Source organism: Pseudomonas sp. LPH60 (assembly GCF_030718165.1).
GTDB classification, from domain to species: domain Bacteria; phylum Pseudomonadota; class Gammaproteobacteria; order Pseudomonadales; family Pseudomonadaceae; genus Aquipseudomonas; species Aquipseudomonas danubii.
Window position 1 is genome coordinate 169432 of sequence record NZ_JAVAJH010000001.1, and the last position, 54238, is coordinate 223669.

The window sequence follows — 54238 nt, forward strand, 5'->3', positions numbered from 1 at the left end:
CTGGCCAGTTCCAGGCCGGCGGCGAGGTTGTTGATATGTCGCGCCAGATTGCCCAGCTCGCCGTCGTCGACAATCGGCAGCGGCGTCTTGAAGTCGCCCTCCTGAATCGCCTTCACCGCGTGGCCCATGGCGCTGATGGGTTGCGCCAGGCCGGCTGCCAGGCGTCGGGCCAGGAAGAAGGTGAAGAGCAGGGCGAACAGGGCGAGAATCCCGGCCTTGAGGAGGATTTCCTGTTGACGCTGGCTGAAGGCGTCATTGGACATGCCGACAATGACCCGCCCCAGGTAACCGTCGCCCTGGGGGCTCAGGCTGGCGGGATCATTCTGCAGAAAGTCGTTGTGCACCTGAATGCGCTGCAAGCGCACCGGCGCCTGGAAGACCTTGATCTGCTGGGCATGGTTGTGACTGGCGGACGGCTGCTCGACATACACCAGGATGTTGTTGGCACTGTCCTGGACTTCCAGAAAGTGCACATGAGGCGTGGCCAGAGTGGCTTGCAACAGGCTTTCCAGGCCCTCGTTGTTGCCGGAGATCACCCCGTACTCAGTGGCCGGGGCCAATTGGTTGGCGATCAGTTGGCCGGTATGGTTCAACTCCTGGCGCAGATCCTGGAGACGCACGAAGGTGAAAAAACTGATCAGCAGCAGAGTCAGGAGCAGGGCCGGGCCCAGGCTGATGAGCTGAGTGCGGGTCTGGATATCCCACCGGCGACGCAATGTCATGGGCGTTTCTCTCCTTCACTCAACTGGTGCGCGACGGCTTGCGGGTCGATTTCCTCGATGCCCAGGGAGCGTGCCACCTGTGGATTGCTCAGTACTTTGAAGGCTGCCGGGTACAGCTCCCTGGGCCAGTGGGCTGGTGCTTGATCCAGCAGGCTGTCCAGGGTCTGCAGCCAGTCCTGCTGGTCGCTGTAGGTGCTGGCCAGGCTGCCGGCCCTGACGAAGCCGGCATTGGGCCCGATCAGCGCCTGTTGCCGGGCGTAGCTGCTCAGCAGCAGGTTCTTCACGGTTTTCGGGTTGTACAGCTTGGGGTCGTCCAGGCCCAGCAGCACCTGGCTGTTGCGCAACAGGTTCTGCAGCGGGCGGCTGTCATTGGTGCTGTCCCAGGGTTCGGCGACGATTTCCATGTCCATGGATTGCGCTGCGTCGCGCAGTTCCCTGAGCAGGAACTGGCTGTCCTCGCTGTACAGCACGCCGATCCGGCGCACCTGGGGCAGCACCTTGTGGATCAGCCGCAGTTGGCGGCTCAAGGGCGGGTCGCTCCAGAGCAGGCTGAGTTTGGGGTGAGGCGCGCCTTGCAGGCGCTGCTGGGCCTGCAGGCGGCTGATCCGCAGGACCAGGGTGGCCGGCCCTTGCGGGTCTTGCAGGCGCCAGTCGAGGCTTTGCAGGTCCAGCAGGATCAGGCGCGTGGCTGCGGGCAGTTGGCTCGGTGCCGGCAGTTGTGCCAAGGGCACGAAGCGCACCTGATCCTGAGGCCGCTGGGTGGCCAGTTCCTCGGTGAAGGTGTGCACGCTGTCGCTGCCTTCACTGGCGGTCAGCAACACGTCGGCTGCTCGCAGCGGAGTCGCCAGCAGCATGCCCAGGAGGATCAGGCAGATACCGAGACAGCGATGAATGCCCAGGGCCTTCCAGGGCCCGCGCTGGCCCATGCTAGAACTCCAGCTCGGCACTGAGGTAGGCCACGTGCCGTGAGTCGTAGAGGTTGTCGGCGAAGGTGGTGGGCTCATGGTCAAGCCGCTGTTGCAGCGTGCCTGCCAGTTCCAGGCTGGCCTTGCCCAGGGCCAGGCGCTTGGCGATGCGGGTGTCGATGCGCTGGAAGCGGTAGCCGTTGAGGGCGTTGTCACCATAGTAGAAGAGGGCGCTGGACCAGCCCTGGCCCCAATTGCGCAGCCAGCCGGCAGAACCGCTGTTGCTGGCGGTCAGGTGCTGGTCCAGGCGATTGCTGGCTTGCGCGTGGACATAGGCGTAGGTCAGGCGCAGGCGGTCGGCGCGGCTCAGTTGCCAGTCCAGCTGGCCCTCGGTGCCGGAGAAGCGCGCCGAGTTGTTGTTGCTGGCGATGTACTGGTTGTTGCGCAGCGGTTCGCTGATCATTCCGCTGATTTCGTCGTAGAACAGCTTGATGTCCAGATTCAGTGCCTGGTCGCTGAAATAGCCGTTGTAGCCCAGCTCCCGAGAGCGCATGTGCTCTTGGTCAAGATTGCCGGGGCCACGGGTCCTGACGAAGTACTGGGCGCTGTTCTGGCCATAGACCGGAGCGCTCAGGCCGGTGACCCGGTAGCTCCAGTTGACGTTGTTCTCGAACATGTCCGCAGAGCGGATGGCTTCCGAATACACCGCGCGCAGCCCGTGGCGCGGGTTGATCAGGTAGTTGACGGCGATCCGTGGCGTCAGCGAGTTGCCGGTCAGCTGGGTGTCTTCGTACATAGCCCCGCCCTGGATCAGCCAGTGTTCGCTGGCCCGCCACTCCAACTGGCCGAACAGGCGCCAGGTGGTGTCGTCGAGGGTGCCGTTGAAGTAGGTTTCGGAGTCGGCCCGGTCGTAACGATAGTTCATGCCGCTGACCAGCCGCAGGTTATCGCTGAGGCTCAGGGTGTCCTGCAACTCCAGGTCGTAGCGGGTCTCCCGGGCGCTCTGGTCGATATTGCCGCAGACGGTTTGCTTGCCGCCGGCGCTCCACTGGGTGAGGACCTGCTGGGCTATGGCCTGCTCGGCGGGAGATCCCGGGGGCGGGGTACCGGCATCGCTGAAACCTTTGATGCCGCGCGCCAGGCGCTCGGCGTAATTCGGATTGATTTGCCACAGGCGAGTCAGCTCGGGGCTGAAGGAAATCGCCGCGTCACAGGCGCGCCAAGTCTGCTGGCGATCCCAGTGCTGGGCCGAGCCCTGGACATAAAGGCTGTGCTGCGGATTGAGTTCCAGGTTCCAGCGCAGTGACCCGGCGTAGTCCTTGGCCACCACATCGGAGTTGTTGCCCTGTTGGGACACGCCATAGAACACCGGCTTGTAGGTATAAGGCCGCTGATTAGTCCCTTCCTTGGCGTTCAATTGCCAATCGATGCTCTGCTGTTCATTGAGCATCTGGCTCACCGACAGACTGACACGATTCAAGCGCCTGCTGTCGCGGTAGTCCGAACCGTCGAGGCGGCTGTCGAAGCCATCGTCTTCCTGCCCCGACAACGAAAGCCGCAGGTCGCCGCTTTCCCAGCCAGTGCCCTGGCTGGCGTACCAGTCGTTGATGCCGCGCTGGCCCCTGGTCACCTTGAAGCGCGTGCCGTGGCTGTTGGCGGGTGAGCGGGTAATGATGTTGACCACCGCCATCAGCGCGTTGGCGCCGTAGCTGACGGTGTTGGGGCCGCGAAACACTTCGATGCGCTCGATGTCTTCCATGGCTACCGGAATATCGCTCCAGTCCACCGTGGCCAGGCCCGCGCGATACACCGAGCGCCCATCGATCAGTACCTGCATGCGCCGGGCTTCGCTGGCGTTGGTGCCGTGGTAGTTGACCGTGGCCTGATTGCCGCTGATGGCGCCGACCATCATCCCCGGCACCAGGCGCAGCAGTTCGCTGATGTCCCGAGCGCCGCTGGCCTTGATCAGTTCATTGTCGAGCACCGTCATGCTGCCGGGCACTGCGGCTGGGGATTGCTTAAGGCGCGTGGCGGTGAGGACCTCGGGCAGGGCGCTGCCATCCATGAACAAATCGTCGGCCAGCGCTGGATAGCCGAACAACATGCCCAGCAGCAGTGACAGACGAAGAGGTGAGGGGCCAATGGACACGGCACAGCCTTGAATCTTGAAAGATGGCGCGCATGTTAACCGAGAAAGTCGAGTTTTCCAGTCGATAAGCCCGACATTCCCCGAATGAGTCCACCCGTTCCCGACAGATCGTCTGAATGGCCGCTGGGGCTGGTGGTGGGAAAACCGCCCCGTATAATGCCGCCATCGCCACTGCTATGGATAAACGGATTGCATATGACACAACAGCGCCCTATTGCGGTCCTGGGAGGCGGAAGTTTTGGTACCGCCGTGGCCAATCTGCTGGCCGAGAACGGTCACCCGGTGCGGCAGTGGATGCGAGACCCCGAACAGGCCGAGGCCATTCGGGTCAATCGCGAGAATCCGCGCTATCTCAAGGGCATCAAGATTCATCCGGCGGTGGAGCCGGTCACCGATCTGCTGGCCACCCTGAATGACAGTGACCTGTGCTTTGTCGCCTTGCCTTCCAGCGCCCTGCGCTCGGTACTGGCCCCCCACGCACAACTGTTGAGCGGCAAGATGCTGGTCAGCCTGACCAAGGGCATCGAGGCCCAGACCTTCAAGCTGATGAGCGAGATCCTCGAGGATATCGCCCCGCAAGCGCGGATCGGCGTGCTCTCTGGGCCTAATCTGGCCCGCGAAGTGGCCGAGCACGCCCTGACCGCCACCGTGGTCGCCAGCGAAGACGAAGAACTGTGCCAGCGGGTCCAGGCGGTGTTGCATGGCCGGACGTTCCGCGTCTATGCCAGTGCCGATCGTTTTGGCGTGGAGCTGGGCGGAGCGCTGAAGAACGTCTACGCGATCATCGCCGGCATGGCGGTGGCCCTGGGCATGGGGGAAAACACCAAGAGCATGCTGATTACTCGCGCGCTGGCGGAAATGACCCGCTTTGCCGTGAGCCAGGGTGCCAACCCCATGACCTTTCTCGGTCTGGCGGGTGTCGGTGACTTGATCGTCACCTGTTCCTCGCCCAAGAGCCGCAACTATCAGGTGGGCTTTGCCCTGGGCCAGGGCCTGAGCCTGGAAGAGGCGGTGACGCGTCTTGGCGAAGTGGCGGAGGGCGTCAATACCCTCAAGGTGCTCAAGGTCAAGGCTCAGGAGTTGGGGGTCTACATGCCGCTGGTAGCCGGGCTGCACGCGATCCTGTTCGAAGGGCGTACGCTGAATCAGGTGATCGAGCTCTTGATGCGCGGCGAGCCGAAAACCGACGTCGATTTTATCTCCACCAGCGGATTCAACTGAGTAGCACAGGAGCCAGACATGAACGATACGAATTCCGAAGCCAAATACGAATCCATCCTCCTGCGCGTGCTGTGGATGCTGGTGTTCGTGATGGTGTGGCAGTTAGCGCAGTTCCTCCTTGGCGCCCTGGTCCTGGTGCAGCTTGTTTATCGGTTGATCTACGGCGCACCCAATGCCGGCCTGATGAACTTCGGTGACAGCCTGAGTCAGTTCCTGGCTCAGATCGGCCGTTTCGGCAGCTTCCATACCGAACAGAAGCCCTGGCCGTTCTCGGATTGGCCAACCCCACGAGCACCTGAAGGGGAGGCTCCCCATAGCGTGCCGCCAGCGCCCCATCCGGTGCGCGATGAGGAGCCCAAGCTGTGAAACTGTGGGTCCTGCGCCATGGCCAGGCCGAATCCCACGCGCCCACCGATGCCCAACGCAATCTCACCGCCCACGGTCGTGAGGAAGTGCTGGGCAGCGCCGCGCAACTGATTGGCCAGCCCATCAGCGCAATCATCGCCAGCCCTTATGTACGAGCCCAGCAAACGGCCCAGCTGGTACGCGAGGCCCTGGGGTTCGAAGCAGAGATCCGCACCGTGTCCTGGCTGACGCCGGAGGCCAATCCGCTGCAGGTGCTGCAGCAACTGGACGGTGCGGACAATCTGCTGCTGGTCAGCCATCAACCCCTGGTGGGTAGCCTGATCGGCCTGTTGCAGCATGGCCATCTGCGTGATCCCCAGCCCATGAACACCGCCAGCCTGGCGGAGCTGGAAGGCGACTGGCCTCTGGCGGGGCTGATGACCCTCAACGGCGTCAAGCACCCTTGATGCTGGCGGCGGCCAGGGAATCCCCTGGCCGTCATGACCTTTTGCCCCCGCTCGGTATCGGGTCGTGATCCGCTACATTTCTTAACTTGCAGCGCTCCTTTGTGCGTGGAATAGTCAGCCAAGCAAGTGCTTGGTTGGTGTCGCGAACAGAATAAAAACAAAGGAGCGAGTCATGGCTGCTGCTTTTCGTTTGCCGCTGCAAGTGTTCTACGAGCGCGAAGCTCGTCATCCCCAGCAACGTTTCCTGGTGCAGCCCAGCGCCGGAGGGCAGGTGCAGGCGTTGAGCTGGTTCGACGTCGGCCAGCAGGCCCGTCGTGCCGCCCAGTGGCTGCGGGAACGGCAGCTGGCTCCTGGCAGCCACATTGCAATCATTGGCAAGAACTCTGCGCACTGGATCATCAGCGACCTGGCGATCTGGATGGCCGGGCATGTGTCGGTGCCGCTGTATCCCAACCTCACAGCCGATTCGGTGGCCCAGGTGCTGGAGCATTCCGAGTCGGCCCTGGCCTTCATCGGCAAGCTCGATGATTGGCCGGGCATGGCCCCGGGATTGAAACCCGGGTTGCCCACCATCCGTCTGCCGCTGGGCCCCGAGGGGCATTTCGATTTCGACTGGGAACAGGTGCAGCGTAGCCAGCCCCTGGCGGATAGTCCTTGCCCGCCTGCGGATCAACTGGCCACCATCATCTACACCTCCGGCACCACCGGCCTGCCCAAGGGCGTGATGCACAGTTTCGGCAACCTGGGCTTTGCCGCCAGCCACGGCGTCGGGCTTTTCGGCCTGGGCCCCGAGGATCGGTTGCTGTCCTACCTGCCGTTGTGTCATGTGGCCGAACGCATGTTCGTCGAGATGGCGGCGATCTACACCGGGCAGACCGTGTTCTTTGCCGAAAGCCTCGACACTTTCCTGGTTGACCTGCAGCGGGCCCGGCCCACTGCGCTGTTTGGCGTGCCGCGGATCTGGACCAAGTTCCAGATGGGGGTGTACAGCAAGGTGCCGGCCAAGCGCCTGGATTTTCTTTTGGGCCTGCCTTTTATCGGCAGGCGCGTCGGTCACAAGGTGCTGGCCGGATTGGGGCTCGACGCATTGCGCGTGGCCTTGTCGGGCGCGGCGCCGGTACCTCAGACCCTGTTGCATTGGTATCGCCGCCTGGGCCTGGACGTGCTGGAGGTCTACGGCATGACCGAAAGCTGCGGTTATTCCCATATCGGGCGGTCCGGGGAGCATGTTCCGGGCTGGATCGGCCGGCCCTGTCCGGAGGTCGAAGTGCGTATCGATGAGGCGGGGGAGGTCCAGGTGCGCAGCGGGGCCACCATGCTGGGGTACTACAAGGACCCGCAGAAAACGGCGGAAACCATCACCGAGGATGGTTTTTTGCGCACGGGGGACAAGGGGGAGCAGGATGCTGCCGGCAATTTGCGCCTGACTGGCCGGCTCAAGGAAATCTTCAAGACCAGCAAGGGCAAGTATGTGGCCCCGGCCCCCATCGAGAATCGCCTGGCGGTGCATGCCCATATCGAGCAGGTGTGTGTGGTGGGCGATGGCTTGAGCGCGCCCCTGGGGTTGTGTGTGCTTTCGGCGGCCGGCTTGCAGGCTGCTGGCGGCAGCTCCCGGGAAGGGCTGCACAGCAGCCTGGAAAGTCTCCTGGTTCAGGTCAACGGCAGTCTGGACAAACACGAGCGTTTGCATCGGCTAGTGGTGGTCAAGGACAACTGGGCCGTGGAGAACGGCTTTCTGACCCCGACCCTGAAGATCAAGCGCAATGTGATCGAAGCCACCTATGGCGCCAGTTTTCAAACCTGGAGCGAGCGTGGCGAAGCCGTGCTGTGGCAGGATTGATCGACAAGAACAACCCGAGAGAAGGAAGCGGCGATGAGTCTGTGGCGTACCACTCCGAACATCGAACAACTGAACGCAATCCAGAAGAACACCATCGGCGAAGTGCTGGATATTCGCTTCGAGTCCTACGATGAGGAGTCGTTGACGGCGAGCATGGTCATCGACCATCGCACCCACCAGCCCTATGGCCTGTTGCATGGCGGCGCGTCGGTGGTGCTGGCGGAAAGCGTCGGCTCCATGGCCAGCTATCTGTGCATCGATGCCAGCCAGTTCTATTGCGTGGGCCTGGAGATCAACGCCAACCACCTGCGGGGCTTGCGCAGCGGTCGGGTGACAGCGGTAGCCAGGGCCATTCATATCGGGCGCACTACCCATGTCTGGGACATCCGCTTGAGCAGTGATGAAGGCAAGGCCAGTTGCGTCTCGCGCCTGACCATGGCCGTGGTGCCGCTGGGACAGAAACCGCCGGTGGCTTGAAGCAACGGGTCATAGGCTGAGCCCGGGTGTCAGCATTCCTGTCCGTTACGGTCATTGCCCTGGTACGGGGCCTTGCGGACAATCGTTGTTGGTTTGGTGGATGGATGAGTCGGTATGTCGCAACAGGTGTTTTTCGCTCACGCCAATGGGTTTCCCTCCGGGACTTACGGCAAGTTGTTCGCTGCCCTGGCGCCTGAGTTCCAGGTCAGCCATTTGCAGCAGCACGCCCATGACCCGCGTTTTCCGGTGGACGATAACTGGCGCAGCCTGGTGGACGAATTGATTCACCACCTGCAACAGCAGGCCCAGCCGGTATGGGGCGTCGGCCATTCATTGGGCGGGGTGTTGCACTTGCATGCGGCCTTGCGTTGTCCGGAACTGTATCGGGGCGTGGTCATGCTCGATTCCCCGGTGCTGACCCGGGCCGATCAATGGGTGATCCGCGCCGCCAAGCGGTTTGGTTTCATCGACCGCTTGACTCCCGCCGGGCGCACCCTGGGACGTCGTGAGGAATTTGCCGATATCGAAGCGGCCCGCAGCTACTTCTCGCGCAAGACCCTGTTTCGCGCGTTCGATCCGGACTGTCTGGACGCTTATTTGCAGCATGGCCTGCAGCAAGTGGGCGACCGCCTGCGGTTGCGCTTCGATCCGGCTACCGAGATCAGCATCTATCGCGGCGTGCCCCACACCAGCCCTGGCAGCGCCCGCCAGCTAAAGGTGCCCCTGGCGGTGGTGCGGGGGCAGCAGAGCCGGGTGGTGATGCGTCATCACACCAGTGCAGTGGGGCGCATGCCCCATGGGGAGTCGCTGACCATGCCCGGCGGCCACATGTTTCCTCTTGAGCGGCCCACTGCCACGGCGGCCTTGCTCAAGGAGCTGTTCAGCCGCTGGGACGATCGCCAGCAACGGAGTTGTGCATGAGCCATACCGTCGAGGAAGTGCGCCTGAGTCTGCCCCACATCGAACTGGCGGCTCATCTGTTCGGGCCCGAGGACGGTTTACCGGTCATCGCCCTGCACGGCTGGCTGGACAACGCCAACAGCTTTGCCCGGCTGGCGCCCAAGCTCAAAGGTCTGCGTATCGTTGCCCTGGACCTGGCCGGCCATGGTCATTCCGGGCATCGCCCCCTGGGGGCCGGCTATGCCTTGTGGGACTACGTGTACGATGTGCTGCAAGTCGCTGAACAGCTGGGCTGGAAGCGTTTCGCCCTGATGGGCCATTCCCTGGGGGCGATCGTATCCCTGGTGCTGGCGGCCGCGCTGCCGGAGCGGGTCAGCCATCTGGCCTTGATCGACGGGGTCATTCCACCGACCGCCAAGGGCGAGGACGCCGCCGAACGCCTGGGCATGGCCCTGCAGGCGCAAATCAACCTGCAGGACAAGAGCAAACCGGTCTACAGCACCCTGGAGCGGGCCATCGAAGCACGGATGAAGGGATTGGTCGCGGTCAGTCGCGAGGCGGCCGAACTGTTGGCCCAGCGTGGCCTGATGCCGGTTGCCGGTGGCTACACCTGGCGCAGTGACAGTCGCCTGACCCTAGCCTCGCCGCTGCGGCTGACCGAGGAACAGGCCATGTCCTTCGTCCAGCGTGTCAGTTGTCCAACTCAATTGGTGGTAGCGGCCGATGGCATGTTGGCCAGGCATGAAGCGCTGTTGCAGCGTCTACCCTTTAGCCGTGAGCAGCTGCCAGGCGGCCACCATCTGCATCTCAACGATGAGACCGGTGCCAGCTTTGTCGCAGACTGTTTCAATCGGTTTTTCGCCGTTCCTTGACTTGACGGGGTCAACTGTCGAGGCTGGGCGGGTTGAAATGGGAGACAACCATGATAGATCTGTACACCGCTGCGACCCCCAATGGCCACAAGGTTTCCATCCTGCTCGAAGAGCTCGGCCTGCCCTATACCGTGCACGCCCTGAGTTTCGACAAGCGGGAGCAAAAGGCGCCAGCGTTTCTGAAGATCAATCCCAATGGACGTATTCCGGCCATCGTCGACCGCGACAATGGTGATTTCCCCGTGTTCGAATCCGGCGCGATCCTGGTGTACCTGGCCGAGCGCAGTGGCCAGTTGCTGCCCGCCGACCCCAAGGGCCGCTCCATCGTCATGCAATGGCTGATGTTCCAGATGGGCGGGGTGGGGCCCATGCAGGGCCAGGCCAACGTATTCTTCCGTTATTTCCCGGAAAAGCTCCAGGGCGCCATCGACCGCTACCAGCATGAAACCCGGCGCCTGTACGAGGTGCTCGATACTCGTCTGCAGCAGGTCGAATACCTGGCCGGGGACTACAGCATTGCCGACATCGCCACCTTCCCCTGGGTGCGCGGTCATGAATGGTCCGGTGTCTCGGTACAGGGATTGCCGGCCCTGCAGCGCTGGATGGCGGCCCTGGAGGCCCGGCCTGCGGTCCAGCGCGGCTTGCAGGTTCCGCAGCGCAATGATGACGCCAGCGTCATCAAAGGCGCCCAGGCCATGCTTATCCGATGAGAGTGTTCATGCGTTCAATCAGTGCTTTGAGCTTGGCCTTGTTAAGCTCGCTGGCGCTTGCCGCCGATCTGCCGGGCAGTCATGACCTGCCTTTGGTTCCCCGTCTGACCGACGCACAAATCGTCGACTACCGCCCCGAAGTGGAGCAGGAGCGCGTCTACCCCTTGGGGTCGGTCCGCAGGATCAGCGGCCAGCTGCGTTTTGACGGACAGGTCAATGCCAGGGGCAAACTCACCGCCATTACCTACCAATTACCCGCCGAGCGCACCTCCAACGAGGCCTTCACCCTGGCCCGGGAGGCCCTGCAGAAGCAGGGGGCCGAGCTGTTGTTCTGGTGCCAGGCCAGGGATTGCGGCGAGAGCAGCCTGTGGGCCAATCAAGTGTTCGGCAACGCCAAGCTGTACGGCGCTGATGAGCAGCAGGCCTATCTGCTGTTGCGCCTGGCGGAGCCCCAGGAGAACACCCTGGTGGCCTTGTATAGCATCACCCGGGGTAATCGCCGGGCCTACCTCCATGTGGAACAGTTTGATGCTGCAGCGCCTCTGGGCGACCTGCTGCCCACCTCGGCGACCTTGCTACGGCAACTGAAGGACACGGGAAAACTGGATCTGCCAAAACTGACGGACCCCCAGCCCGTCTGGCTCAATCTGCTCTCTCGGGGCTTGAATCTGGACACCACGATGCGGATCAGCCTGTCCGGCAAGCAGGCTGAAGCCTGGCGCCAGGCCCTGATCAGCCAGGGCGTGTTGGCCACGCGCATGGAGACCGGCAACACCGAAGTGAGCGGCTTGCACGTCGAGCGGCTGCGTTAAGCTGTTTCAGGCGGCCCGCATTCGCGGGTTCGCCTACTCTTCTCTGATTCTTCTTGCGCGAGACATTTCATGCCCAATAACGATCGCCTGCTGGTGCAGATCCTGCTCCTGGTGTTGTTCGGTGCCAGCTTCTGGGTGATGGCGCCTTTCTGGTCGGCGCTGTTCTGGGGCGCGGTGCTGGCCTTTGCCAGCTGGCCTCTGATGCGATTGCTGACCCGTTGGCTCAATGGCCGCGAATCCCTGGCCGCAGCGTTGCTGACCCTGGGCTGGATGGTCCTGGTGGCGGCGCCCCTGGTCTGGCTGGGCCTCAACCTGGCGGACCATGTGCGCGATGCCACGGCCTTTATCAAGGACGTGCAGGTGGACGGGCTGCCCGAGGCTCCCGCCTGGCTCGGTGGCTTGCCATTGGTCGGAGAGCGCTTGGTGGCATTGTGGGACAGCATCGACCAGCAGGGCGCGGCCTTGATGCTGGCGGTCAAGCCGTACCTGGGGCAGGTGGGCAACTGGTTGCTGGCCCGCAGTGCGCAGATTGGCGGGGGCATTCTTGAGCTGACCCTGAGTATTGTCTTCGTGTTTTTCTTCTACCGCGACGGTCCGCGCCTGGCGCTGTTCGTGCACAAGCTGCTGGAGCGCCTGATCGGCGACCGGGCCGGGTATTACATCGAACTGGTGGCCGGCACTGTGCAGCGGGTGGTCAACGGAGTCATAGGCACCGCCGCGGCCCAAGGCGTGCTGGCGCTGATCGGCTTCCTGATTGCCGGCGTTCCCGGGGCGCTGGTGCTGGGTATCGTCACCTTCCTGCTCAGCCTGATTCCCATGGGGCCGCCCCTGGTATGGATTCCGGCTACGGCCTGGCTGGCCTGGAAGGGCGAATACGGCATGGCGGTGTTCCTGGGAATCTGGGGCACCTTCATCATCAGCGGCGTCGACAACGTGCTCAAGCCGTATCTGATCAGTCGCGGTGGCAATCTGCCCCTGGTGATCGTGCTGCTGGGCGTGTTCGGCGGCCTGATTGCCTTTGGCTTTATCGGCCTGTTTATCGGGCCGACCCTGCTGGCGGTGGCCTACAGCCTGCTGCTGGACTGGAGTGCCAGCCAGGCCCGGGCCCAGGAACCGCGCTGACGTGCGGATTGCCGCTCCCCGAGGGAGCGCAAGGGGCCAACAGACGGCGACGTTGACGCTGCTGTCGGGGGTCAACTGATACTGCTTGCTGAGGTTGGCGATCATCTTGCCCAGGGCTTTGGCGATGTTGGCCTACTGGGTTTGGGCGTCGCTGTCCTGGGTACTTGAGTTTTGTACCCGTCGCTACACAAGGCGCTCAGGGGCGGGGCAGGTGCAATACTGCAGTCAGGCCGCCGCCCGGGGTTTCGTCCAGCAGCAATTGTCCCCCCATGCGCTCCGCCGCCTCGCGGGCAATGGTCATGCCCAGGCCAACGCCGCCGGAGTTGCGGTTGCGCGAGCCTTCGAGGCGGAAGAAGGGCTCGAACACGGCCTCACGCTTGTCGGCGGCAATCCCCGGCCCGTGATCGATGACCCGGATCAGCAGCTGCTCACGGTTGTCTTCCAGGGTCAGGGTGGCCTGCCCGGCATAGCGCAAGGCGTTGTCCAGCAGGTTGTTGAGGCAGGACTGCAGGGCCATCGGCTGTACCAGCAGGGGCGCGCAATGGCCTTGGGCCTGGACGTCGGCGCCCTGGTCCTGGGCGTTCTCGCACAGCGACTCCACCAGTGCCTGCACATCCATCCATTGCGCCGCCTCGCTGGTGCGCTGTTCATGCAGATAGCTGAGGGTGGCATCGAGCATCTTGATCATGTCGTCCAGGTCCTGGCGCATTTGCCCTTGCAGCTTGCTGTCCTCGATCTGTTCCAGGCGCAGCTTGAGGCGTGACAGTGGCGTGCGCAGGTCATGGGACACGGCGCCGAGCATGCGCCCCCGTTGCTGAACCTGTTCCTGTATGCGTTTTTGCATCTGGTTGAAGGCGCTGGCCGCTTGTCGCGCTTCCCGGGGGCCGACTTCTTCCAGGGGCGGGCTGTCGAGGTTTTCACTCAGGCGTTCCGCGGCATCGCTGAGGCGCTGGATGGGGCGCGATAGCAGCTTGGCGCCGTACCAGGCGGCGATGATCAAGGAAATGAACTGGAAAGTCAGGGGCACCAGCGGGCCACCGAACCAGGGCCGTGGCGGGCGTCTCGGGAAATGCTGCGGCTGAGCTGGAGGCTGGCCATTGCCGAGCGTCGCCGACTCAGGGGGCGGCGGCGGTGGGGGCGGCGGCCCGTAATGGTGAAACCAGAAGAACGCCAGCAGGTGGGCGAGTACGATCGCGATCAGCAGGACGCCGAACAGGCGGCCGAACAGCGTATCGAAACGCCCACGCATCAGCCGATATCTCGGGCGTCGAACAGGTAGCCCTCTCCGCGCACGGTCTTGATCAACTGCGGCGATTTCGGATCATCCCCGAGCTTCTGCCGCAGACGCGAGACCAGCAGGTCGATGCTGCGATCAAAGGCTTCGATGGAGCGTCCGCGGGCGGCGTCCAGCAGTTGTTCGCGGCTCAACACCCGGCGCGGGCGCTCGATGAATACCCACAGCAGGCGGAACTCGGCATTGGACAGCGGCACCACCAGCCCATCGGCCGAGATCAGCTGGCGCAGGACGCTGTTCAGGCGCCAGCTGTCGAAGCGAATATTGGCTCGCTGTTCGCTGCGATCATCACGGACCCGACGCAGGATGGTCTGGATTCGCGCCACCAGCTCTCGGGGTTCGAAGGGCTTGGCCATGTAGTCGTCGGCCCCCAGTTCCAGGCCGATGATGCGGTCGGTGGGTTCGCAGCGGGCGGTGAGCATGAGGATCGGAATATCCGATTCGGTGCGCAGCCAGCGGCACAGGGACAGGCCGTCCTCCCCGGGCAGCATCAGATCCAGTACCACCACATCAAAGTGTTCGGCCAGCAGGGCCTGGCGCATTGCTGTTCCGTCGGTGACGCCACTGGCATGGATGTTGAAGCGCGCCAGGTAGTCGATCAGCAGTTCGCGGATCGGTACGTCGTCGTCGACGATCAGGGCCCGGGTGTTCCAGCGCTTGTCATCGGCATTGACTGCTGCTTTGGAGTCGTTGAGAGGGGCTGGAGTGTTGTGCATGGGGCGTTCATCTGCCAGGTAGGCTTGCCGCCACTAGAAGGTGACGGCGGGGTTGTGGCTTCAGCATAGGCGTCCGGCCCGAGGGCTGGAAGTGCTGTTCGAGGGTATTGCGGCTGGGGAGGGTAGCGTCGGGGGTTGTTGCTGACGTGTCGTCAGTGTATCCGGCTTGATACAAAGTCCGCGCCTCCCGGGGGATTTGTCGGCCGGATCGGCATTCGCGACCACCGTTGAGGATGTTTTACCTTTCATCGGGTCCCGGACCGCCGCGGCTTGCGCTACAATCCGCGCCGATTTCGACTTGCCTGAGAGCCCCTTCATGTCCGCCTGCCAGACTCCTATCATCGTCGCCCTGGATTTCCCCACCCGTGACGCCGCACTGAAACTGGCCGATCAACTGGACCCGAAACTGTGCCGGGTCAAAGTCGGCAAGGAACTGTTCACCAGCTGTGCCGCCGAGATTGTCGGGACCTTGCGTGACAAGGGTTTCGAAGTGTTCCTGGACCTGAAGTTCCACGACATTCCCAACACCACCGCCATGGCGGTCAAGGCTGCTGCGGAAATGGGCGTGTGGATGGTCAACGTGCATTGCTCCGGCGGCCTGCGCATGATGGCTGCCTGCCGCGAGGTGCTGGATCAGCGCACAGGTCCCAAACCGCTGTTGATCGGCGTCACCGTGCTCACCAGCATGGAGCGTGAAGACCTGGCCGGTATCGGCCTGGACATCGAGCCCCAGGAACAGGTCCTGCGCCTGGCCGCCCTGGCGCAGAAGGCCGGCATGGACGGCCTGGTGTGCTCGGCCCTGGAAGCCCAGGCACTGAAGAGCGCCCATCCGACCCTGCAACTGGTGACTCCGGGGATTCGTCCGGCGGGCAGCGCCCAGGACGACCAGCGGCGGATTCTGACCCCGCGTCAGGCTCTGGACGCAGGCTCCGATTACCTGGTGATTGGTCGTCCCATCAGCCAGGCGGCCGATCCGGCCAAGGCCCTGGCCGACGTAGTGGCCGAACTGGCCCTGTAACACGCCTCCTCTTGCAGGAGCCGGCTTGCCGGCTCCTGCAGGTCAGACCTTCAGTACCAGCTTGCCGAAGTTCTCACCGCTGAACAGCTTGGTCAGCGTTTCCGGAAAGGTCTCCAGGCCTTCGACAATATCCTCCTTGCTCTTGAGTTGCCCTTTGGCCATCCAGCCGGCCATTTCCTGTCCGGCGGCGGCGAACTGCGAGGCGTAGTCCATCACCACGAACCCCTCCATGCGCGCACGGTTGACCAGCAGCGACAGGTAGTTGGCCGGTCCCTTGACCGCTTCCTTGTTGTTGTACTGGCTGATGGCGCCACAGATCACCACCCGGGCCTTGAGGTTCAGGCGGCTGAGCACGGCATCGAGAATGTCGCCGCCAACGTTGTCGAAATACACATCGACGCCTTTGGGGCACTCACGCTTGAGCCCGGCGTGCACGTCTTCGCTCTTGTAGTCGATGGCGCCGTCAAAACCCAGTTCGTCGATGAGGAATTTGCACTTGTCCTGGCCGCCGGCGATGCCCACCACCCGGCAGCCTTTGATCTTGGCGATCTGCCCGGCGATGCTGCCCACTGCGCCTGCCGCACCGGACAGCACCACGGTGTCACCGGCCTTGGGCGCGCCGACATCCAGCAGGGCGAAATAGGCCGTCATACCGGTCATGCCCAGGGCTGAAAGGTAGCGCGGCAGAGGGGCCAGCTTGGGGTCGACCTTGTAGAAGCCCCGGGGCTCGCCCAGGAAATAGTCCTGCACACCCAGGGCACCATTGACGTAATCGCCGACTGCGAATCCCGGGTTGTTCGAGGCAATCACCTGGCCCACCCCAAGGGCGCGCATGACCTCGCCAATCGCCACCGGCGGGATATAGGACTTGCCTTCATTCATCCAGCCGCGCATCGCCGGGTCCAGGGACAGGTATTGGTTCTTCACCAGAATCTGCCCCGCTGCCGGTTCGCCGACGGCGACCTGCTGGTAGGTAAAGGTCTCGCGGGTGGCTGCCCCGACGGGACGTTTGGCGAGCAGGAACTGGCGATTGGTCAGGGTGGTCATGACAGGCACTCAAGGGGTGAATGAAGCTCTAGTTGATAGACCCTCAAGGACGTTGTCGCAAGGTTTGCCAGTCCAGCGAATGGGAGCCAATCCAGTGTGGTGATGTAGAGAGGGGGGCGTTCATCACCAGCAGGCATAAGACCTCAACCGGCCTTTTGATAGTGCTGACGCGACCATGGCCGGCTGTGGCTAGATTGGATTGGGTAGCTGACCCGTACTTGATCGAGGATCTTTGCAATGAGCATGACGTTTTCCGGCCAGGTGGCCCTGGTGACCGGCGCGGCCAACGGTATCGGCCGGGCGACTGCCCAGGCATTCGCCGCAGAAGGTTTGAAAGTGGTGGTGGCGGATCTGGATGTGCTCGGAGGCGAAGAGACGGTGGCGCTTATCCAGGCGGCTGGAGGCGAGGCGCTGTTCGTGTCTTGCAACGTCACCCGGGAGGCGGACGTGCAGAACCTCATGGCCCGGACAATCGAGGCTTATGGCCGTCTGGACTATGCCTTCAACAATGCCGGGATCGAGATCGAGAAGGGGCGCTTAGCGGAAGGCTCCCTGGATGAGTTCGACGCCATCATGGGGGTCAACGTCAAAGGGGTCTGGTTGTGCATGAAATACCAGCTGCCGCTGCTGCTTGCCCAGGGCGGCGGCGCGATCGTCAACACCGCTTCGGTGGCTGGCCTGGGCGCCGCTCCGAAGATGAGCATCTATGCGGCGTCCAAGCATGCCGTGATCGGCCTGACCAAGTCTGCGGCCATCGAGTACGCCAAAAAGAAGATTCGGGTGAATGCCGTCTGCCCGGCAGTGATCGACACCGACATGTTCCGCCGGGCCTATGAGGCTGACCCGAAGAAGGCCGAATTTGCCGCGGCGATGCACCCGGTGGGGCGTATTGGTAAAGTCGAGGAGATTGCCAGTGCGGTGCTCTATCTGTGCAGTGATGGTGCCGCTTTCACCACTGGACACGCCTTGACTGTCGACGGCGGCGCCACGGCCATCTGAATGCAGGCTCGGGCCTTGGCGCGACAGCCCGCCGGGGCCCGACGGAATCGACCTCCAGTGTCCTGAAAACGACCTCGGCGTAGCTTTTTGCCATTATTCCGACGTCAGAGACTTGTGCGTCGGTGCACGCCGTTGCGACCCTTCGCAAAGACAAAATGGCCTTATTGCCATTGGGGATAGTAAGGGGACTGCGCACCATGACTTCGGCCGCGAGTGGACGTTTTGCCAACCTGGGCATGGCAAAGAAACTGGGTATCGGTTTTGCCCTGGTGTTGCTCTTGACGGCCCTGGTGGCCGGCATCGGCGTTTGGTCCCTGCAAACCGTCAGCCAGCGTTTCGATGGCCTCAAGCAGATGTCCCAGCTCAACAGTGGCGTGCTCAAGGTGCGACTGCTGGAGCAGGACTATGCCTTGCACGGCGACAGCAAGACGGTGGACAGCCTGCATGAAAGCCTCGATGCATTGTTGCTCCTGGCCCAGCATCTCAAGGGGCAGTCGACCGCCAACCAGTCAGTGATGGGGGAGGTCGAACTGGCGCTGGCGGACTACCGCAAGGCCTTCGATGAATTCGTCGAGCTGACCCAGGCCAAGGACCTGGCCCTGGAAATGGCCAGTTGGTCGGTGTCCAGTGTGGCCAACAACCTTGATGTGCTGCAGGCCGGTCTGGCGGATGACGGTGCCTATACGCTCAAGGATTCCCTGGGCAAGGAGGGCGCGGAGTTCATCGAACAGGCCAATCAGATCAGCCAGGTTTCGCGCCTGATGCTGCAAGCCATGAACGAAGCTCGGGTGCGCCTGGACCAGAATCGCAAGGGGGATGAGCAAGGCAGTGCCGAGCAGGGCAATATCGAGCAGGCCGAGCAGGCCCTGGCTCAAGCCGAGCAGTTGAAGAGCGCAGTCAAGGATGCGGGCTACCAGACGGTGCTCAACGAGGTCGCTGGGCACATCGGCAACTTCAGCGAAAAACTCAACGAATACACCGGCCTGTTGGCTCGGGAGCAACAGGTCTATCAGACGTTGCATGAGCGCGCCGCCCAGGTGATGGAACGGGTCGACCAGGCTTATGCCGCTGAAGATCTGTCGATGCAGGGGGAGCTGGAGAAAAACACCCTGCTGATCATCGGCTCCTCGGCCTTGGCATTGCTGGTGGGGCTGCTGGCGGCCTTGAGCATCACTCGCCTGATCGTTCGTCCGCTACGCAGTGTGATGCATGTGGCCCAGCAGATCGCGGCGGGGGACCTGAGTGCCACGGTGGTGGTCACCCGGCGTGACGAGATCGGCCAGTTGATGCAGGCGATGCAGCAGATGGGCAGTGGCCTGAGCGGTATCGTCAGTGGCCTGCAGGCCGGGATCGAACAACTGGCCAGTTCGGCGCAGTCACTGTCCTCGGTGACCGAGCAGACCAACCTTGAAGTCAGTACCCAGAAGGAAGAAACCGAGCAGGTGGCCACCGCCATGAATCAGATGACCGCCACGGTGCACGATGTGGCGCGCAATGCCGAGCAAGCGGCCCAGGCCGCCCAGGCGGCGGATGACAAGGTGGAGAGTGGCCAGCAGGTCGTGCGCCAGAGCATGCAGCGCATCGAGCAGTTGGCGGATTCCGCGACCCGGGCCAGCAGCGGCATCGAGAGCCTGAGCGCAGAGATCGACAACATCGGCAGCGTGCTGGATGTCATCAAGAGCGTTGCCGAGCAGACCAACCTGCTGGCCCTCAATGCCGCCATCGAGGCGGCAAGGGCGGGGGAGCAGGGCAGGGGCTTTGCGGTGGTGGCCGATGAAGTGCGGGCCTTGGCCAAACGTACCCAGCAGTCCACCGAGGAGATCGCGCGTCTGGTGACGGCATTGCATGCGGCTGCCGATTCTTCCGTGCAGCAGATCCAGAGCAGCGGCGAGCTGGTGAAGCTGGCGGTCAGCGATGCCCTGCAGACTGAAAGTGCCCTGGGCAGTATTGCCGCGGCGGTGTCGTTGATTCAGCAGATGAACCAGCAGATTGCCGCTGCCGCCGAACAGCAGAGTTCGGTGGCTGAAGAGATCAATCGCAGTGTCACCAGCATTCGTGCCAGTGCCGATCAGTCTTCCCTGGCCATGCAAGGCAATGCTGCGTCGAGCATCGAGCTGGCGCAGTTGGGTGTGGAGTTGAAGGGGATGGTGGGGCATTTCCGCTTGTAGCGGCGAAGAGGGCGCTGTTGCATCGAACCCCTGCCTGGCGCTGGATGCACCAGGCAGGGGTTTTTCATATCAGTCGTAGATGGCTTTCTTCTTCCAGTCGGCGTCGGCTTCCACGGTCTTCAGGCCTTGGGTCAGCTCGTTGTCCTCGTCTGGCGCGGGCTCCAGGGTCGATAGCACCATGGCGTTGGCACGGGCCAGGAGTTTGTCCAGGTATTCCAGCTGTTCCTTGTAGACCGCCGGGTCCGGTTGCTTGCGCAGGTATTGCACGCCGCGCTCGAAGGCCAGGCGGGCCTGGCCCGGCTGGTTCTGTTGCAGGGCGTATTGCCCCAGGTTGTTGAAGAACTCGATATGCAGCAGCACCAGGATATGGCGGATCTCCTTGATCCAGCGCTTGGCTTCATTGGGTTGCAGGAAGCCATCGTGGGCGGCACGGGTGACCTGGCCGTGCATGGCCTCCAGCAGGAAGCGAACATCCTTGGCCTTGGCTTCGGTCTGGATCGGCGACGGTGGATTGTTCACCGGAATCGATTCGCCCTGACCGATCAAGGTATTGAGCTCGGCCTGACGTGCCTTGAGGGCGGTGTCTGTCTTGTCGAGGTTGAGCATGCGCTGCACAACGTTGAGTTCCAGTCGTGTCAGCAGCAGCTTGAGGGCCGGTGTCATGAACTGGCCGGGGAAGGTTTCGGTGATCTCGCCGCAGCGGCGCAGGCGATCATTGAGTTCGACTTTGGTGCGGGCCTTTTCCAGTTTGTTGTTTTCCACCACATGGTTCATGTAGCCAATGGCGATCAATAGTGCGATCCCGGCTATTACCAGCAGGGTGATCATGAGTGGTGTCACCGTTAAAACCTCGTTATAGGATTCGCGTGCGAGTGTAGTGGCTTGGCATTTAGACGCATAGCGCCGCTCGACGAGCCGGGCATGAGTTGTGCTGCTTATATAGGTATAGAACCACCAGGGTGAGCCCCAGGTTCAAATTGCCATCACCGGCTGCGGGGGACTATAGCGTCTTGTCGAGTGCCAGAATATAGGCGTCAAAGCGCGGACGGCAGAAAAGCTCGAAGTGAGCCTAAAACCACTCCGAAGTCATTGATTTAAATAAAATTATATCTGGGGGTTGACGGCCTCCCAAAGCATCCATAGAATGCGCGCCACTTTCAACGGAAAGCAAAGCGCGAAACGTTGAAGGTAGTGAATGTTGTAGCGTGTCCCCTTCGTCTAGTGGCCTAGGACACCGCCCTTTCACGGCGGTAACAGGGGTTCGAGTCCCCTAGGGGACGCCAATGCGGGAATAGCTCAGTTGGTAGAGCACGACCTTGCCAAGGTCGGGGTCGCGAGTTCGAGTCTCGTTTCCCGCTCCAATTTTAAACGGCACTGCTTTCGGGCGGGGTCGAGTGAAACCAGAACCAAGTCTTTGGATGAGGTTCTGGACACCGAAACACACACCATGTGTTCCGGGTAGCGTGTCCCCTTCGTCTAGTGGCCTAGGACACCGCCCTTTCACGGCGGTAACAGGGGTTCGAGTCCCCTAGGGGACGCCATTTGCGGGAATAGCTCAGTTGGTAGAGCACGACCTTGCCAAGGTCGGGGTCGCGAGTTCGAGTCTCGTTTCCCGCTCCAATTTTAAACGACACTGCTTTCGGGCGGGGTCGAGTGAAACCAGAACCAAGTCTTCGGATGAGGATCTGGGCACCGAAACACACACCATGTGTTCCGGGTAGCGTGTCCCCTTCGTCTAGTGGCCTAGGACACCGCCCTTTCACGGCGGTAACAGGGGTTCGAGTCCCCTAGGGGACGCCATTTGCGGGAATAGCTCAGTTGGTAGAGCACGACCTTGCCAAGGTCGGGGTCGCGAGTTCGAGTCTCGTTTCCCGCTCCAAATTCACAAAAACGCCGCTCACTGAGCGGCGTTTTTGTTTGTCTGCGATTCAACGCTTCGTCCAGCCGTGGACAAAAAAAGGCCCGCCAGTCAGACGACTGTGCGGGCCTTTGTCGTGGGTCGCTTACAGCGACAGCAGCAGGCGTCCGGCGAACAGCAGCAGGATCAGCCCCATACAGCGCTCGAACCAGTGCCCCAGGCGCATGAACAGCAGGCGGACCCGGGTGCTGGAAAAGAACAGCGCGACGATGACGAACCACAGGGCGTTCACCAGGCACATCCAGGCGCCATACAGCGCCTGAATGCTCAACGGCGTGGTGGCGCTGACCAGGGTGGTGAAGATCGCCAGGAAAAACAGGGTCGCCTTGGGGTTGGTGGCGTTGGTCAGGAAACCGGTGATAAAGGCTCGCAGCAACGTCTGCTGCGGCTCATCCGGCGCGGTGTCGCCTGGGATGCTGGTCTTGGCCTTGCTGCGCAACAGGCTGACGCCCAGGTACAGAATGTAGGCCGCGCCCAGCAGCTTGGCGGCGCTCAGCAGCCAGGGCGTAGCGTGCATCAGTGCGCCGACCCCCAGCAGGGTGTAGAGCACATGCACCGAAATGCCGGCGCCGATTCCCAGGGCGGTACAGACACCGGTCATTCGGCCAAAGCGCACGCTCTGGCGAATGGTGACGGCAAAGTCCGGGCCTGGGGCGACCACGGCAAGAAAGTGAACGACGGCCAGGGCAAGAAATTCCCCAAGATAATTGGACAGCATGCGGACTCCGCAAGGCAGGAAGGTGGGTAAAAGCGTGGGTGGCTCAGCCGAGGCTGTAGCTGACTGAAAGGGTGCCTTTCTTCTCTGCGACCGAGTCGATGATCACCCGTCCCAGCTGTTGCAGGTGCCGGACGTGAGTGCCGCCGCAACCGTAGGCGGGCAACTGGCCGAAGCTGATCTGGCGCGATCCGGCGGCCAGGGAAATATGCCGGGGAAAATCCTCGCTGATCCATCGTGCGAGGGCGTTCTGCACCCGGGCGCAGTCGATTGCCTGAGGCTGTTCGCCGGGCTTGAACGACACCCGTCCCTCGTTCGGCCAGTGATGAGCCTTGATCGGTATCCAGCCCAGGCTCTGTACGAAGTGGCCAATCAAGTGTCCGGCGGAGTGCATGCGGCTGTTGAACAGGCGCTGCTCTTCATCGACGCGAGCTTCATGGCTTCCCGGCGTCAGCGGCTGGGTCAGGTAATGCACGATCTGCTCGCCTTCCTGGGTGACTCGCAGCACGCGGGCCTCGCCAATCCAACCGGTGTCGCTGGGTTGGCCGCCACCCTGGGGATGAAAGGGTGTGGCGCGCAAGGTCGCGGCGAACAGATCGTCCCGGGGCACGCAGGTCAGCAGTTCTACTGGGGCAGTCAGCAGGTCGTGTTCGTAGTACAGGCGAAGCGTCATTTCTCAAACCCTGGAACCAAGTGTTTTTTTATTATGAGGCTTGGGTAATTGCGTGATAATCCGTTCAAAACTCAATGGACTATTGCGTCATGAGCATAAATCTCCCCCTGCCTTTGCTGGCAGAAATGGCCATCTTCGTCAGGGTCGTTGAAACCGGCAGCTTTTCCGAAGCGGCGCGTCAGCTGGGTTCCTCGCCGTCAGCGGTGAGCCGCAGCATCTCGCGGCTGGAGAAGGCCCTGGCCACGCGCCTGCTGCAACGCACCACCCGCAAGTTGCGCTTGAGCGACGGCGGCGAAGAGGTTTTCAAGCGCTGCAGCGAGATGGTCAGTGCGGCCCGTTCGGTCATGGAGATCAGCGGACAGTTCACCCACGAGGCCGAGGGCGTGGTGCGGGTCAGTGTGCCCAAGGCAGTGGGGCGCTTCGTGGTGCATCCCCATATGCCGGAGTTTCTTCGGCGCTACCCGAAGGTGGATGTCGAACTGCTGCATGAAGACAGGGATATCGACCTGATTGAAGACAATGTCGACCTGGCGATTCGCATCACCGATCGCCCGCCGCCAGGTTTGATTGGTCGTCAGTTGTTGCGCATTGATCACCTGCTGTGTGCCACCCCGCAGTATCTGGCGCAGCAGGGTACGCCGCAGCATCCTCAGGACCTGCGCCAGCACAGTTGCATCTATCTCGGGGAAACCCCCAGCGATGCGCGGTGGAAGTTCACCCAAGGCGGCAAGGCGGTGACTGTTGGTGTGCGCGGGCGTTATGCCGCCAACCACACGGGTGTGCGCCTGGATGCGGTGCTGCAGCATCTGGGCATTGGCAGCCTGCCGTATTTCACCGCGCGTCATGCTCTGGAGCAGGGGCTGATTGTCCAGGTGTTGCCGGAGTGGACCTTTCTTGCGTCCTATCACGGCGGTGCCTGGCTCCTGCATTCGCCAACCCGCTACCTGCCGCCCAAGCTGCGGGTCTTCATCGACTATCTGGTGGAGTGCCTGGCTCGGGAGCCGACCTTGAACCGCCCCGGCAAAGCCGAACGCATCTTGTAGAAACTGTCGGCTTGCCAGTGAAGATGCCTTTGAGGGCGATGCAAAAACCCAAGGGCCTCTTCGCCGGCAAGCCGGCTCCTACGAGGACGACGCGATAAGGCGGGGATAAAAAAAGGCCCGCCGGAAAAGCCGGGCGGGCCTTGGTTGCGCGAGGCGCGGCAATCAGTGCTTGCTGTCCTGGGCGGAGAGCGCCAGCAGCTGTTTTTCCTGGTTCCAGTCGAAGGGCTCGTCGTTCTGCTCGGCTTCGAAGCGGCGTTCTTCCAGGGCCTGGTACAGGTCGATTTCTTCATCGGGCATGTAGTGCAGGCAGTCACCGGCGAAGAACCACAGCAGGTCGCGCGGCACCAGATGAGCGATCTGCGGATAGCGCTGCATGATCTGGCACAGCAGGTCCTGGCCCAGGTACTGGCTTTCGATCGGGTCGATCGGCAGCGAGGCGCGCAGTTCATCGAAGCGCTCCAGGAACAGCGCATGGCTTTCTTCGGGAACCTGTTCGGCTTCTCCCACCGCCACCAGGATGCTGCGCAGGTGGTCCAGGAGGACGAGATGATCGGCGACGACGTTGGACATGACAGGGTCCTCAAGAGCAAAACGGGCGCGGGAGTATATAGCCCTCGCGCCCGGTTTCATAATCGACCTGTCCCCAGGGGCCCGTTTAGCGGGTCTTGCCCTCGCTCAAGGTCAGTTCCTCCTTGGCGAAATCATCCACGTCGATGACTTTGCGTCGCGCCGCTTCGGCGTCTCGCAGGCTCTGGGCTTCGGCCGCTTGCAGCACGCCGGCGTCCAGGGCCGCATCGATGGGCGACTCGCCCGCCGCCGGTTTGACCTGGCCGCTTTTCAGCGCTTCGTGGAGTTTTTTCTGCAGCGGACGGGTCGCGCTCAGCAGGTCGCAGGCGTGCAGCAGGGCGCCTACCGGATCGTCCGTCGATTGCGGGCGATAGCAGCCGGCGAGCACCGCTTCCAGGGCCGGGTCGCCTTGGGCGCGGCCAATGATCGCCGCCACTTCGGCATCCAGGCGGTCCGACGGCCCGGTATGGCGACGGCCGAAGGGGAACACCAATACCCGTAGCAGGCAGCCGAACACTCGGCTGGGGAAGTTGCTGAGCAACTCGTCCAGGGCGCGTTCGGAGTGGCCAAGGCTTTCTTCCAGGGCCCAGGCCAGCAGGGGCCGCAAGTACTCCGGTGAATCCAGATCGTGATAGCGCTTGAGCGCCGCCGAGGCCAGGTACAGGTGGCTGAGCACGTCGCCCAGGCGCGCCGACAGGCGCTCGCGGCGCTTGAGCTCGCCCCCCAGGAGCATCATGGACACGTCGGCCAGCAGGGCGAAGGCCGCAGCCTGGCGGTTCAGGGCGCGGAAGTAGCCTTGGCTGAGCTTGTCTCCCGGGTTTTGTTCGAAGTGGCCCAGGCCCAGGTTCAGCACCAGGGTGCTGGCGGCGTTGCTCACGGCAAAACCAATGTGCTGCAGCAGCAGGGCGTCGAATTCCTGCAGGGCCTGGTCATGGTCCTCGCGTCCGGCCAGGGCCATTTCCTTGAGCACGAACGGATGGCAGCGGATGGCCCCCTGGCCAAAGATCATCAGGTTGCGCGAGAGGATATTGGCGCCTTCCACGGTGATGAAGATCGGCGCGCCCTGCCAACTGCGGCCCAGGTAGTTGTTGGGCCCCATGATGATGCCCTTGCCACCGTGCACGTCCATGGCGTGGCTGATGCACTCGCGTCCGCGCTCAGTGAGGTGGTACTTGAGAATGGCCGACAGCACCGAGGGTTTCTCTCCCAGGTCCACGGCGTTGGCGGTCAGCATGCGCGCGCTGTCCATCAGCCAGGCATTGCCGCCGAGGCGGGCCAGGGCCTCCTGAATCCCCTCGAAGGCGCTGAGGGGCACATTGAACTGCTCCCGTACCTGGGCGTACTGGCCCGTCACCAGGCTGGTGAACTTGGCGGCGCCGGTGCCCACCGCCGGCAGGGAGATCGAGCGTCCCACCGACAGGCAGTTCATCAGCATCATCCAGCCTTTGCCGAGCATTTCCCGGCCGCCGATCAAGTAGTCCAGGGGAATGAACACGTCCTTGCCGGAATTGGGGCCGTTCATGAAGGCCGCGCCCAGGGGCAGGTGGCGGCGGCCGATCTCGACCCCCGGGGTATCGGTGGGGATCAGCGCCAGGCTGATGCCCAGGTCTTCCTCGTCCCCCAGCAGGTGATCCGGGTCGTGGGCCTTGAAGGCCAGCCCCAGCAGGGTGGCCACCGGGCCCAGGGTGATGTAGCGCTTTTCCCAGTTCAGGCGCAGGCCGAGGGTTTCCTCGCCTTGCCATTGGCCCTTGCAGATGATGCCGGTGTCGGGCATGGCTCCTGCGTCGGAGCCTGCCAATGGGCCGGTGAGGGCGAAGCAGGGGATGTCGTCACCACGAGCCAGGCGCGGCAGGTAGTGGTTGCGTTGTTCTTCGGTGCCGTAATGCAGCAGCAGTTCCGCCGGGCCCAGGGAGTTGGGGACCATGACCGTGGAGGCCAGGTCGCCGCTGCGGGTCGCCAGCTTCATCGCTACCTGAGAGTGGGCGTAGGCGGAAAAACCCTTGCCGCCGTACTCCTTGGGAATGATCAGGGCAAAGAAGCCATGTTCCTTGATATGGGTCCAGGCCGCGGGCGGCAGGTCCATGTGCTGGCCAATCTGCCAGTCACTGACCATGGCGCAGAGTTCTTCGGTGGGGCCGTCGATAAAGGCTTGTTCTTCATCGGTCAACTGGGCCTTGGGGTAGGCCAGCAAGGTGTTCCAGTCCGGGCGGCCGCTGAACAGCTCGCCGTCCCACCACACGGTGCCGGCGTCGATGGCGTCGCGCTCGGTCTGCGACATCGGCGGCAGGACCTTCTGGAACCAGGCGAACAGCGGTGCGCTGAAGTACTTGCGTCGCAGGTCCGGTAGCAGCAAAGGCGCGGCGACGGCCGCCAGCACTACCCAGAAAACCAGCAACAACCAGCCGGGTGCTCGGCTGAAGGCGCCCATGGCCAGCACGAAAACGGCCACTGCACCCAGGGCGGGCAGAGGGGCAGTGCGGCGGTGCGCCAGGTAGGCCACTCCAACCAGCAGAACCAGTATCCACAACAACAGCATATTCAATCCTCCATGAAACCAGGGGCCAAATCACCTTCAGAGCTTAGTCGGCCTCCGACAAAGCGGGTGATCGGTGCGGTGCGAGTACAGCGCTAGGCTTTGCCGTCGAGCCAAGGCTGGCAAACCCGGTCCGATTGGATCGAGCCGACCCTGACCTTTGGCCGAAACGTCGTTATCGCTGGGGCGCACGCCTCGATAGACTCCAGGCTTCGCTCGGAGGTTTTGCCCATGCACGAGTACCTGCGTCCCAGCCGCTTCATCGATAGTGACCACCCTGCAGTGGTGGAGTTCGCCGAATCTCATCGCGGTGCCAGTGGTGATCCGCGACAGCAGGCGGTGAGCCTGTACTACGCCGTGCGTGAGGCCGTGCGCTACAACTTCTATTCCTTCAGTCGCGATCCCGAGACCTTGCGAGGCAGCCATGCCCTGGCCAGCGGCGAAAGCTATTGCGTGCCCAAGGCCACTTTGCTCGCCGGCTGCGCAAGGCATTGCGGGATTGCGGCGCGTATCGGTCTGGCGGATGTGCGCAATCATCTGTCGACGCCCCGTCTGCTGGAGTTGCTGCGCAGCGATGTGTTTGCCATGCACGGCTACACCGAGTTGTACCTGCACGGACGCTGGGTCAAGGCGACGCCGGCGTTCAATCAGAGTCTGTGCGAGTTGTTCGACGTGGCGCCGCTGGATTTTGACGGTGTGCAGGACAGTGTTTTCCACCCCTTCAACCGCCAGGGTGACCAATCCATGGAGTACCTGGTGGACCATGGGCGCTTCGCCGATGTGCCGCAGAGCCTGTTCTTTGGCCACCTGGAAAAGTGCTACCCCCATCTGTTCAGTGAGCAGAGCCCGGGGTTGCTGGGGGGCATGCACGGCGATTTGAGTCGCGGCTGATCAGGCGTAGACTGCCCCGGCATTCATTACTGAGGGATGGTCATGCTGAAGATCTGGGGTCGCAAGAACTCGTCGAATGTCAGGAAGGCGTTGTGGTGCGCTGAAGAATTGGCGCTGGCCTATGAGTCCCTGGATGCCGGCGGTGCCTTCGGCGTAGTGGACACCCCGGAATATCGGGCGCTGAACCCCAATGGGCGCATCCCAATGATTGAAGACGATGGCTTCGTGCTCTGGGAGTCCAACAGCATCGTGCGTTACCTGGCGGCCCGGCATGCCGCCAATAGCCACTGGTATCCGGCCGATGTGCAGGTCCGGGCCAGTGCCGAGAAGTGGATGGACTGGACCACCTCGACCTTCGCCGAACCGTTCCGGCAGTTGTTCTGGGGCGTGTTGCGTACTCCCGCGGCGCAGCAGGACTGGCAACAGATCAATGCCGCCAAGGCCACTTGCGCCGAGTTGCTGGCCCGGGTCGATCAGGTGTTGGCTGGGCAGCCCTATCTGTCGGGAGAAGAAATCGGCGTGGGCGATATCCCGCTGGGCAGCTTCATCTATGCCTGGTTCGAGATGCCCATCGAGCGGCCTTCGATGCCTCATCTTGAGGCCTGGTACCAGCGCTTGAAGCAGCGTCCGGCTTATCGTCAGGCGGTGATGACCGCGTTGACTTAATACCCACTATCGATACGCGTGACTGTACTTGCGTGGCCTCGACCCGCAACATGGCGAGCGCCTGGCGTCGTTGCAATCCAGCCAGGCTGCCCTCACTTATACAATTCCCTCTTCTTGGTGCATGAATCCGATATGAGTTCCGCTCTGTCCATCCGGCAGCTAACCAAAACCTACGGCAACGGTTTCCAGGCCCTGAGTGGTATCGATCTGGATGTCGCCGAAGGTGACTTTTTCGCCCTGCTTGGTCCTAACGGGGCCGGTAAATCCACCACCATCGGCATTCTTTCGACCCTGGTGAACAAGACCAGCGGCACCGTGAATGTCTTCGGTCACGATTTGGATCGTGAGCCTGCGGCGCTCAAGCGCTGCATCGGCGTGGTGCCGCAGGAGTTCAACTTCAACCAGTTCGAGAAGACCTTCGACATCGTCGTCACTCAGGCCGGCTATTACGGCATTCCGGCGAAGATCGCCAAGGAGCGGGCCGAGCAGTACCTGACCCAGCTCGGCCTCTGGGACAAGCGCGATGTGCCTTCGCGTTCCCTGTCCGGTGGCATGAAGCGCCGCCTGATGATCGCTCGTGCGCTGGTGCATGAGCCGCGCCTGCTGATCCTCGACGAACCCACTGCCGGGGTCGATATCGAGCTGCGCCGTTCGATGTGGAGCTTCCTCACCGAGCTTAATCAGAAAGGCATCACCATCATCCTCACCACCCATTACCTGGAAGAGGCTGAGCAGCTGTGCCGCAACATCGGCATCATCGACCACGGCACCATCGTCGAGAACACCAGCATGCGGCAGTTGCTGGGCCAGTTGCATGTGGAAACCTTCCTTCTCGATCTCAAGCACGATCTCAGTGTGGCGCCGCAGCTGGCGGGCTACCCGACCCGGCTGGTGGACAGCCACACCCTGGAAGTCCAGGTGGACAAGGCTGTGGGGATTACGGCGCTGTTCGGTCAACTGGCCCTGCAGAACATCGAGGTCTTGAGCCTGCGTAACAAAACCAACCGACTTGAGGAGTTGTTCGTGTCCTTGGTGGAGAAGAATCTGTCGAAGGTGGCGGTATGAGTTCTGAGTTGAAACCCAATCTGGTGGCGCTCAACACCATTGTCTATCGCGAGGTCCGACGCTTTACCCGGATCTGGCCACAGACCCTGCTGCCGCCGGCCATTACCATGGTTCTGTACTTCGTCATCTTCGGTAATCTGATTGGTCGGCAGATCGGTGATATGGGTGGTTTCACCTACATGGAGTACATCGTGCCGGGGCTGATCATGATGTCGGTGATCACCAACTCCTACGGCAACGTGGTGTCGAGCTTCTTCGGCAGCAAGTTCCAGCGCTCCATCGAGGAATTGATGGTGTCGCCGGTATCGCCCCACACCATTCTCATCGGCTACACCCTGGGTGGGGTCCTGCGGGGCTTGATGGTGGGAATCATCGTGACCCTGTTGTCGTTGTTCTTCACCAAGCTGCAGGTGCATCACTTGGGTGTGACCGTGCTGGTGGTGGTGCTGACGGCAACCATCTTCTCGCTGTTGGGCTTTATCAACGCGGTGTTTGCGCGCAACTTCGACGATATCTCGATTATCCCGACCTTCGTGCTGACGCCCCTGACCTACCTGGGCGGAGTGTTCTACTCGATCAATCTGCTGCCGCCGTTCTGGCAGACCGTGTCCCTGGCCAACCCGGTGCTGCACATGGTCAACGCCTTCCGTTTCGGCATTCTCGGGGTTTCGGACATCAAGATCAGTGTGGCCATCACCTTCATGCTGGTGGCCACCGTGGTGCTTTATATCGGTTGTGCCCGACTGCTGGTCAGTGGCCGCGGCATGCGTCAGTAAACGCCGTGATGGTGTACTGAAAACGGCCTCCTTTGGGAGGCCGTTTTCGTTTGTCATCGCCGCTGTTGCTTGCGTCTGTGCCATTGGCGGCCGACCCACCAGCGCCAGTAGAGCATGGTCAGGCAATAGGCCAGGGCTCCCAGCACCAATCCGGCCACCACCGAGCCGAGAAGGAAGGGTTGCCACAGGGTACTGAGCTGGCTGCTGATCCATTCCCAGGTCAGTTCGTCGGGCAAGGTGCGCGTCGGCACATTCATCAGCCAGGCGCCCAGTTGATAGGTGCAGAAGAACACCGGCGGCATGGTAATGGGGTTGGTCAGCCAGACCAGGCTGACGCTGATGGGCATGTTGCTCCGCAGCCAGATGGCCAGTACCGCGGCCAGCAGCATCTGCATCGGGATCGGGATAAAGGCGGCGAACAGGCCGACAGCCATGGCTCGGGCCACCGAGTGCCGATTGAGGTGCCAGAGGTTGGCGTCATGCAACAGGGTGCCAAGAAAGCGTAAGGACTTGTGTTCCCGGATGCTGACCGGATCTGGCATGTAACGTTTGAATAAGTGCCGGGGCATAAGGCTTCTCGGTCAGGTCAGACGAGGATTATGACTGGATTCTAGCCAGCGCAAATTCAGACATTGTGACAAATGATAAAGCCGCGCCTGCGATCCTCGGCTAAGCCAAGACTAGGAACTGCCAAGGATGGGCTGATGGATGGTTACAGGGATGCTGGCCCTGGCCGCAGGACTGCTGGCGCTGGGTTTCATACCGGTGCTGCCGCCCGGCTGGTTGTTGCTGCTGATGGCGATAGGGGGGCTGATGTTGCTGCCTTTTCGTACACATCCGGTGGCATTTTTTTTGTTCGGTTTGGCCTGGGCCTGTGCATCCGGGCAATGGGCGCTGGATGATCGCCTGCCCCAGTTCCTGGATGGGCAAACCCGCTGGCTGGAAGGGCGGGTGGTCGGCTTGCCGGAACCGGGGGCGGGCGTGGTGCGCTTTGAGCTCAAGGATGCCCAGTCCCGACGAGAGCGCCTGCCGCGGCGAATTCGCCTGGCCTGGCACGGTGGGCCACCTGTCAATAGCGGCGAACGCTGGCGCCTGGCGGTCAAGCTGCGGCGTCCTGCCGGTCTGCTCAATCTTCACGGTTTCGATTACGAAGCCTGGCTGCTGGCCCGGCGCATTGGGGCCGTCGGCACAGTCAAGGATGGGCAACTGCTGGCGCCGGCACGCCACGCCTGGCGTGATGGGCTGCGCCAGCGTGTACTCGCGGTCGAGGCCCACGGCCGCGCCGCAGGCCTGGCGGCATTGGTGATGGGCGACGGTTCGGGGCTGACGCGGGAAGATTGGCAACTGTTGCAGGACACCGGCACGGTGCACCTGATGGTGATATCCGGACAGCACATCAGCCTGCTGGCCGCAGTGATCTACCTTGCAGTGGCAGGGCTGGCTCGTTACGGGCTTTGGCCCGCGCGCTGGCCCTGGCTGCCTTGGGCCTGCGCCCTGGCCTTTGTCGGGGCGCTGGGCTACGGCCTGCTGGCAGGGTTCGATGTGCCGGTGCAGAGGGCCTGCGTGATGGTTGCGCTGGTGCTGCTCTGGCGCTGGCGCTTTCGTCACCTGCGGGCTTGGTGGCCCTTGTTGCTGGCGTTGAATGCAGTGCTGTTGTTCGAGCCCCTGGCCAGCTTGCAGCCAGGGTTCTGGCTGTCCTATGCCGCGGTGGTGGTGCTCATCTTCACCTTTGCCGGGCGCCTGGGTTCCTGGCGTTGGTGGCAGAGTTGGACCCGCGCCCAGTGGTTGATGGGTATTGGCCTGTTGCCCCCCTTGCTGGCTCTTGGCTTGCCCATCAGTCTCAGTGGTCCGCTGGCCAACCTGCTGGCGGTGCCCTGGATCAGTCTGCTGGTCCTGCCCCCGGCCTTGCTGGGCTGTCTGTTGTTGCCTGTGCCATATGTGGGCGAGGGCCTGTTATGGCTGGCGGGTGGCCTGCTGGATGGGCTGTTTCGTTTACTGGGGGCGATGGCCGGATTTTGGCCAGCCTGGGTGGCGCCGTTGATCCCCCTTTGGGTTTGGGGCCTGAGCAGCTTGGGCGCGCTGTTGTTGCTGTTGCCCAAGGGCGTGCCACTGCGGGTGCTGGGTTGGCCGTTGTTGCTGTTGGCAGTCTGGCCTCCCCAGGACCCTGTACCCGAGGGCGAGGTGGAGATCTGGCAGCTGGATGTGGGGCAGGGGTTGTCGTTCATCCTGCGTACCCGTGATCACGCGATGTTGTATGACACCGGTGCGCGAGTCGCGGATTTCGACCTGGGGGAGCGAGTGGTGCTGCCGACGCTGCATAAACTTGGCATTCGACGGTTGGACTTGATGCTGCTCAGCCACGCCGATAACGATCATGCCGGAGGCGCCCTGGCAGTCCAGCGCGGGATACCGGTGAGCCAGGTGCGCAGCGGCGAGCCTGAGGCCTTGCCGGCTGCCCTGCAGTCGGCCCCCTGTGATAGCGGGCTGAGCTGGCACTGGAATGGCGCTCGCTTCACGCTGTGGCAGTGGGCGGGGGCGGCAGACGGCAACCAGGCTTCCTGTGTGCTGCTGGTCGAGGCCGGCGGCGAACGCCTGCTGCTCACCGGCGATATCGATGTCCATGCTGAGCGTGCCTTGCTCGACAGTCCGCTGGCGGTTCGCATTCACTGGTTGCAGGCGCCCCATCATGGCAGCCGTACCTCATCCTCCATGGCCTTGCTCCGGCGGCTGGCGCCGAAGGCGGTGCTGATTTCCCGGGGGCGGGGCAATGCCTTTGGCCATCCTCATCCCCAGGTGGTGGCGCGCTACCGGCAATTGGGCATGGTGATTCATGACAGTGCCGAGCAAGGTGCACTGAAGCTGCGGCTGGGGACTTTCGGCCAGCCTGAAAGCCTGCGCCAACAGCGGCGCTTCTGGCGCGAATGGCCAGCAATGCCTTAAATAACCGTGGGTTATTAAAGCCCCTGAGCATGCGACATCACGGTCTTCGGTGCGTCCAGCCCCTATGTTAGAGTGGCGCACTTTTTCGAGGGGACTGTCACTGTGTGGGAATTGGTCAAATCCGGCGGCTGGATGATGTTGCCGATCATTCTGAGTTCCATCGCGGCTGTGGGCATCATCGCCGAGCGTTTGTGGACCCTGCGGGCCAGCCGAGTCACCCCGCCCCATTTGCTGGGCCAGGTCTGGCGCTGGATCAAGGACAAGCAACTCAATAAGGAGAAACTCAAGGAACTGCGTGCCGATTCGCCCCTGGGAGAGATCCTGGCAGCGGGCCTGGCCAACTCCAAGCATGGTCGCGAGATCATGAAGGAATGCATCGAGGAGGCGGCAGCCCGGGTCATTCACGAACTCGAGCGCTACCTCAACGCCCTCGGCACCATCGCCGCCATGGCGCCCTTGCTGGGCCTGCTGGGTACGGTGCTGGGCATGATCGATATCTTCAGTTCGTTCATGGGGTCGGGCATGACCAGCAACGCTGCAGTGCTTGCCGGTGGTATTTCCAAGGCACTGATCACCACTGCCGCCGGTTTGATGGTGGGTATTCCTTCGGTGTTCTTCCACCGTTTCCTGCAACGCCGGGTCGATGAGCTGGTGGTGGGCATGGAACAGGAAGCGATCAAGCTGGTGGAAGTGATCCAGGGCGACCGCGATGTCGACCTGGCTGAGGGCAAAGCGTGAAATTCCGTCGCAAACCCCGGGAAACCGTGGACATCAACCTTGCTTCGTTGATTGACGTGGTGTTCATCCTGCTGCTGTTTTTCGTCGTTACCACCACCTTTACCCGGGAGACCCAACTGCGGGTCGATCTGCCGGAAGCGGTCAGCGGCTCGCCCGCCGAAGACCAGCAGGTCAAGCAGCTGGATATCGCCATCAGCGCTGATGGCGTGTTCTCGGTCAACAATCAGGTGCTGCCGAAGAATGACCTGGCGACCCTGATGGACGCCTTGCAGAAAGAGTCGGCGGGAGACACCAACCTGCCGCTGTCCATCAGTGCCGACGGTAAGACTCAACATCAAGCGGTGATCACTGCCATGGACGCGGCCGGCAAGCTCGGCTTCAGCCATTTGCGCATGACCACCGTCGAGGCGGCGCCGGCACCCTGATGGCACTTTCTGATCGTCTGCTTGCCGCCTGGTACAACGGCCATCCTGCGCTGAAACTGCTGCAGCCCCTGGAATGGCTGTACCGCCGTGTGGTGGTGGGCAAGCGCCAGCGTTTCCTGGCAGGCGAGGGGGCGATCTATCAACCGCCGGTGCCTTTGATCGTGGTGGGCAACATCACCGTCGGAGGTACTGGCAAGACGCCGTTGATCCTGTGGTTGGTGGAGCACTGCCAGCGCCTTGGCCTGCGGGTCGGGGTGGTCAGCCGTGGCTATGGCGCCAAGCCGCCGCAACTGCCCTGGCGAGTGACGGCCGACGACAGCGCCACCGTGGCTGGTGATGAACCGCTGCTGATCGTTCAGCGCTGTGGCGTGCCGCTGATGATCGACCCGGATCGCAGCCGCGCGGTGCAGGCCTTGCTGGCTGCCGAACCGCTGGATCTGATTCTTTCCGACGACGGCCTGCAGCATTACCGTCTGGCCCGTGATCTGGAGCTGGTGCTGATCGACGCGGCCCGCGGCCTGGGCAATCGTCGCTGTTTGCCGGCCGGCCCGCTGCGTGAGCCGGTGGAGCGTCTGCACAGTGTCGATGCCCTGCTCTACAACGGCGCCTTTGATGATCGCGCCGACGGTTTTGCCTTCCATCTCAAGCCTTCGGCGCTGGTCAATCTGCAGAGCGGCGAACGTCGCCCGGTGGAACACTTCGCGCCAGGGCAAGCGGTGCACGCGGTGGCCGGTATCGGCAACCCCCAGCGTTTCTTCAATACCCTTGAAACGCTACACTGGCGGCCTGTCCCCCATGCATTTGCCGATCACGCCCAATACAGTGCGCAGGCCTTGGCCTTCACCCCGTCATTGCCGCTGGTCATGACCGAAAAAGATGCGGTCAAGTGCCGTGACTTCGCGGCAGCCGACTGGTGGTACCTGGCGGTGGACGCCGTGCCGTCCGCAGCCTTCATCGCCTGGTTCGATACCCAGCTGATGCGCCTGCTGCCTGATCGTCTGTTGCCTTAATCGCTTTTATCCAGGGAAACCTCATGGACACCAAACTGCTCGACATCCTGGCCTGCCCGATCTGCAAAGGCCCTCTCAAACTCAGCGCCGACAAGACCGAGCTGATCAGCAAGGGCGCCGGCCTGGCCTACCCGATTCGCGACGGCATCCCGGTGATGCTGGAAAGCGAGGCCCGTACCCTGACCACCGAAGAGCGCCTGGACAAATGAGCAGCGCTTTCACCGTGGTCATCCCGGCGCGTTTCGCCTCCACCCGTCTGCCAGGCAAACCCCTGCAACTGATCGCCGGCAAGCCGATGATCCAGTGGGTCTGGGAGCAGGCCTGCAAGAGCAGCGCCGAGCGAGTGGTGGTGGCCACCGATGATCAGCGTATCGTCGAGGCCTGCCAGGGCTTTGGCGCGCAAGCGCTGCTGACGCGGGAAGACCACAATTCGGGTACCGATCGTTTGGCGGAAGTCGCGGGCAAGCTCGGCCTGGCGGCGGATGCCATTGTGGTCAACGTCCAGGGTGATGAGCCGCTGATTCCACCTTCGGTGATCGATCAGGTGGCGGCCAACCTGGCGGCCCATACCGAAGCGCGCATGGCTACCCTGGCCGAGCCGATCGAGGACGCACAGACTCTGTTCAATCCGAACGTGGTCAAGGTGGTTACTGACCTCAACGGCCTGGCCCTGACCTTCAGTCGCGCCCCCTTGCCGTGGGCCCGGGATGCCTTTGCCAAGAGTCATGATCAGTTGCCGGAAGGCGTGCCTTATCGCCGACACATCGGTATCTACGCCTACCGTGCAGGTTTTCTCCATGACTTCGTCAGTTGGGGGCCGTGCTGGCTGGAAAACGCCGAGTCCCTGGAGCAGTTGCGTGCCCTGTGGCACGGCGTGCGCATCCACGTTGCCGATGCCCTGGAAGCACCTCCCACTGGCGTCGATACCGCTGAAGACCTTGAGCGCGTTCGGCGCCTGCTGGAGGCGTGATGCGGGTTCTGTTCGTCTGCCTGGGCAATATCTGCCGCTCGCCCACCGCCGAAGGCGTGTTGCGCCATAAGTTGCAAGAAGCCGGCCTGGGTCATCAGGTTCAGGTCGCGTCTGCCGGCACCAGCGACTGGCACGTTGGCAAGGCGCCGGACAAGCGCAGCCAGCAGGCGGCCTTGCGGCGCGGCTACGACCTTTCTGCGCAACGGGCGCAGCAGGTTGGCAGTGCCGATTTCGCCGTGTATGACCTGATTTTCGCCATGGACCAGAGCAACCTGCGCAACCTCAAGGCTCTGCAGCCGGCTTTGGGCAAGGCCGAGCTGGATCTGTTCCTGCGCCGCTACGAGGCGCCGCTGGATGAAGTGCCTGACCCGTATTACGACGGTGAGCAGGGCTTCGAGCAGGTGCTGGACCTGATCGAGGATGCCTGTGATCGGTTGGTGATCGAACTGAAGGGGCGGTTATGAGCCTGGACATTCAATCCGATGTGTCCCTCAAGCCGTTCAACAGTTTCGGGGTCGAGGTCAAGGCGCAGCGGTTCGCCCAGGCCCACAGCGATGACGACGTACGCGAGGCCCTGGCCTATTGCGCCGATCAGCAGTTGCCACTGCTGGTGATCGGCGGCGGCAGCAACCTGCTGCTGACGACGGATATCCAGGCACTGGTGTTGCGCATGGCCACCCGTGGGATTCGCTTGCTTAGCGATGACGGGCTGCGGGTGGTGGTGGAAGCCGAGGCTGGCGAAACCTGGCATCCCTTCGTGCAATGGACCCTGGACCAGGGCTTGTCCGGGCTGGAGAACCTCAGCCTGATCCCCGGCACCGTCGGCGCCGCGCCGATGCAGAACATCGGTGCCTATGGTGTCGAGATCAAGGACGTGTTTGTCGGTCTCACCGCCCTGGATCGGCAGACCGGCGAACTGCGGGACTTCGACCTGGCCCAGTGCCAGTTCGCCTACCGCGACAGCCTGTTCAAGCATCAGGCCGGCCGCTGGCTGATTCTGCGGGTGCGTTTTGCCCTCAATCGTGTCGATCATCTGCATCTGGAATACGGTCCGGTGCGTCAGCGCCTGAGTGAGCAGGGCATCGAACAGCCGACCGCCAGGGATGTCAGCCGGGCGATTTGCAGCATCCGCAGCGAGAAACTTCCGGACCCGGCGGTGCTTGGCAATGCCGGCAGCTTTTTCAAGAACCCGGTGGTGTCGGCGGTGCTGGCGGCGCAGATCAAGCAGTCGCATCCGGGGTTGGTGGGTTATCCCCAGGCCGACGGGCAGGTCAAGCTGGCGGCTGGCTGGCTGATCGAACAGGCGGGCTGGAAAGGCTTTCGCGATGCCGATGCCGGTGTGCATCGCCTGCAATCCCTGGTGCTGGTGAACTACGGTACGGCCACAGGCTTGCAACTGTTGGAGTTGGCCCGGCGCATCCAGCGCGATATCGCCGAGCGCTTTGGTGTCGAGCTGGAGATGGAGCCGAATCTGTATTGAGGCAGCTCTTGAACTAAGCTCAGCGCTTGAGTCCAAAGCCTTGCACGGTTTACACCCTGCAAGGCTTTTTTATGCATGACGACTTAACTTAGCTTGCTAACAATGTGAGTATTTGTCGTCGCCAAAGGCCCGGTGAAGCCCCGTCTTCACAAGAGAGCCCGATTAGCCTGAGCCGATCTGCGCGCACCGCAGCCGCGCTGCTGCGTGGCAGATGGCTCGACCCCATCACCTCATAGAATGCGGGCGTGCCCATGATTACCCTGAAGCTCAACGGTCAAGATCATCCACTGGACGTCACCGAGGACATGCCACTGTTGTGGGCCATCCGCGATGTGGCGGGTTACAGCGGCACCAAATTCGGCTGCGGCATGGGCCTGTGCGGCGCCTGCACCGTTCATATCGACGGTGATCCGGCGCGCAGTTGCATCACCCCGGCCGGCTCGGTGCTGGGCAAGAACATCGGCACCATCGATAACCTGCACAACGATCCGGTCGGGCAGGTGGTGCAGCAGGCCTGGCTGGATACAGCGGTGGCCCAGTGCGGTTATTGCCAGGGCGGACAGATCATGTCCGCCACTGCATTGCTCAAGATCCATCCCAATCCCAGCGACGAGCAGATCGAGGAGGCGATGCTCGGCAATATCTGTCGTTGCGGCACCTACAACCGGATCAAGACTGCGATTCGCCAGGCAGCCAACCATCTGCAGGAGGCCAAGGCATGAACCACCTACCCAGTGATTTTGCCCTGAGCAACCTCAGTCGCCGGAGTTTTCTCAAGGGCGTGGGTGCAACCGGGGCCCTGGTGCTGGCGGCCAGTTGGGGCTGGCAGAAGGCGTTTGCCGAAGACCAGAAGTTCGGTGCCGACGGCATGCCCCATGGCTGGGTCGACGATCCCAAGGTCTATGTGAGCATCGCCAGTGACGGCAGCGTGACGGTGATCTGCAACCGTTCGGAGATGGGCCAGGGGGTGCGGACCAGCCTGAGCATGGTGGTGGCTGATGAGCTGGAGGCCGATTGGGCTCAGGTCAAGGTCAAGCAGGCGCCCGGGGACGAAGCGCGCTTTGGCAACCAGGACACCGACGGTTCGCGCAGCATGCGCCATTGGTACGAGCCCATGCGTCGTTGCGGCGCCGCTGCGCGAACCATGCTGGAACAGGCCGCCGCCGAGCAATGGCAAGTACCGCTGAGCGAGTGCCGGGCGCAGTTGCACAAAGTGGTTCACCAACCCAGCGGGCGCGAACTGGGCTATGGCGCTCTGGCCGCAGCGGCGGGGGCTCTGGCGGTGCCGGCCCGGGACAGCCTGCGGCTGAAGCAGGCGTCGGAGTTTCGCTATATCGGTAAAGAGGCGACCCGGGCCATCGACGGCGAGGACATCGTCAATGGTCGTGCGGTGTACGGCGCCGATGTGCACTTTGAAGGCATGCTGTTTGCGGCAGTGGCGCGGCCCCGAGTCTATGGCGGCAAGGTCAAGTCCGTGGATGACAGTGCAGCGCTGAAGGTGCCTGGGGTGATCAAGGTCATGCCCATCGATGGCCGCCCGTTGCCTTCCGAGTTCCAGCCCCTGGGCGGTGTGGCGGTGGTGGCGAGCAACACCTGGGCGGCGATCAAGGGCCGCGATGCCTTGAAGATCGAGTGGGACGATGGAGTCAATGCCGGGTACAACTCCATCGAATATCGCAAGGAGTTGGAGGCGGCTGCGCAAAAGCCGGGCAAGGTGGTGCGCAGCACCGGCAACCTGGATGAAGCCCTGAGTGGTGCGCAGAGCAGCCTGGAAGCCACCTATTACCTGCCGCACCTGGCCCAGGCGCCCATGGAGCCGATGGTGGCCGTGGCGCGCTTCATGGATGGCCGTTGCGAGGCCTGGGCGCCGAGTCAGGCGCCTCAGGTCACCCGCGAGCGGATTGCCGAGCGCCTGGGCATCGGCTTTGATCAGGTCACGGTCAATGTCACCCTGCTGGGCGGCGGCTTCGGACGCAAATCCAAGCCGGACTTCATTCTTGAAGCGGCCATCCTGGCCAAGGCGTTTCCCGGCAAGGCGGTGCGGGTGCAGTGGACCCGGGAGGATGATATCCACCACTCCTACTTCCATACGGTGTCGGCGGAGTACCTCAAGGCCGGGTTAAGCGAGGACGGCATGCCTGCCGCCTGGCTGCATCGCACCGTGGCGCCTAGCATTACCGCGTTGTTTGCCCCGGGGATGAACCATGAAGGCGCCTTCGAGTTGGGCATGGGCTTCACCAACATGGCCTATGCGATCCCCAATGTGCGCCTGGAAAACCCCGAAGCTGCGGCCCATACCCGGGTAGGTTGGTATCGCTCGGTGTCGAACATTCCCCACGGTTTTGCCATTCAGAGTTTTGTCGACGAACTGGCCCACAAGGCGGGCCAGGACCCACTGAAGTACCAGCTCAAGCTGTTGGGGCCGGACCGTCAGATCGATCCGCGAACCCTGAGCGAAGAATGGAATTACGGCGAGTCCCCTGAGCGTTACCCGATCGATACCGGGCGCATGCGCGCGGTGCTGGAAACCGCGGCCAAGGCCGCCGGGTGGGGGCGCTCGCTGCCCAAGGGGCGTGGCCTGGGGTTGGCGGTGCACTACAGCTTCGTGACCTATGTGGCAGCGGTGATCGATGTGGAGGTGAAGGAGGACGGCACGCTGATTGTGCACAAAGCTGATATCGCCGTGGATTGCGGTCCGCAGATCAACCCTGAGCGTATTCGTTCGCAGTTCGAGGGGGCTTGTGTCATGGGTCTGGGCAATGCGGTGCTGGGAGAGATCAGCTTCAAGGACGGTAAGGTGCAGCAGGACAATTTCCATATGTATGAGGTGGCACGCATGTCCCTGGCACCGAAAGAGGTGCAGGTGCATTTGCTGACTCCGCCGGGCGAGGTGCCGCTGGGAGGCGTTGGTGAACCAGGTGTACCGCCCATTGCGCCGGCCCTGTGCAACGCCATCTTCGCCGCCACCGGCAAGCGCATCCGCAATCTGCCCGTGCGCTACCAGCTGCAGGGTTGGCAGCAGGCGGGTGCCTGATGGACAGCGTCGACCTGAATGTCCTGCGCAGTGTTCTGGAGTGGCGCCGCGCCGGGCGCACGGTGGTGCTCTATAGCGTGGTGCAGACCTGGGGCAGTGCGCCCCGGTTGCCGGGTGCCATGTTGGCCTTGCGCGACGATGGGGTGGTGATTGGCTCGGTATCCGGTGGTTGTATCGAGGACGACTTGATCACGCGCCTGGCGGATGGGCGCTTGTCCCTGTCCGGGCCGCCGGTGCAGTTGCTGACCTATGGTGTGACCCTGGAGGAGGCGGCACGTTTTGGCCTGCCTTGTGGCGGCACCTTGCGCCTGACCGAGGAGCGGGTTGGCGATCCTTCCTGGGTCGCCGAGTTGCTGGAGCGCTGCGAAGCGCACCAGATCGTGGCTCGGGAATTGAACCTGAGTAGCGGCCAGGTGCTGCTCAAGGCGGCGAGCAAGACGGATGAGCTGGCGTTCGACGGGCTCACTCTGCGGGCGATCTATGGGCCGCGCTGGCGTCTGTTGCTGATCGGCGCCGGGCAGCTTTCCCGTTATGTGGCGCAAATGGCCCGTCTGCTGGACTTCGAGGTGCTGGTCTGTGATCCGCGCCAGGAGTTCGTGCAAGGGTGGGAGGATCAGGATGGGCGCTTTGTCGCCGGCATGCCCGACGATGCAGTGCTGAGTATCAAGCCCGATGAGCGCACGGCGGTGGTGGCGCTGACTCATGATCCGCGTCTGGATGACATGGCCCTGCTGACGGCACTCGATTCCCCGGCGTTTTATGTCGGAGCCCTGGGGTCTCGGGTCAACAGCCAGAAACGTCGGGACAACCTGGCGCTCTTGGGATTGTCAGCGCCGGCCATCGAGCGTTTGCATGGCCCGGTGGGGTTGCACATCGGCAGTCATACGCCGGCGGAGATTGCCTTGTCGCTGATGGCGGAGATCGTGGCGATCAAGAACGGCATTGAGCCCTTGCAGAAGAAGCCGTTGGCCCGAGTGGCCGAGGCGACCACATGATTGCCCCGCCTTGCGCCGTCATCCTGGCGGCGGGGCAGGGCAGTCGTTATCGAGAGGTGGCAGGGAGCGATCAGGATAAGTTGCTGGCACCTTGCAGAGGTCGCGATGGTGTATTGCGACCGGTGCTGGAACAGGTGCTGGTCAACCTGCCGGTGGAAATGCATCGGCGAGTGCTGGTCACGACGCCGGGACGGCCGCAGGTGGCGGAACTGGCGCAGGCTTATGGCTGCCAGGTGCTGTTGCTGGATTCCCTTGGCATGGGCCAGAGTCTGGCGGCGGCAGTGGCTGCTAGTGCCGATGCCGGTGGTTGGGTGATTTTGCTGGGGGATATGCCCTTTATCTTGCCTGGCACCATAACGCGGGTAATCGAGGCGTTGACCGAGGAGGCCATCAGCGTGCCTCGGCTGGGTGACGATCTGGGGCATCCGGTGGGGTTTGGTCGGGCTTATGGCGCCGCATTGCAAGGCTTGTCCGGTGATCGCGGTGCCAAGTGCCTGTTTGCCTCGGGCAAGGTGGTCGAGGTGTCAGTGACCGACCCGGGAGTGGTATGGGATTTGGATCGACCCGAGGCGCTGGTCTATCGGGAGCGCTGAATGGCAGGCATGAAAAAGCCCCGCTCGGTTAACCGGGCGGGGCTTTTTCATTGCCGATGGAGTCAGACGAGAGGTTTAGGCTCGTGCTGTTTCTCCTCGGTGTGGGCTACGTGCTCAACGGCGTGCTCGACGTTGTGCGGAGCCTCTTCCACTGCTGGGGCAGCTTGCTCGACCGCAGGTTCGGCGACAGGCGCAGGTGCTGCTTCGGCTGCTTCGACAGGCGCTGGAGCGGCCTCGACGACCACTGGCGCTTCTACCGGAGCGGGTTCGGCAGCGACCACGGCTTCAACCGGGGCAGCTGCGGCAGCCAGTTCGGCTTCCTTCTGCAGACGCTCGGCTTCACGCTTGCGACGACGCACTTCGCGCGGATCGTTTGGTGCGCGACCGTTGCTGGTCAGGGCGCTGGCAGGAGCGGCCTCGATCACTGGAGCGGGTGCTTCGGCAACCACAGGGGCGGCAACCGGAGCAGGCTCTTCGGCCTGGGCTGGTTGCTGGGCGACCACTGGCTGTTCGACAGCTACAGGCTCAGTTGCAGGCACTGGAGTTTCCTGAGCCGGCTCGATGGCCTTTTCTTCAGTCACTGGCGCTGGGGCTACAGGTTCTGCCACAGGCTGCTGGGCAACCACTGGCTGTGCTTCCACAACCACGGCGGGTTCGGCAGCGACTTCAACCTGGGCGGGTTCTGCAACAACCGGAGCTGCTTCGGCTACTGGAGCAACTTCAACCGCTGGAGCTGCTGGAGCTTCCACTGCAGTGGTGGCTTCAACAACAGGCGCTTGCGGAGCCTTTTCTTCAACCGCGGCCGTAGCACGTTCGGCTTGCTGATGCGCTTCGGCTTCAGCGTTGGCGCTGATGGCGGTGCTGGCAACGGCAGCGGTAACCGCGAGGCCGGCAGCCAGGTCGGCGCTGCTCGGCTCTTCGCCGTTCTCTTCCGAGCCTTCGATCACATTGCCGTTGGCATCGCGCTGACGTTCACGACGATTGCTGCGACGACGCTGGCCGCGGGAGCGACGACGTGGACGTTCGCCTTCGGCGTTGTCCTGGCCTTCTTCCTGCAGTTGCTCTTCGTTCGGCAGCACTTCTTCTTCGCTGGCGGCAGCGGCTTGAGCCTGCTCGGCGCGTGGTTGGCGCTCTTCACGTGGTTGACGCGGCTGGCGCTCTTCACGTGGCTGGCGAGCTGGACGCTCTTCAGTCACAGCAGCGGCGGTAGCGGCGGCTGCAGCCGGAGCGGCATCCAGAGGTTCACGCAGTTCGCGAACACGTTCTTCACGCTCGCCACGTGGCTTGCGGTCCTCGCGAGGGGCGCGTGGTTGACGTTCTTCACGAGGTGCGCGTGGAGCGCGTTCTTCGCGGGCTACGCCTTGTACTTCTTCACGGGCTTCACGAACTTCCCGTGGCTGACGCTCTTCCCGTGGTGCGCGTTCTTCACGCGGAGCACGTTCTTCGCGCGGCTTGCGTTCTTCATCGCGGCGACCGTTACGGTTGCGGCTCTGTTGGCGGCCGTTGCGACGTTGTTCTTCGTTGCTGCGCGCAGGACGTTCGGTCACTGGCTTCTCGACCACAACTGGAGCCGCTGGCTCTTCCTTGGTGGCGAACAGGCTGACCAGGGACTTCACCAGGCCTTTGAACAGGCTCGGCTCGGCAACAACCGGAGCTGGAGCGGCAACCGGTGCAGGGGCTTCGGTTGGCACTGGTGCGTTGGCGCGGGCCGGAGCGGTCTTCACTGCGGCTTCCTGGCGAACCAGGGTACGGGTGGCGGCGGTTGGCTGAACTTCTTCGGCTTCGGCAGCGGCAGCGGCGATTTCGTAGCTGGACTGGTTGGTGTTGGCTTCCGGGCTGTCATCGCGCAGGCGCTGAACTTCGAAGTGCGGCGTTTCGAGGTGATCGTTCGGCAGGATGACGATGCGGGCACGGGTGCGCAGTTCGATCTTGGTGATCGAGTTGCGTTTTTCGTTGAGCAGGAAGGCGGCGACCGGAATCGGCACTTGGGCGCGAACTTCGGCGGTGCGGTCTTTCAGGGCTTCTTCTTCGATCAGGCGCAGGATCGCCAGGGACAGCGACTCGACGTCACGGATGATGCCGGTGCCGTTGCAGCGTGGGCAGACGATGCCGCTGCTTTCACCCAGGGATGGGCGCAGGCGCTGACGGGACATTTCCAGCAGGCCAAAGCGCGAGATGCGGCCGATCTGCACGCGGGCGCGGTCGGCTTCCAGGCATTCGCGGACTTTTTCTTCCACGGCGCGCTGGTTCTTGGCTGGGGTCATGTCGATGAAGTCGATGACGATCAGGCCGCCGATATCACGCAGGCGCAGTTGGCGAGCGATTTCTTCCGCTGCTTCCAGGTTGGTCTGCAGGGCGGTTTCTTCGATGTCGCTGCCTTTGGTGGCGCGGGCCGAGTTGATGTCGATGGACACCAGGGCTTCGGTCGGGTCGATGACGATGGAACCGCCGGAAGGCAGTTCAACCACGCGCTGGAAGGCGGTCTCGATCTGGCTTTCGATCTGGAAACGGTTGAACAGCGGCACGCTGTCTTCGTACAGCTTGATCTTGCTGGCGTACTGCGGCATCACCTGGCGGATGAAGGTCAGGGCTTCGTCCTGGGCTTCAACGCTGTCGATCAGCACTTCGCCGATGTCCTGGCGCAGGTAGTCGCGGATCGCGCGGATGATCACGTTGCTTTCCTGGTAGATCAGGAATGGCGCGGAGCGATCCAGCGATGCTTCTTTGATGGCGGTCCAGAGTTGCAGCAGGTAGTCGAGGTCCCACTGCATCTCTTCGCTGCTGCGGCCCAGGCCGGCAGTGCGCACGATCAGGCCCATGTCGGCAGGAGCTACCAGGCCGTTCAGCGCTTCACGCAGTTCGTTGCGCTCTTCGCCTTCGATGCGGCGGGAGATGCCGCCGGCACGTGGGTTGTTCGGCATCAGTACCAGGTAACGGCCCGCCAGGCTGATGAAGGTGGTCAGGGCGGCGCCCTTGTTGCCACGCTCTTCTTTTTCGACCTGGACGATGACTTCCTGGCCTTCGCTCAGGACGTCCTTGATGTTGACGCGGCCTTCGGGGGCTTTCTTGAAGTATTCGCGGGAGATTTCTTTGAGGGGCAGGAAGCCGTGGCGCTCAGAGCCGAAATCGACAAAGGCAGCCTCAAGGCTTGGTTCGATACGAGTGATGCGGCCTTTATAGATGTTGGCCTTTTTCTGCTCGCGTGCACCGGACTCGATGTCCAGATCGTAGAGGCGCTGGCCGTCTACCAGGGCAACACGCAACTCTTCGGGTTGAGTTGCGTTAATCAGCATTCTTTTCATGTAGTACCGTCGGTTTCCGGGCTGCCGGAAACGGCGTTCGGCACACACGACTTCTCACGGTCGGTGTCAGGTGCGTCAGGAGTGGTTGACCACTCGAGTGTCTAGCGAGGTTCGTCCGAATAACTAAGAACGAAGTCGCGACTCACGCGTCCTGCTTGCTGTGGTGACTAAGGCACCGCTTAAGCAAAAGTCTGTCAGGAGGAGGAATCAACCGGCGACTGTGGACGAGATGAAGCGTCTTGAATAAAGCCTAATGCTACACAGTCCGACGGTTGTGCATCTCCACCCTACACGTATCCCTGATAATTCGGGTGCTGCCGCGCGCAGAATCCGCAGCGGGTTGGCATTTACCGTGAACTCCGAAAGGGGAGGTCACGCATCATGGCTAAAGGCGTTGTTTCCGTAACCTTCGCTCGGGGTTGTCTGTCGCCGACTGCACTTTGTGAACTGGCCGTTAATCGCTGCGTAAAAGGCGAGTGATAACTCTGCTTTCTACGGGTTTCAGGCCTCATGTCACCTGCGCTTGTTACAACGTCAGACTCTTCCGGTATGTAGCGAGAGCTGCGTAGGACGGCCTTGCGTCCTTATGAATTGCGTTGGTCAGGGCCGGCTAGTTGCCGCTGTTCCGCTGTCCAGCCGCTTTTGGCGGCGTTCGCGACTATAGCAGCAATCATTAAGTGCTTCAAATCCATAAAAAATTGTTATCATTCGCGCCATGACGACTACTGCCCCCTCGACCCCAGGCGTTCAAATGCTTGAGGTCTCGCCGGAATATGCCGGCCAACGAATTGATAACTTCCTTCTCGCTCGGCTCAAAGGCGTGCCCAAGACCTTGATTTATCGCATTTTGCGCAAAGGCGAAGTGCGGGTGAACAAGGGGCGGATCAAGCCCGAATACAAGCTGCAGGCGGGTGATGTGGTGCGCGTGCCGCCGGTGCGCGTGCCTGAGCGCGATGAACCGGTGCCGCTGGCGCAGGGTTTGCTGCAGCGTCTTGAGGCGTCGATCGTCTTCGAAGACAAGGCCCTGATTGTGATCAACAAGCCTGCAGGCATTGCTGTGCATGGCGGAAGCGGCCTGAATTTCGGGGTAATCGAAGCCTTTCGTCAGTTGCGCCCGGATGCCAAGGAGCTGGAGCTGGTGCATCGCCTTGATCGCGATACTTCTGGCCTGTTGATGATCGCGAAGAAGCGCAGCATGTTGCGCCACCTGCATGCCGCTTTGCGCGGTGATGGTGTGGATAAGCGCTATATGGCGCTGGTTCGTGGTCACTGGGCTACTGCGCTGAAGCAGGTGCGGGCGCCGTTGCTCAAGAGCAATCTGCGCTCAGGCGAGCGCATGGTGGAGGTGAACGAGGAGGGCAAGGAGGCCTTGACGGTGTTCAAGGTGCTGCGCCGCTTCGGTGAGTTCGCCACTATGGTCGAGGCCAAGCCGGTCACCGGGCGTACGCATCAGATTCGTGTGCACACCCTGCACGCCGGGCACTGCATCGCTGGCGACAGCAAATACGGCGACGATGATTTCACTCGTGAGATTCGCGAGTTGGGCGGCAAGCGCCTCTTTCTCCATGCCTATATGTTGACGGTGCCGCTGCCGGATGGTGGTGAGCTGAAGTTGCAGGCCCCAGTGGACGACATGTGGGCCAAAACCGTGGAGCGCTTGAGTGCACCCTGATTACCAACTGCTGATCTTCGATTGGGACGGCACTCTGGCTGACTCCATTGGTCGGATTGTTGAGTCGATGCACGTATCTGCCGATCGATCCGGTTTTCCTCGGCGTGATGATTTTGCCGTCAAGGGCATCATTGGGCTTGGGTTGCCAGAGGCGATTCGTACCTTGTATCCGGAAATCGACGACGGCCAGTTGGTCGCCTTTCGTCAGCATTACGCGGAACACTACATCGCGCTTGAGGCTGAGCCTTCACCGTTGTTTGCTGGAGTGGTGTCGTCTCTTGAGGCTTTTCGGGCTGAGGGTTATCGGTTGGCGGTCGCTACGGGCAAGGCGCGCCGGGGCTTGGATCGGGTGCTGAAGTCTCATGGCTGGGAAGAGTATTTCGATATCACCCGGGCTGCCGATGAGACTGCCAGCAAGCCCCATCCCTTGATGCTGGAGGAGATTCTTGCTCATTGCGGTGTTGGGCCTCGGCAGGCATTGATGGTCGGGGATTCGTCCTTTGATCTGTTGATGGCGCGTAATGCTGGCATGGATTCGGTGGCGGTTAGCTACGGTGCTCAGTCCATTGAGGCCTTGCAGGTGTTTGAGCCGCGCCTGTCCATCGATCGTTTTCCTGAGTTGCACGCCTGGCTCAGTCAAGGTGTCGATTAAGTTTTCGTTGGGGTAGCAAGCATGTCTGATGAATGGAAGGCGCCAAGCAAGGCCGGCGCTGAAGGTGGTGACGATAAAAGCTGGCGGTTGTTGGAAAAGACCCTCCTGGCCAGTGTTCAGGAGCAGCGTCGTTCGCGGCGTTGGGGGATTTTCTTCAAGCTGCTGACCTTTGTGTACCTGTTTGTCGCGCTGGCGTTGTTTACTCCGTTGATGACCATGGAGAAGAGCGCCGCTCGTGGTGGTAGCTACACCGCAGTGATCGATGTCACGGGGGTGATTGCCGACAAGGAGTCTGCAAGCGCGGACAATATCGTCGGTAGCTTGCGCACGGCCTTTGATGATCCCAAGGTCAAGGGCATTGTTTTGCGTATCAACAGTCCTGGCGGCAGTCCGGTGCAGTCTGGCTATGTTTATGACGAGATTCGCCGTTTACGGGCTCTGCACAAGGACACCAAGGTGTATGCGGTGATTTCTGATCTCGGTGCTTCTGGCGCTTATTACATTGCCAGTGCTGCTGATCAGATCTATGCCGACAAGGCGAGTCTGGTGGGCTCCATTGGGGTTACGGCTGCCGGTTACGGTTTTGTCGGTGCGATGGAGAAGCTGGGGGTCGAGCGCCGTACCTACACCTCTGGCGAGCACAAGTCGTTCCTTGATCCGTTTCAGCCGCAAAAGCCTGAAGAGACCCAGTTCTGGCAAGGTGTGCTGGATACAACTCATCGTCAGTTCATCGCCAGCGTCAAGCAGGGGCGTGGCGAGCGTCTCAAGGACAAGGAGCATCCTGAGCTGTTTTCCGGGCTGGTCTGGTCTGGTGAGCAGGCACTGCAGTTGGGCTTGATTGACGGCCTGGGCAGCACCAGTTCGGTGGCGCGGGATGTGATCGGCGAGAAGGAAGTGGTGGATTTTACTGTTCAGGAGTCGCCTTTCGATCGTTTCTCGAAGAAGCTGGGCGCCAGCGTGGCTGAGCAGATCGCCATGTGGATGGGCTTTCAGGGGCCAACCTTGCGTTGACTTCGGGGGGGTAAAAAGCCGGCCGCAGTGCCGGCTTTTTAGTGTCTGCTCAGGGCACTTCCACGCCTTCGGCCAGTAGCATGTCCACCAGGCGGATCAGTGGCAGTCCTATGAGGCTGGTGGCATCGCTGCCGACGGTGCTCTGGAACAGGCTGACACCCAGGCCTTCGGCCTTGAAGCTGCCAGCGCAGTCGAAGGGCTGCTCTGCGTGCAGGTAGCGTTCGATGCGGGCGCTGTCGAGGTGGCGCATGTTGACCGTAAAGGGGATGCAATCCACCTGGCATTGGCCGCTCTTGCTGTTGAGCAGGGCTAGGCCGGTGAGGAAGGTCACGCTCGCGCCGCTGGCGTCCAGCAACTGCTGGCGGGCCTTGTCGAAGGTGTGAGGCTTGCCGATGATGCGCCCCCCTAGTACCGCTACCTGATCCGAGCCGATGATCAGGTGTGCCGGGTGGGTGGTTGCCAGGGCGCGGGCTTTTTCCTCGGCCAGGCGCTTCACCAGCTCTATGGCGTGCTCGCCTGGGCGGTGGCTTTCGTCAATGTCAGGAGAGCTGCAAGTGAAGGGGAGTTGCAGGCGAGAGAGCAATTCTCGGCGGTACACCGAGCTCGAAGCTAGTAATAAAGGCAGCATGCGCATCTCCTGGGGTGGGGCGGGAATTCTAGCGGGGCTCGCAAGTGACGGACAGGGCTGAATTTCCTTTGACATGGCCGGGGGCATCCCTATAATGCTGCGCCTATGTTGAATGACCCGATTCCACCTCACGTTGACCCGCGCAAATTGGCTGACCGTGGCACCACCCTTCAAGGTGAACTGCTGCTGGCCGATTTGGAGAGACTCTGCGACCCGCTTTCCGACAATGTCGGTACGGTGCAGGCTAAATTCGTTTTCGAGCGTGACGAGCGTAAAGCTGTAGTTATCCACAGCTCCATCGACGTCGAAGTCAAAATGGTTTGCCAGCGTTGTCTTGAGCTGGTCACCCTGCCGATCCACAGCGAGTGCAGTTACGCCGTGGTGAAGGAGGGTGCGAATACCCAGTCGTTGCCGAAAGGTTATGACGTGCTGGAACTGGGCGAAGATCCTTTGGATCTGCAGGCGTTGGTCGAGGAAGAGCTTTTGCTTGCCTTGCCCATCGTGCCTGCTCATCATCCGGAAGAATGCCAGCAGCCGGCGGGGCTCGATGAGCCCGAACCGAGCGAGGACGAGGTAACGCGGTCCAACCCGTTCAGTGTATTGGCGCAGTTAAAGCGTGACCCAAACGTTTAGGAGTTAATCAATTATGGCTGTTCAGCAGAACAAAAAATCCCGCTCTGCCCGTGACATGCGTCGCTCCCACGATGCTCTCGAGGCTAGCACCCTGTCCGTAGAAAAGACCACCGGTGAAGTTCACCTGCGTCACCACGTATCGCCAGAAGGCGTATACCGTGGTCGTAAAGTGATCGACAAGGGCGCTGACGAGTAATCCTTGTCCGCTCAAGTCATCGCGATTGACGCAATGGGCGGGGACTTCGGTCCCCGCAGCATTGTTCAGGCCAGTATTGCTTGCCTGTCTGCTACCCCCTCGCTGCACCTGACCCTGGTCGGTCAACCCTCCCTACTTGAAGAGCTGCTCTCCGGTCATTCGGCCGTGGATCGCGCACGCCTGACGATTACTCCGGCAAGCGAAGTGATTGCCATGGACGAGAAGCCTGCCCAGGCATTGCGTGGCAAGCCTGATTCGTCGATGCGGGTGGCGCTCGAGTTGTTGCGGGATGAAAAGGTCCAGGCTTGTGTCAGTGCAGGTAATACCGGGGCGCTGATGGCTCTGTCGCGTTACGTGCTCAAGACCCTGCCCGGCATCGATCGTCCGGCGATGGTGGCTGCCATTCCCACTCAGCGCGGCTATTGCCAGTTGCTGGACCTGGGGGCCAACGTCGATTGCAGTGCCGAGCACCTGTTGCAGTTCGCAATCATGGGGTCGGTTGCGGCACAAAGCCTGGGCATCGTGCGGCCAAGAGTGGCGTTGCTGAATATCGGTACCGAAGACATCAAGGGTAATCAGCAGGTCAAGCTGGCGGCGAGTCTGCTTCAGCAGGCGCGAGGGCTGAACTACATAGGCTTCGTTGAAGGTGACGGGTTGTATCGCGGCGAGGCGGATGTGGTGGTGTGCGACGGTTTTGTCGGCAACATCCTGCTCAAGTCCAGCGAGGGGCTGGCCACCATGATTGCTGCTCGTATCGAGGCATTGTTCAGACGCAATCTGCTATCCCGCGCCGTAGGTGTACTGGCCTTGCCGCTGATGCGGCGATTACAGGCGGACCTGGCGCCGGCTCGGCACAATGGTGCGAGCTTTCTCGGGTTGCAGGGAATAGTGGTGAAAAGCCACGGTTCTGCGGGCGTTCAGGGGTTTCAGAGTGCGATTCAGCGTGCATTGATCGAAATCCAGGAAGACCTGCCGCGACGCCTGCATGGGCGCCTTGAAGATCTGTTGCTTTAGGCGTTTATCCTGTGGAGTGCTTAAATGTGACCGCTCAGTTCAATTGGCCATCCAACTGTCAGTTTCTTGCGTCCACCGCGGTGTGACGTCAATTCTCCGACGACAAGATCATTAGGGGCTTGTTACATGTCTGCATCCCTCGCATTCGTCTTTCCAGGACAGGGCTCGCAGTCCCTCGGCATGTTGGCCGAGTTGGGCGCGCAGTACCCACTGATCCTCGACACCTTCAAGGAAGCCTCCGATGCTCTGGGTTACGACCTCTGGGCTCTGACCCAGCAAGGTCCCGAAGAGCTGCTCAATCAAACCGACAAGACTCAACCGGCCATCCTCACCGCCTCCATCGCCCTATGGCGTGTCTGGTTGGCTGAGGGTGGTGCGCGTCCGGCCTTCGTCGCGGGTCACAGTCTGGGTGAATACAGCGCTCTGGTGGCCGCTGGCAGTCTGACTCTGGCCGAAGCGGTCAAGCTGGTCGAGCGTCGTGGTCAGCTGATGCAGGAAGCCGTGCCGGCAGGTCAAGGCGGCATGGCGGCCATTCTTGGTCTGGACGACGCCGATGTCGTGGCGGCCTGTGCAGAAGCTGCGCAAGGTGAAGTGGTTAGTGCGGTGAACTACAACTCCCCGGGCCAGGTGGTGATCGCTGGTGCCAAGGCGGCGGTGGACCGTGCTATCGAGGGTTGCAAGGCGCGCGGAGCCAAGCGCGCCATGCCATTGCCGGTCAGCGTGCCGTCCCATTGCGAGCTGATGCGCCCTGCGGCTGAGCGTTTCGCTGAATCGATTGCTGCGATCAACTGGCAGGCACCGCAGATTCCGCTGGTACAGAATGTCAGCGCCGCCGTGGCGGCCGACCTAGATACTCTCAAGCGCGACTTGCTGGAACAGCTGTACAAGCCTGTGCGCTGGGTCGAGTCGGTGCAGACCCTGGCGAACCAGGGCGCCACCCAGCTGGTGGAATGCGGTCCGGGCAAGGTCCTGGCCGGTCTCAACAAGCGCTGCGCCGAAGGCGTGTCGACCTCTAACCTGAATACCCCAGATGCTTTCGCTGCCGCTCGTGCAGCGTTGGCCTGAACTAGGAGAAGCTTGCATGAGTCTGCAAGGTAAAGTTGCACTGGTGACCGGCGCCAGCCGTGGGATCGGCCAGGCCATCGCGCTTGAGCTGGGGCGTATGGGCGCCACCGTGGTGGGTACTGCCACTTCCGCATCGGGAGCCGAGCGCATCGCCGCTACCCTCAAGGAAAACGGCATTCAAGGCACCGGCCTTGAGCTCAATGTCACCAGCGACGAGTCCGTGGCTGCGGTTCTGGCCAGCATCACCGAGCAGTTCGGTGCGCCGGCGATCCTGGTGAACAACGCCGGTATCACTCGCGACAACCTGATGATGCGCATGAAAGATGACGAGTGGTACGACGTGGTCGATACCAACTTGAATAGTCTGTATCGCCTGTCCAAGGGTGTTTTGCGTGGCATGACCAAGGCTCGTTGGGGTCGAATTATCAGTATTGGCTCTGTTGTGGGTGCCATGGGCAACGCAGGCCAAGTAAACTACGCCGCCGCCAAAGCCGGTCTGGAAGGTTTCAGCCGTGCCCTGGCGCGTGAAGTGGGTTCGCGGTCGATCACTGTGAACTCGGTTGCTCCCGGTTTTATCGATACCGATATGACCCGCGAGTTGCCGGAAGCACAACGTGAAGCCCTGCTGACGCAAATTCCGCTGGGTCGTCTGGGTCAGGCTCAAGAGATCGCGCAAGTGGTCGCTTTTCTGGCATCCGACGGTGCGGCATACGTTACTGGGGCTACAATCCCGGTCAACGGCGGGATGTATATGTGAGTCAAATGTGACGGATTGCTTCAAAAAAATGTCATACGAGCTGTCTAAAATCCGTTATAAAGCTGCAATCAATTTATAGGCAGATGGCCAAAGGGTTTGAGGGATGAAGCTTTCAGTTGAAAAGCTGAAAAGCCTTTCTATACACTTACCCACTGGCCAGCTGCCTGAATTTGTCCATTAGGAGTGAAAACAAGGTATGAGCACCATCGAAGAGCGCGTCAAGAAAATCGTTGCTGAGCAACTGGGCGTTAAAGAAGAAGAAGTTGTGAACACCGCTTCCTTCGTTGAAGACCTGGGTGCCGACTCCCTTGACACCGTTGAGCTGGTGATGGCTCTGGAAGAGGAATTCGAGACCGAAATCCCTGACGAAGAAGCTGAAAAGATCACTACCGTTCAAGCAGCTATCGACTACGTTACCAGCCACCAGGCTTAATCGTTTGTAGTCGTCTTTTGCTGTCATGGAAAAACCGCACTGCCGTTACGGCGTGCGGT

General features: G+C 62.0%; 53 protein-coding genes, 6 tRNA genes and 1 pseudogene (1 of these 60 cut by a window edge). 46 read left to right on the top strand and 14 right to left on the bottom strand.

Going from position 1 to position 54238, the window contains the following annotated elements; genetic code table 11:
* The 3 genes in view from Q8O96_RS00810 to Q8O96_RS00820 are tightly spaced (at most 1 nt apart) and all read right to left on the bottom strand, a layout consistent with a single transcriptional unit that may run on beyond the window.
* A protein-coding gene (locus Q8O96_RS00810) for an ATP-binding protein (protein ID WP_102863956.1) crosses the window boundary here: on the bottom strand, positions 1–722 show its 5' portion. Its footprint begins 1180 nt before the window's first position; the window shows 722 of its 1902 coding nt (coding positions 1–722); it begins with the start codon at positions 720–722; the stop codon falls past the left edge of the window.
* Positions 719–1648: an ABC transporter substrate-binding protein gene (locus Q8O96_RS00815; RefSeq protein ID WP_102863955.1), complete on the bottom strand. Its 930-nt coding sequence runs from the start codon at positions 1646–1648 to the stop codon at positions 719–721. The genes Q8O96_RS00810 and Q8O96_RS00815 overlap by 4 nt, the downstream gene beginning before the upstream one ends.
* Position 1649: 1 nt before the next feature.
* Positions 1650–3776: a TonB-dependent siderophore receptor gene (locus tag Q8O96_RS00820; RefSeq protein WP_102863954.1), complete on the bottom strand. Its 2127-nt coding sequence runs from the start codon at positions 3774–3776 to the stop codon at positions 1650–1652.
* A gap of 195 nt (positions 3777–3971) precedes the next feature.
* On the opposite strand from Q8O96_RS00820, the gene Q8O96_RS00825 reads away from it, so the two are divergent.
* The 10 genes from Q8O96_RS00825 (at position 3972) to Q8O96_RS00870 (ending at position 12542) form a co-directional block, all read left to right on the top strand.
* Entirely contained in the window at positions 3972–4997 is a 1026-nt protein-coding gene (locus Q8O96_RS00825; protein WP_102863953.1) for an NAD(P)H-dependent glycerol-3-phosphate dehydrogenase, read from the top strand.
* Positions 4998–5015: 18 nt separating this feature from the next.
* Positions 5016–5363, top strand: a complete 348-nt coding sequence (locus Q8O96_RS00830; RefSeq protein ID WP_305948219.1) for a DUF4389 domain-containing protein — start codon at positions 5016–5018, stop codon at positions 5361–5363.
* Positions 5360–5809 (top strand): phosphohistidine phosphatase SixA, encoded by a 450-nt coding sequence (gene sixA / locus Q8O96_RS00835; protein ID WP_102863951.1) that lies wholly within the window; start codon positions 5360–5362, stop codon positions 5807–5809. Before Q8O96_RS00830 ends, sixA begins: the two co-directional genes overlap by 4 nt.
* A gap of 172 nt (positions 5810–5981) precedes the next feature.
* On the top strand, positions 5982–7649 hold the full coding sequence (locus Q8O96_RS00840; protein WP_207167278.1) for an AMP-binding protein: 1668 nt from the start codon (positions 5982–5984) through the stop codon (positions 7647–7649).
* A 33-nt stretch (positions 7650–7682) separates the two neighbouring features.
* Positions 7683–8126 carry a hotdog fold thioesterase gene (locus tag Q8O96_RS00845; RefSeq protein ID WP_102863949.1) on the top strand — a complete coding sequence of 148 codons (444 nt, stop codon included), beginning with the start codon at positions 7683–7685 and terminating at the stop codon, positions 8124–8126.
* A 114-nt stretch (positions 8127–8240) separates the two neighbouring features.
* Complete coding sequence (locus tag Q8O96_RS00850; RefSeq protein ID WP_102863948.1) at positions 8241–9047, top strand: alpha/beta fold hydrolase; 807 nt, start codon at positions 8241–8243, stop codon at positions 9045–9047.
* Positions 9044–9898, top strand: coding sequence for an alpha/beta hydrolase (locus Q8O96_RS00855; protein WP_102863947.1), 855 nt, complete (start codon positions 9044–9046; stop codon positions 9896–9898). The genes Q8O96_RS00850 and Q8O96_RS00855 overlap by 4 nt, the downstream gene beginning before the upstream one ends.
* Before the next feature lie 50 nt (positions 9899–9948).
* On the top strand, positions 9949–10608 hold the full coding sequence (locus Q8O96_RS00860; RefSeq protein ID WP_207167280.1) for a glutathione S-transferase family protein: 660 nt from the start codon (positions 9949–9951) through the stop codon (positions 10606–10608).
* 8 nt (positions 10609–10616) lie between these two features.
* Positions 10617–11420 (top strand): DUF4892 domain-containing protein, encoded by an 804-nt coding sequence (locus Q8O96_RS00865; RefSeq protein ID WP_180988588.1) that lies wholly within the window; start codon positions 10617–10619, stop codon positions 11418–11420.
* Positions 11421–11489: 69 nt separating this feature from the next.
* Entirely contained in the window at positions 11490–12542 is a 1053-nt protein-coding gene (locus Q8O96_RS00870; RefSeq protein ID WP_102863944.1) for an AI-2E family transporter, read from the top strand.
* 196 nt (positions 12543–12738) lie between these two features.
* Here Q8O96_RS00870 and Q8O96_RS00875 read toward each other — a convergent pair whose 3' ends face one another.
* Positions 12739–13791, bottom strand: a complete 1053-nt coding sequence (locus tag Q8O96_RS00875; protein ID WP_102863943.1) for a HAMP domain-containing sensor histidine kinase — start codon at positions 13789–13791, stop codon at positions 12739–12741.
* Positions 13791–14552, bottom strand: coding sequence for a response regulator (locus tag Q8O96_RS00880; protein ID WP_102863942.1), 762 nt, complete (start codon positions 14550–14552; stop codon positions 13791–13793). Before Q8O96_RS00880 ends, Q8O96_RS00875 begins: the two co-directional genes overlap by 1 nt.
* A 316-nt stretch (positions 14553–14868) precedes the next feature.
* Here Q8O96_RS00880 and pyrF point away from each other — a divergent pair, with 316 nt between their 5' ends.
* On the top strand, positions 14869–15570 hold the full coding sequence (gene pyrF, locus Q8O96_RS00885) for an orotidine-5'-phosphate decarboxylase (protein ID WP_162884117.1): 702 nt from the start codon (positions 14869–14871) through the stop codon (positions 15568–15570).
* A 42-nt stretch (positions 15571–15612) separates the two neighbouring features.
* Here the strand turns inward: pyrF and Q8O96_RS00890 are convergent, their stop codons facing one another.
* Positions 15613–16617 carry an NADP-dependent oxidoreductase gene (locus Q8O96_RS00890; protein WP_110595188.1) on the bottom strand — a complete coding sequence of 335 codons (1005 nt, stop codon included), beginning with the start codon at positions 16615–16617 and terminating at the stop codon, positions 15613–15615.
* A gap of 237 nt (positions 16618–16854) precedes the next feature.
* Between Q8O96_RS00890 and Q8O96_RS00895 the strand changes: the two genes are divergently transcribed.
* The 3 genes and pseudogenes from Q8O96_RS00895 (at position 16855) to Q8O96_RS31105 (ending at position 19784) form a co-directional block, all read left to right on the top strand.
* Positions 16855–17616: an SDR family oxidoreductase gene (locus tag Q8O96_RS00895; RefSeq protein WP_102863940.1), complete on the top strand. Its 762-nt coding sequence runs from the start codon at positions 16855–16857 to the stop codon at positions 17614–17616.
* A gap of 1082 nt (positions 17617–18698) precedes the next feature.
* Positions 18699–18923, top strand: a pseudogene (locus tag Q8O96_RS31100) (HAMP domain-containing protein); the annotation flags it as partial.
* Positions 18921–19784 (top strand): methyl-accepting chemotaxis protein, encoded by an 864-nt coding sequence (locus Q8O96_RS31105; RefSeq protein WP_371826160.1) that lies wholly within the window; start codon positions 18921–18923, stop codon positions 19782–19784. The pseudogene Q8O96_RS31100 and the gene Q8O96_RS31105, both read left to right, overlap by 3 nt.
* Before the next feature lie 69 nt (positions 19785–19853).
* Here the strand turns inward: Q8O96_RS31105 and Q8O96_RS00905 are convergent, their stop codons facing one another.
* Positions 19854–20612: a hypothetical protein gene (locus Q8O96_RS00905; RefSeq protein WP_180988587.1), complete on the bottom strand. Its 759-nt coding sequence runs from the start codon at positions 20610–20612 to the stop codon at positions 19854–19856.
* A gap of 379 nt (positions 20613–20991) precedes the next feature.
* On the opposite strand from Q8O96_RS00905, the gene Q8O96_RS00910 reads away from it, so the two are divergent.
* The 6 genes from Q8O96_RS00910 (at position 20992) to Q8O96_RS00935 (ending at position 21663) form a co-directional block, all read left to right on the top strand.
* Positions 20992–21067, top strand: a tRNA-Glu gene (locus tag Q8O96_RS00910).
* Between the two features lie 2 nt (positions 21068–21069).
* A tRNA-Gly gene (locus tag Q8O96_RS00915) sits at positions 21070–21145 on the top strand.
* A gap of 104 nt (positions 21146–21249) precedes the next feature.
* Positions 21250–21325 (top strand) — tRNA-Glu (locus tag Q8O96_RS00920).
* Positions 21326–21328: 3 nt separating this feature from the next.
* Positions 21329–21404: transfer RNA gene (locus Q8O96_RS00925), tRNA-Gly, on the top strand.
* Between the two features lie 104 nt (positions 21405–21508).
* Positions 21509–21584, top strand: a tRNA-Glu gene (locus tag Q8O96_RS00930).
* Positions 21585–21587: 3 nt separating this feature from the next.
* Positions 21588–21663: transfer RNA gene (locus tag Q8O96_RS00935), tRNA-Gly, on the top strand.
* Between the two features lie 124 nt (positions 21664–21787).
* On the opposite strand, the gene Q8O96_RS00940 is transcribed toward Q8O96_RS00935, so the two are convergent.
* Together Q8O96_RS00940 and Q8O96_RS00945 are read right to left on the bottom strand one after the other, a co-directional pair.
* A complete protein-coding gene (locus Q8O96_RS00940; protein ID WP_102863937.1) occupies positions 21788–22420 on the bottom strand; it encodes a LysE family translocator in 633 nt (210 codons plus the stop codon).
* Positions 22421–22463: 43 nt separating this feature from the next.
* Positions 22464–23090 carry an alanyl-tRNA editing protein gene (locus tag Q8O96_RS00945; RefSeq protein ID WP_305948221.1) on the bottom strand — a complete coding sequence of 209 codons (627 nt, stop codon included), beginning with the start codon at positions 23088–23090 and terminating at the stop codon, positions 22464–22466.
* 89 nt (positions 23091–23179) lie between these two features.
* Here Q8O96_RS00945 and Q8O96_RS00950 point away from each other — a divergent pair, with 89 nt between their 5' ends.
* Positions 23180–24133 carry a LysR family transcriptional regulator gene (locus tag Q8O96_RS00950; protein WP_102863935.1) on the top strand — a complete coding sequence of 318 codons (954 nt, stop codon included), beginning with the start codon at positions 23180–23182 and terminating at the stop codon, positions 24131–24133.
* A 162-nt stretch (positions 24134–24295) separates the two neighbouring features.
* Here Q8O96_RS00950 and Q8O96_RS00955 read toward each other — a convergent pair whose 3' ends face one another.
* Both Q8O96_RS00955 and Q8O96_RS00960 read right to left on the bottom strand, forming a co-directional pair.
* Positions 24296–24703 carry a PA2817 family protein gene (locus tag Q8O96_RS00955; protein ID WP_016968255.1) on the bottom strand — a complete coding sequence of 136 codons (408 nt, stop codon included), beginning with the start codon at positions 24701–24703 and terminating at the stop codon, positions 24296–24298.
* A gap of 85 nt (positions 24704–24788) precedes the next feature.
* The gene (locus Q8O96_RS00960) at positions 24789–27236 is read right to left on the bottom strand and encodes an acyl-CoA dehydrogenase (protein ID WP_207167287.1); all 2448 of its coding nucleotides are present in this window, start codon (positions 27234–27236) and stop codon (positions 24789–24791) included.
* 228 nt (positions 27237–27464) lie between these two features.
* On the opposite strand from Q8O96_RS00960, the gene Q8O96_RS00965 reads away from it, so the two are divergent.
* From Q8O96_RS00965 to Q8O96_RS00980, 4 genes are all read left to right on the top strand, one after another.
* A complete protein-coding gene (locus Q8O96_RS00965; protein ID WP_250329322.1) occupies positions 27465–28124 on the top strand; it encodes a transglutaminase family protein in 660 nt (219 codons plus the stop codon).
* Positions 28125–28166: 42 nt separating this feature from the next.
* Positions 28167–28790 carry a glutathione S-transferase gene (locus Q8O96_RS00970; RefSeq protein ID WP_102863932.1) on the top strand — a complete coding sequence of 208 codons (624 nt, stop codon included), beginning with the start codon at positions 28167–28169 and terminating at the stop codon, positions 28788–28790.
* Positions 28791–28922: 132 nt separating this feature from the next.
* Positions 28923–29855: an ABC transporter ATP-binding protein gene (locus Q8O96_RS00975; RefSeq protein ID WP_102863931.1), complete on the top strand. Its 933-nt coding sequence runs from the start codon at positions 28923–28925 to the stop codon at positions 29853–29855.
* Entirely contained in the window at positions 29852–30631 is a 780-nt protein-coding gene (locus Q8O96_RS00980; protein WP_102863930.1) for an ABC transporter permease, read from the top strand. The genes Q8O96_RS00975 and Q8O96_RS00980 overlap by 4 nt, the downstream gene beginning before the upstream one ends.
* Before the next feature lie 53 nt (positions 30632–30684).
* Here the strand turns inward: Q8O96_RS00980 and Q8O96_RS00985 are convergent, their stop codons facing one another.
* The gene (locus Q8O96_RS00985) at positions 30685–31200 is read right to left on the bottom strand and encodes a DUF2062 domain-containing protein (RefSeq protein WP_102863929.1); all 516 of its coding nucleotides are present in this window, start codon (positions 31198–31200) and stop codon (positions 30685–30687) included.
* Positions 31201–31339: 139 nt separating this feature from the next.
* Here Q8O96_RS00985 and Q8O96_RS00990 point away from each other — a divergent pair, with 139 nt between their 5' ends.
* The 12 genes from Q8O96_RS00990 (at position 31340) to Q8O96_RS01045 (ending at position 42816) form a co-directional block, all read left to right on the top strand.
* On the top strand, positions 31340–33571 hold the full coding sequence (locus Q8O96_RS00990) for a DNA internalization-related competence protein ComEC/Rec2 (RefSeq protein WP_305948222.1): 2232 nt from the start codon (positions 31340–31342) through the stop codon (positions 33569–33571).
* A gap of 102 nt (positions 33572–33673) precedes the next feature.
* On the top strand, positions 33674–34309 hold the full coding sequence (locus tag Q8O96_RS00995; RefSeq protein ID WP_162884118.1) for a MotA/TolQ/ExbB proton channel family protein: 636 nt from the start codon (positions 33674–33676) through the stop codon (positions 34307–34309).
* The gene (locus Q8O96_RS01000; protein ID WP_102863926.1) at positions 34306–34734 is read left to right on the top strand and encodes a biopolymer transporter ExbD; all 429 of its coding nucleotides are present in this window, start codon (positions 34306–34308) and stop codon (positions 34732–34734) included. The genes Q8O96_RS00995 and Q8O96_RS01000 overlap by 4 nt, the downstream gene beginning before the upstream one ends.
* Positions 34734–35744, top strand: a complete 1011-nt coding sequence (lpxK, locus tag Q8O96_RS01005; RefSeq protein WP_102863925.1) for a tetraacyldisaccharide 4'-kinase — start codon at positions 34734–34736, stop codon at positions 35742–35744. Before Q8O96_RS01000 ends, lpxK begins: the two co-directional genes overlap by 1 nt.
* Before the next feature lie 23 nt (positions 35745–35767).
* Complete coding sequence (locus Q8O96_RS01010; RefSeq protein ID WP_011060103.1) at positions 35768–35953, top strand: Trm112 family protein; 186 nt, start codon at positions 35768–35770, stop codon at positions 35951–35953.
* Positions 35950–36714 carry a 3-deoxy-manno-octulosonate cytidylyltransferase gene (kdsB, locus tag Q8O96_RS01015; RefSeq protein ID WP_102863924.1) on the top strand — a complete coding sequence of 255 codons (765 nt, stop codon included), beginning with the start codon at positions 35950–35952 and terminating at the stop codon, positions 36712–36714. The genes Q8O96_RS01010 and kdsB overlap by 4 nt, the downstream gene beginning before the upstream one ends.
* Positions 36714–37178 (top strand): low molecular weight protein-tyrosine-phosphatase, encoded by a 465-nt coding sequence (locus Q8O96_RS01020; RefSeq protein ID WP_102863923.1) that lies wholly within the window; start codon positions 36714–36716, stop codon positions 37176–37178. The genes kdsB and Q8O96_RS01020 overlap by 1 nt, the downstream gene beginning before the upstream one ends.
* Positions 37175–38194, top strand: coding sequence for a UDP-N-acetylmuramate dehydrogenase (murB, locus tag Q8O96_RS01025; protein ID WP_115581895.1), 1020 nt, complete (start codon positions 37175–37177; stop codon positions 38192–38194). Before Q8O96_RS01020 ends, murB begins: the two co-directional genes overlap by 4 nt.
* A 251-nt stretch (positions 38195–38445) precedes the next feature.
* The gene (locus tag Q8O96_RS01030) at positions 38446–38916 is read left to right on the top strand and encodes a (2Fe-2S)-binding protein (protein WP_305948223.1); all 471 of its coding nucleotides are present in this window, start codon (positions 38446–38448) and stop codon (positions 38914–38916) included.
* A complete protein-coding gene (locus Q8O96_RS01035; protein WP_305948224.1) occupies positions 38913–41228 on the top strand; it encodes a xanthine dehydrogenase family protein molybdopterin-binding subunit in 2316 nt (771 codons plus the stop codon). Before Q8O96_RS01030 ends, Q8O96_RS01035 begins: the two co-directional genes overlap by 4 nt.
* A complete protein-coding gene (locus tag Q8O96_RS01040) occupies positions 41228–42223 on the top strand; it encodes an XdhC family protein (RefSeq protein WP_102863919.1) in 996 nt (331 codons plus the stop codon). Before Q8O96_RS01035 ends, Q8O96_RS01040 begins: the two co-directional genes overlap by 1 nt.
* The gene (locus Q8O96_RS01045) at positions 42220–42816 is read left to right on the top strand and encodes a nucleotidyltransferase family protein (protein WP_305948225.1); all 597 of its coding nucleotides are present in this window, start codon (positions 42220–42222) and stop codon (positions 42814–42816) included. The genes Q8O96_RS01040 and Q8O96_RS01045 overlap by 4 nt, the downstream gene beginning before the upstream one ends.
* Positions 42817–42878: 62 nt before the next feature.
* On the opposite strand, the gene rne is transcribed toward Q8O96_RS01045, so the two are convergent.
* Positions 42879–46118: a ribonuclease E gene (gene rne / locus Q8O96_RS01050; RefSeq protein WP_102863917.1), complete on the bottom strand. Its 3240-nt coding sequence runs from the start codon at positions 46116–46118 to the stop codon at positions 42879–42881.
* Between the two features lie 715 nt (positions 46119–46833).
* Here rne and rluC point away from each other — a divergent pair.
* The 3 genes from rluC to sppA are packed head-to-tail and all read left to right on the top strand — an operon-like array spanning position 46834 to position 49453.
* Positions 46834–47790, top strand: coding sequence for a 23S rRNA pseudouridine(955/2504/2580) synthase RluC (rluC, locus tag Q8O96_RS01055; RefSeq protein ID WP_102863916.1), 957 nt, complete (start codon positions 46834–46836; stop codon positions 47788–47790).
* Complete coding sequence (locus tag Q8O96_RS01060) at positions 47780–48442, top strand: HAD-IA family hydrolase (protein ID WP_102863915.1); 663 nt, start codon at positions 47780–47782, stop codon at positions 48440–48442. Before rluC ends, Q8O96_RS01060 begins: the two co-directional genes overlap by 11 nt.
* 21 nt (positions 48443–48463) lie before the next feature.
* The gene (sppA, locus tag Q8O96_RS01065; protein WP_115581900.1) at positions 48464–49453 is read left to right on the top strand and encodes a signal peptide peptidase SppA; all 990 of its coding nucleotides are present in this window, start codon (positions 48464–48466) and stop codon (positions 49451–49453) included.
* Positions 49454–49502: 49 nt separating this feature from the next.
* On the opposite strand, the gene Q8O96_RS01070 is transcribed toward sppA, so the two are convergent.
* Positions 49503–50081, bottom strand: a complete 579-nt coding sequence (locus Q8O96_RS01070) for a nucleoside triphosphate pyrophosphatase (RefSeq protein ID WP_115581901.1) — start codon at positions 50079–50081, stop codon at positions 49503–49505.
* A gap of 105 nt (positions 50082–50186) precedes the next feature.
* Here Q8O96_RS01070 and Q8O96_RS01075 point away from each other — a divergent pair, with 105 nt between their 5' ends.
* From Q8O96_RS01075 to acpP, 6 genes are all read left to right on the top strand, one after another.
* Positions 50187–50714 carry a YceD family protein gene (locus tag Q8O96_RS01075; protein WP_011060115.1) on the top strand — a complete coding sequence of 176 codons (528 nt, stop codon included), beginning with the start codon at positions 50187–50189 and terminating at the stop codon, positions 50712–50714.
* 13 nt (positions 50715–50727) lie between these two features.
* Entirely contained in the window at positions 50728–50910 is a 183-nt protein-coding gene (rpmF, locus tag Q8O96_RS01080; protein WP_003179396.1) for a 50S ribosomal protein L32, read from the top strand.
* A 3-nt stretch (positions 50911–50913) separates the two neighbouring features.
* Positions 50914–51924, top strand: coding sequence for a phosphate acyltransferase PlsX (plsX, locus tag Q8O96_RS01085; RefSeq protein WP_102863912.1), 1011 nt, complete (start codon positions 50914–50916; stop codon positions 51922–51924).
* 126 nt (positions 51925–52050) lie between these two features.
* Entirely contained in the window at positions 52051–52989 is a 939-nt protein-coding gene (gene fabD / locus Q8O96_RS01090; RefSeq protein ID WP_102863911.1) for an ACP S-malonyltransferase, read from the top strand.
* A gap of 16 nt (positions 52990–53005) precedes the next feature.
* Positions 53006–53746, top strand: coding sequence for a 3-oxoacyl-ACP reductase FabG (gene fabG, locus Q8O96_RS01095; protein WP_011060118.1), 741 nt, complete (start codon positions 53006–53008; stop codon positions 53744–53746).
* A gap of 196 nt (positions 53747–53942) precedes the next feature.
* Positions 53943–54179, top strand: a complete 237-nt coding sequence (gene acpP / locus Q8O96_RS01100) for an acyl carrier protein (protein ID WP_003175607.1) — start codon at positions 53943–53945, stop codon at positions 54177–54179.
* Positions 54180–54238: the final 59 nt, after the last annotated feature.

Excerpts from the sequence above, each read along its gene's own strand:
- Q8O96_RS00815 (WP_102863955.1), bottom strand. The coding sequence starts at position 1,648 with ATGGGCCAGCGCGGGCCCTGGAAGGCCCTGGGCATTCATCGCTGTCTC.
- Q8O96_RS00825 (WP_102863953.1), top strand. The coding sequence starts at position 3,972 with ATGACACAACAGCGCCCTATTGCGGTCCTGGGAGGCGGAAGTTTTGGT.
- Q8O96_RS00830 (WP_305948219.1), top strand. The coding sequence starts at position 5,016 with ATGAACGATACGAATTCCGAAGCCAAATACGAATCCATCCTCCTGCGC.
- Q8O96_RS00840 (WP_207167278.1), top strand. The coding sequence starts at position 5,982 with ATGGCTGCTGCTTTTCGTTTGCCGCTGCAAGTGTTCTACGAGCGCGAA.
- Q8O96_RS00845 (WP_102863949.1), top strand. The coding sequence starts at position 7,683 with ATGAGTCTGTGGCGTACCACTCCGAACATCGAACAACTGAACGCAATC.
- Q8O96_RS00850 (WP_102863948.1), top strand. The coding sequence starts at position 8,241 with ATGTCGCAACAGGTGTTTTTCGCTCACGCCAATGGGTTTCCCTCCGGG.
- Q8O96_RS00855 (WP_102863947.1), top strand. The coding sequence starts at position 9,044 with ATGAGCCATACCGTCGAGGAAGTGCGCCTGAGTCTGCCCCACATCGAA.
- Q8O96_RS00860 (WP_207167280.1), top strand. The coding sequence starts at position 9,949 with ATGATAGATCTGTACACCGCTGCGACCCCCAATGGCCACAAGGTTTCC.
- Q8O96_RS00865 (WP_180988588.1), top strand. The coding sequence starts at position 10,617 with ATGCGTTCAATCAGTGCTTTGAGCTTGGCCTTGTTAAGCTCGCTGGCG.
- Q8O96_RS00870 (WP_102863944.1), top strand. The coding sequence starts at position 11,490 with ATGCCCAATAACGATCGCCTGCTGGTGCAGATCCTGCTCCTGGTGTTG.
- Q8O96_RS00875 (WP_102863943.1), bottom strand. The coding sequence starts at position 13,791 with ATGCGTGGGCGTTTCGATACGCTGTTCGGCCGCCTGTTCGGCGTCCTG.
- Q8O96_RS00880 (WP_102863942.1), bottom strand. The coding sequence starts at position 14,552 with ATGCACAACACTCCAGCCCCTCTCAACGACTCCAAAGCAGCAGTCAAT.
- pyrF (WP_162884117.1), top strand. The coding sequence starts at position 14,869 with ATGTCCGCCTGCCAGACTCCTATCATCGTCGCCCTGGATTTCCCCACC.
- Q8O96_RS00890 (WP_110595188.1), bottom strand. The coding sequence starts at position 16,617 with ATGACCACCCTGACCAATCGCCAGTTCCTGCTCGCCAAACGTCCCGTC.
- Q8O96_RS00895 (WP_102863940.1), top strand. The coding sequence starts at position 16,855 with ATGAGCATGACGTTTTCCGGCCAGGTGGCCCTGGTGACCGGCGCGGCC.
- Q8O96_RS31105 (WP_371826160.1), top strand. The coding sequence starts at position 18,921 with ATGGGCAGTGGCCTGAGCGGTATCGTCAGTGGCCTGCAGGCCGGGATC.
- Q8O96_RS00905 (WP_180988587.1), bottom strand. The coding sequence starts at position 20,612 with ATGATCACCCTGCTGGTAATAGCCGGGATCGCACTATTGATCGCCATT.
- Q8O96_RS00940 (WP_102863937.1), bottom strand. The coding sequence starts at position 22,420 with ATGCTGTCCAATTATCTTGGGGAATTTCTTGCCCTGGCCGTCGTTCAC.
- Q8O96_RS00945 (WP_305948221.1), bottom strand. The coding sequence starts at position 23,090 with ATGACGCTTCGCCTGTACTACGAACACGACCTGCTGACTGCCCCAGTA.
- Q8O96_RS00950 (WP_102863935.1), top strand. The coding sequence starts at position 23,180 with ATGAGCATAAATCTCCCCCTGCCTTTGCTGGCAGAAATGGCCATCTTC.
- Q8O96_RS00955 (WP_016968255.1), bottom strand. The coding sequence starts at position 24,703 with ATGTCCAACGTCGTCGCCGATCATCTCGTCCTCCTGGACCACCTGCGC.
- Q8O96_RS00960 (WP_207167287.1), bottom strand. The coding sequence starts at position 27,236 with ATGCTGTTGTTGTGGATACTGGTTCTGCTGGTTGGAGTGGCCTACCTG.
- Q8O96_RS00965 (WP_250329322.1), top strand. The coding sequence starts at position 27,465 with ATGCACGAGTACCTGCGTCCCAGCCGCTTCATCGATAGTGACCACCCT.
- Q8O96_RS00970 (WP_102863932.1), top strand. The coding sequence starts at position 28,167 with ATGCTGAAGATCTGGGGTCGCAAGAACTCGTCGAATGTCAGGAAGGCG.
- Q8O96_RS00975 (WP_102863931.1), top strand. The coding sequence starts at position 28,923 with ATGAGTTCCGCTCTGTCCATCCGGCAGCTAACCAAAACCTACGGCAAC.
- Q8O96_RS00980 (WP_102863930.1), top strand. The coding sequence starts at position 29,852 with ATGAGTTCTGAGTTGAAACCCAATCTGGTGGCGCTCAACACCATTGTC.
- Q8O96_RS00985 (WP_102863929.1), bottom strand. The coding sequence starts at position 31,200 with ATGCCCCGGCACTTATTCAAACGTTACATGCCAGATCCGGTCAGCATC.
- Q8O96_RS00990 (WP_305948222.1), top strand. The coding sequence starts at position 31,340 with ATGGTTACAGGGATGCTGGCCCTGGCCGCAGGACTGCTGGCGCTGGGT.
- lpxK (WP_102863925.1), top strand. The coding sequence starts at position 34,734 with ATGGCACTTTCTGATCGTCTGCTTGCCGCCTGGTACAACGGCCATCCT.
- Q8O96_RS01010 (WP_011060103.1), top strand. The coding sequence starts at position 35,768 with ATGGACACCAAACTGCTCGACATCCTGGCCTGCCCGATCTGCAAAGGC.
- kdsB (WP_102863924.1), top strand. The coding sequence starts at position 35,950 with ATGAGCAGCGCTTTCACCGTGGTCATCCCGGCGCGTTTCGCCTCCACC.
- Q8O96_RS01020 (WP_102863923.1), top strand. The coding sequence starts at position 36,714 with ATGCGGGTTCTGTTCGTCTGCCTGGGCAATATCTGCCGCTCGCCCACC.
- murB (WP_115581895.1), top strand. The coding sequence starts at position 37,175 with ATGAGCCTGGACATTCAATCCGATGTGTCCCTCAAGCCGTTCAACAGT.
- Q8O96_RS01030 (WP_305948223.1), top strand. The coding sequence starts at position 38,446 with ATGATTACCCTGAAGCTCAACGGTCAAGATCATCCACTGGACGTCACC.
- Q8O96_RS01035 (WP_305948224.1), top strand. The coding sequence starts at position 38,913 with ATGAACCACCTACCCAGTGATTTTGCCCTGAGCAACCTCAGTCGCCGG.
- Q8O96_RS01040 (WP_102863919.1), top strand. The coding sequence starts at position 41,228 with ATGGACAGCGTCGACCTGAATGTCCTGCGCAGTGTTCTGGAGTGGCGC.
- Q8O96_RS01045 (WP_305948225.1), top strand. The coding sequence starts at position 42,220 with ATGATTGCCCCGCCTTGCGCCGTCATCCTGGCGGCGGGGCAGGGCAGT.
- rne (WP_102863917.1), bottom strand. The coding sequence starts at position 46,118 with ATGAAAAGAATGCTGATTAACGCAACTCAACCCGAAGAGTTGCGTGTT.
- rluC (WP_102863916.1), top strand. The coding sequence starts at position 46,834 with ATGACGACTACTGCCCCCTCGACCCCAGGCGTTCAAATGCTTGAGGTC.
- sppA (WP_115581900.1), top strand. The coding sequence starts at position 48,464 with ATGTCTGATGAATGGAAGGCGCCAAGCAAGGCCGGCGCTGAAGGTGGT.
- Q8O96_RS01070 (WP_115581901.1), bottom strand. The coding sequence starts at position 50,081 with ATGCTGCCTTTATTACTAGCTTCGAGCTCGGTGTACCGCCGAGAATTG.
- Q8O96_RS01075 (WP_011060115.1), top strand. The coding sequence starts at position 50,187 with ATGTTGAATGACCCGATTCCACCTCACGTTGACCCGCGCAAATTGGCT.
- rpmF (WP_003179396.1), top strand. The coding sequence starts at position 50,728 with ATGGCTGTTCAGCAGAACAAAAAATCCCGCTCTGCCCGTGACATGCGT.
- fabD (WP_102863911.1), top strand. The coding sequence starts at position 52,051 with ATGTCTGCATCCCTCGCATTCGTCTTTCCAGGACAGGGCTCGCAGTCC.
- fabG (WP_011060118.1), top strand. The coding sequence starts at position 53,006 with ATGAGTCTGCAAGGTAAAGTTGCACTGGTGACCGGCGCCAGCCGTGGG.
- acpP (WP_003175607.1), top strand. The coding sequence starts at position 53,943 with ATGAGCACCATCGAAGAGCGCGTCAAGAAAATCGTTGCTGAGCAACTG.